This window comes from Streptomyces bullii (assembly GCF_042657145.1).
Lineage (GTDB): Bacteria > Actinomycetota > Actinomycetes > Streptomycetales > Streptomycetaceae > Streptomyces > Streptomyces bullii.
In genome coordinates this window covers 112880-163753 of record NZ_JBHSNY010000003.1, presented here as the reverse complement: position 1 = coordinate 163753, position 50874 = coordinate 112880, and the positions used below count along the sequence as shown (strand labels likewise).

49 protein-coding genes, 4 tRNA genes and 1 other RNA gene are annotated in these 50874 nt (G+C 72.6%); 28 read left to right on the top strand and 26 right to left on the bottom strand.

Features of this window, described 5'->3' with window-relative positions:
• Both ACFPZJ_RS08675 and ACFPZJ_RS08670 read right to left on the bottom strand, forming a co-directional pair.
• The coding region (locus tag ACFPZJ_RS08675; protein WP_381020128.1) for a PAS domain-containing protein at positions 1-2897 on the bottom strand (2897 nt) is incomplete at its 3' end.
• Positions 2898-3277: 380 nt separating this feature from the next.
• Positions 3278-3808 (bottom strand): SSI family serine proteinase inhibitor, encoded by a 531-nt coding sequence (locus tag ACFPZJ_RS08670; RefSeq protein ID WP_381020126.1) that lies wholly within the window; start codon positions 3806-3808, stop codon positions 3278-3280.
• A gap of 186 nt (positions 3809-3994) precedes the next feature.
• On the opposite strand from ACFPZJ_RS08670, the gene ACFPZJ_RS08665 reads away from it, so the two are divergent.
• From ACFPZJ_RS08665 to ACFPZJ_RS08655, 3 genes are all read left to right on the top strand, one after another.
• Positions 3995-4085, top strand: a tRNA-Ser gene (locus tag ACFPZJ_RS08665).
• A 195-nt stretch (positions 4086-4280) separates the two neighbouring features.
• Positions 4281-4353 (top strand) — tRNA-Arg (locus ACFPZJ_RS08660).
• Positions 4354-4953: 600 nt separating this feature from the next.
• Positions 4954-5280: a GYD domain-containing protein gene (locus tag ACFPZJ_RS08655; RefSeq protein WP_381019259.1), complete on the top strand. Its 327-nt coding sequence runs from the start codon at positions 4954-4956 to the stop codon at positions 5278-5280.
• Positions 5281-5295: 15 nt separating this feature from the next.
• On the opposite strand, the gene ACFPZJ_RS08650 is transcribed toward ACFPZJ_RS08655, so the two are convergent.
• On the bottom strand, positions 5296-5772 hold the full coding sequence (locus ACFPZJ_RS08650; RefSeq protein ID WP_381019257.1) for a MarR family winged helix-turn-helix transcriptional regulator: 477 nt from the start codon (positions 5770-5772) through the stop codon (positions 5296-5298).
• 130 nt (positions 5773-5902) lie between these two features.
• Between ACFPZJ_RS08650 and ACFPZJ_RS08645 the strand changes: the two genes are divergently transcribed.
• Entirely contained in the window at positions 5903-6340 is a 438-nt protein-coding gene (locus tag ACFPZJ_RS08645; protein ID WP_381019255.1) for an HGxxPAAW family protein, read from the top strand.
• Positions 6341-6749: 409 nt separating this feature from the next.
• Here ACFPZJ_RS08645 and ACFPZJ_RS08640 read toward each other — a convergent pair whose 3' ends face one another.
• Positions 6750-7133: a hypothetical protein gene (locus ACFPZJ_RS08640; RefSeq protein ID WP_381019253.1), complete on the bottom strand. Its 384-nt coding sequence runs from the start codon at positions 7131-7133 to the stop codon at positions 6750-6752.
• A gap of 448 nt (positions 7134-7581) precedes the next feature.
• Here ACFPZJ_RS08640 and ACFPZJ_RS08635 point away from each other — a divergent pair, with 448 nt between their 5' ends.
• From ACFPZJ_RS08635 to ACFPZJ_RS08585, 11 genes are all read left to right on the top strand, one after another.
• Positions 7582-7923: a helix-turn-helix domain-containing protein gene (locus ACFPZJ_RS08635; protein WP_381019252.1), complete on the top strand. Its 342-nt coding sequence runs from the start codon at positions 7582-7584 to the stop codon at positions 7921-7923.
• Positions 7924-8204: 281 nt separating this feature from the next.
• Entirely contained in the window at positions 8205-8714 is a 510-nt protein-coding gene (locus ACFPZJ_RS08630; RefSeq protein ID WP_381019250.1) for a transposase, read from the top strand.
• A 74-nt stretch (positions 8715-8788) separates the two neighbouring features.
• Entirely contained in the window at positions 8789-9661 is an 873-nt protein-coding gene (locus ACFPZJ_RS08625) for a DUF2797 domain-containing protein (protein ID WP_381019248.1), read from the top strand.
• Positions 9662-9834: 173 nt separating this feature from the next.
• On the top strand, positions 9835-10287 hold the full coding sequence (locus ACFPZJ_RS08620) for an antibiotic biosynthesis monooxygenase family protein (RefSeq protein ID WP_381019247.1): 453 nt from the start codon (positions 9835-9837) through the stop codon (positions 10285-10287).
• A complete protein-coding gene (locus tag ACFPZJ_RS08615; RefSeq protein ID WP_381019245.1) occupies positions 10280-11170 on the top strand; it encodes an amidohydrolase family protein in 891 nt (296 codons plus the stop codon). The genes ACFPZJ_RS08620 and ACFPZJ_RS08615 overlap by 8 nt, the downstream gene beginning before the upstream one ends.
• A 120-nt stretch (positions 11171-11290) precedes the next feature.
• Entirely contained in the window at positions 11291-12031 is a 741-nt protein-coding gene (locus ACFPZJ_RS08610; protein WP_381019243.1) for a response regulator transcription factor, read from the top strand.
• On the top strand, positions 12028-13641 hold the full coding sequence (locus tag ACFPZJ_RS08605; protein WP_381019241.1) for a sensor histidine kinase: 1614 nt from the start codon (positions 12028-12030) through the stop codon (positions 13639-13641). The genes ACFPZJ_RS08610 and ACFPZJ_RS08605 overlap by 4 nt, the downstream gene beginning before the upstream one ends.
• A 14-nt stretch (positions 13642-13655) precedes the next feature.
• On the top strand, positions 13656-15143 hold the full coding sequence (locus ACFPZJ_RS08600) for a bifunctional glycosyltransferase family 2/GtrA family protein (protein WP_381019240.1): 1488 nt from the start codon (positions 13656-13658) through the stop codon (positions 15141-15143).
• A complete protein-coding gene (locus ACFPZJ_RS08595; protein WP_381019238.1) occupies positions 15140-17293 on the top strand; it encodes an ArnT family glycosyltransferase in 2154 nt (717 codons plus the stop codon). The genes ACFPZJ_RS08600 and ACFPZJ_RS08595 overlap by 4 nt, the downstream gene beginning before the upstream one ends.
• A gap of 93 nt (positions 17294-17386) precedes the next feature.
• Entirely contained in the window at positions 17387-18889 is a 1503-nt protein-coding gene (locus tag ACFPZJ_RS08590) for an MFS transporter (protein ID WP_381019236.1), read from the top strand.
• A gap of 143 nt (positions 18890-19032) precedes the next feature.
• Positions 19033-19794, top strand: a complete 762-nt coding sequence (locus ACFPZJ_RS08585; protein WP_381019234.1) for a TetR/AcrR family transcriptional regulator — start codon at positions 19033-19035, stop codon at positions 19792-19794.
• 15 nt (positions 19795-19809) lie between these two features.
• Here the strand turns inward: ACFPZJ_RS08585 and ACFPZJ_RS08580 are convergent, their stop codons facing one another.
• Together ACFPZJ_RS08580 and ACFPZJ_RS08575 are read right to left on the bottom strand one after the other, a co-directional pair.
• Complete coding sequence (locus ACFPZJ_RS08580; RefSeq protein ID WP_381019233.1) at positions 19810-20280, bottom strand: PPOX class F420-dependent oxidoreductase; 471 nt, start codon at positions 20278-20280, stop codon at positions 19810-19812.
• 9 nt (positions 20281-20289) lie between these two features.
• Positions 20290-20643, bottom strand: coding sequence for an STAS domain-containing protein (locus ACFPZJ_RS08575; protein WP_381020124.1), 354 nt, complete (start codon positions 20641-20643; stop codon positions 20290-20292).
• 218 nt (positions 20644-20861) lie between these two features.
• Here ACFPZJ_RS08575 and ACFPZJ_RS08570 point away from each other — a divergent pair, with 218 nt between their 5' ends.
• Together ACFPZJ_RS08570 and ACFPZJ_RS08565 are read left to right on the top strand one after the other, a co-directional pair.
• Entirely contained in the window at positions 20862-21584 is a 723-nt protein-coding gene (locus ACFPZJ_RS08570) for an ANTAR domain-containing protein (protein ID WP_381019231.1), read from the top strand.
• A 58-nt stretch (positions 21585-21642) separates the two neighbouring features.
• A complete protein-coding gene (locus ACFPZJ_RS08565) occupies positions 21643-22353 on the top strand; it encodes an ANTAR domain-containing protein (protein WP_381019230.1) in 711 nt (236 codons plus the stop codon).
• On the opposite strand, the gene ACFPZJ_RS08560 is transcribed toward ACFPZJ_RS08565, so the two are convergent.
• From ACFPZJ_RS08560 to ACFPZJ_RS08550, 3 genes are all read right to left on the bottom strand, one after another.
• On the bottom strand, positions 22336-23157 hold the full coding sequence (locus ACFPZJ_RS08560) for a YceI family protein (protein WP_381019228.1): 822 nt from the start codon (positions 23155-23157) through the stop codon (positions 22336-22338). The two genes, ACFPZJ_RS08565 and ACFPZJ_RS08560, sit on opposite strands and share 18 nt — an antisense overlap.
• Before the next feature lie 85 nt (positions 23158-23242).
• On the bottom strand, positions 23243-25801 hold the full coding sequence (locus ACFPZJ_RS08555; RefSeq protein WP_461096146.1) for an MFS transporter: 2559 nt from the start codon (positions 25799-25801) through the stop codon (positions 23243-23245).
• Positions 25802-25895: 94 nt separating this feature from the next.
• On the bottom strand, positions 25896-26405 hold the full coding sequence (locus ACFPZJ_RS08550; RefSeq protein ID WP_381019225.1) for a MarR family winged helix-turn-helix transcriptional regulator: 510 nt from the start codon (positions 26403-26405) through the stop codon (positions 25896-25898).
• Positions 26406-26598: 193 nt separating this feature from the next.
• Between ACFPZJ_RS08550 and ACFPZJ_RS08545 the strand changes: the two genes are divergently transcribed.
• The gene (locus tag ACFPZJ_RS08545) at positions 26599-26793 is read left to right on the top strand and encodes a hypothetical protein (protein WP_381019224.1); all 195 of its coding nucleotides are present in this window, start codon (positions 26599-26601) and stop codon (positions 26791-26793) included.
• A gap of 154 nt (positions 26794-26947) precedes the next feature.
• Here ACFPZJ_RS08545 and ACFPZJ_RS08540 read toward each other — a convergent pair whose 3' ends face one another.
• From ACFPZJ_RS08540 to ACFPZJ_RS08505, 8 genes are all read right to left on the bottom strand, one after another.
• Positions 26948-27850, bottom strand: coding sequence for an RNA polymerase sigma factor SigF (locus ACFPZJ_RS08540; RefSeq protein ID WP_381019222.1), 903 nt, complete (start codon positions 27848-27850; stop codon positions 26948-26950).
• A 267-nt stretch (positions 27851-28117) separates the two neighbouring features.
• Positions 28118-28945, bottom strand: coding sequence for an RNA polymerase sigma factor SigF (locus ACFPZJ_RS08535; RefSeq protein WP_381020122.1), 828 nt, complete (start codon positions 28943-28945; stop codon positions 28118-28120).
• A gap of 266 nt (positions 28946-29211) precedes the next feature.
• Positions 29212-29505, bottom strand: a complete 294-nt coding sequence (locus ACFPZJ_RS08530) for a Dabb family protein (RefSeq protein WP_381019220.1) — start codon at positions 29503-29505, stop codon at positions 29212-29214.
• Positions 29502-29681 (bottom strand): hypothetical protein, encoded by a 180-nt coding sequence (locus ACFPZJ_RS08525; RefSeq protein ID WP_381019218.1) that lies wholly within the window; start codon positions 29679-29681, stop codon positions 29502-29504. Before ACFPZJ_RS08525 ends, ACFPZJ_RS08530 begins: the two co-directional genes overlap by 4 nt.
• Before the next feature lie 93 nt (positions 29682-29774).
• Positions 29775-29859: transfer RNA gene (locus tag ACFPZJ_RS08520), tRNA-Ser, on the bottom strand.
• Between the two features lie 76 nt (positions 29860-29935).
• Positions 29936-30367 carry a tRNA adenosine(34) deaminase TadA gene (tadA, locus tag ACFPZJ_RS08515; RefSeq protein ID WP_381019216.1) on the bottom strand — a complete coding sequence of 144 codons (432 nt, stop codon included), beginning with the start codon at positions 30365-30367 and terminating at the stop codon, positions 29936-29938.
• A gap of 65 nt (positions 30368-30432) precedes the next feature.
• Positions 30433-30972, bottom strand: a complete 540-nt coding sequence (locus tag ACFPZJ_RS08510; RefSeq protein ID WP_381020120.1) for a tRNA adenosine deaminase-associated protein — start codon at positions 30970-30972, stop codon at positions 30433-30435.
• A gap of 364 nt (positions 30973-31336) precedes the next feature.
• Positions 31337-31540, bottom strand: coding sequence for a hypothetical protein (locus tag ACFPZJ_RS08505; protein ID WP_381019215.1), 204 nt, complete (start codon positions 31538-31540; stop codon positions 31337-31339).
• Between the two features lie 139 nt (positions 31541-31679).
• Between ACFPZJ_RS08505 and upp the strand changes: the two genes are divergently transcribed.
• On the top strand, positions 31680-32315 hold the full coding sequence (gene upp / locus ACFPZJ_RS08500; RefSeq protein WP_381019213.1) for a uracil phosphoribosyltransferase: 636 nt from the start codon (positions 31680-31682) through the stop codon (positions 32313-32315).
• A gap of 51 nt (positions 32316-32366) precedes the next feature.
• Here the strand turns inward: upp and ACFPZJ_RS08495 are convergent, their stop codons facing one another.
• The 7 genes from ACFPZJ_RS08495 to ACFPZJ_RS08465 all read right to left on the bottom strand — a co-directional run bounded on the left by ACFPZJ_RS08495 (position 32367) and on the right by ACFPZJ_RS08465 (position 36526).
• A complete protein-coding gene (locus tag ACFPZJ_RS08495) occupies positions 32367-32978 on the bottom strand; it encodes a LytR C-terminal domain-containing protein (protein WP_381020118.1) in 612 nt (203 codons plus the stop codon).
• A gap of 124 nt (positions 32979-33102) precedes the next feature.
• The gene (locus ACFPZJ_RS08490; RefSeq protein WP_004943146.1) at positions 33103-33399 is read right to left on the bottom strand and encodes a type II toxin-antitoxin system VapB family antitoxin; all 297 of its coding nucleotides are present in this window, start codon (positions 33397-33399) and stop codon (positions 33103-33105) included.
• Positions 33400-33605: 206 nt separating this feature from the next.
• Positions 33606-33737 (bottom strand): hypothetical protein, encoded by a 132-nt coding sequence (locus ACFPZJ_RS08485; protein ID WP_381019211.1) that lies wholly within the window; start codon positions 33735-33737, stop codon positions 33606-33608.
• Between the two features lie 51 nt (positions 33738-33788).
• Positions 33789-34067 (bottom strand): hypothetical protein, encoded by a 279-nt coding sequence (locus ACFPZJ_RS08480; RefSeq protein WP_381019209.1) that lies wholly within the window; start codon positions 34065-34067, stop codon positions 33789-33791.
• Positions 34068-34152: 85 nt separating this feature from the next.
• Complete coding sequence (locus ACFPZJ_RS08475) at positions 34153-34923, bottom strand: HdeD family acid-resistance protein (protein WP_381020117.1); 771 nt, start codon at positions 34921-34923, stop codon at positions 34153-34155.
• Positions 34924-35091: 168 nt separating this feature from the next.
• Complete coding sequence (locus ACFPZJ_RS08470; protein ID WP_381019207.1) at positions 35092-35721, bottom strand: HhH-GPD-type base excision DNA repair protein; 630 nt, start codon at positions 35719-35721, stop codon at positions 35092-35094.
• Positions 35722-35782: 61 nt separating this feature from the next.
• The gene (locus ACFPZJ_RS08465; RefSeq protein ID WP_381020115.1) at positions 35783-36526 is read right to left on the bottom strand and encodes a siderophore-interacting protein; all 744 of its coding nucleotides are present in this window, start codon (positions 36524-36526) and stop codon (positions 35783-35785) included.
• Between the two features lie 77 nt (positions 36527-36603).
• On the opposite strand from ACFPZJ_RS08465, the gene ACFPZJ_RS08460 reads away from it, so the two are divergent.
• From ACFPZJ_RS08460 to ACFPZJ_RS08440, 5 genes are all read left to right on the top strand, one after another.
• Positions 36604-38736 (top strand): penicillin acylase family protein, encoded by a 2133-nt coding sequence (locus ACFPZJ_RS08460; protein ID WP_381019205.1) that lies wholly within the window; start codon positions 36604-36606, stop codon positions 38734-38736.
• Positions 38729-39346 (top strand): GNAT family N-acetyltransferase, encoded by a 618-nt coding sequence (locus tag ACFPZJ_RS08455; RefSeq protein WP_381019203.1) that lies wholly within the window; start codon positions 38729-38731, stop codon positions 39344-39346. Before ACFPZJ_RS08460 ends, ACFPZJ_RS08455 begins: the two co-directional genes overlap by 8 nt.
• Complete coding sequence (locus tag ACFPZJ_RS08450; RefSeq protein ID WP_381019201.1) at positions 39343-39816, top strand: cupin domain-containing protein; 474 nt, start codon at positions 39343-39345, stop codon at positions 39814-39816. Before ACFPZJ_RS08455 ends, ACFPZJ_RS08450 begins: the two co-directional genes overlap by 4 nt.
• Positions 39813-40577 carry an SDR family NAD(P)-dependent oxidoreductase gene (locus tag ACFPZJ_RS08445; protein ID WP_381019199.1) on the top strand — a complete coding sequence of 255 codons (765 nt, stop codon included), beginning with the start codon at positions 39813-39815 and terminating at the stop codon, positions 40575-40577. Before ACFPZJ_RS08450 ends, ACFPZJ_RS08445 begins: the two co-directional genes overlap by 4 nt.
• A 199-nt stretch (positions 40578-40776) precedes the next feature.
• Positions 40777-42744, top strand: a complete 1968-nt coding sequence (locus ACFPZJ_RS08440) for a copper resistance CopC/CopD family protein (RefSeq protein WP_381020113.1) — start codon at positions 40777-40779, stop codon at positions 42742-42744.
• Here the strand turns inward: ACFPZJ_RS08440 and ACFPZJ_RS08435 are convergent.
• The gene (locus tag ACFPZJ_RS08435) at positions 42710-43594 is read right to left on the bottom strand and encodes a DUF72 domain-containing protein (RefSeq protein WP_381019197.1); all 885 of its coding nucleotides are present in this window, start codon (positions 43592-43594) and stop codon (positions 42710-42712) included. The two genes, ACFPZJ_RS08440 and ACFPZJ_RS08435, sit on opposite strands and share 35 nt — an antisense overlap.
• Before the next feature lie 529 nt (positions 43595-44123).
• Positions 44124-44208, bottom strand: a tRNA-Ser gene (locus ACFPZJ_RS08430).
• Positions 44209-44280: 72 nt separating this feature from the next.
• On the opposite strand from ACFPZJ_RS08430, the gene ffs reads away from it, so the two are divergent.
• From ffs to ACFPZJ_RS08410, 4 genes are all read left to right on the top strand, one after another.
• Positions 44281-44379, top strand: an RNA gene (gene ffs / locus ACFPZJ_RS08425) — signal recognition particle sRNA small type.
• 86 nt (positions 44380-44465) lie between these two features.
• Positions 44466-46892 carry a DNA polymerase III subunit gamma and tau gene (locus ACFPZJ_RS08420; protein ID WP_381019195.1) on the top strand — a complete coding sequence of 809 codons (2427 nt, stop codon included), beginning with the start codon at positions 44466-44468 and terminating at the stop codon, positions 46890-46892.
• Between the two features lie 188 nt (positions 46893-47080).
• Positions 47081-48352: a phosphoribosylamine--glycine ligase gene (gene purD, locus ACFPZJ_RS08415; protein ID WP_381019193.1), complete on the top strand. Its 1272-nt coding sequence runs from the start codon at positions 47081-47083 to the stop codon at positions 48350-48352.
• A 313-nt stretch (positions 48353-48665) separates the two neighbouring features.
• Positions 48666-50708: a hypothetical protein gene (locus tag ACFPZJ_RS08410; protein WP_381019192.1), complete on the top strand. Its 2043-nt coding sequence runs from the start codon at positions 48666-48668 to the stop codon at positions 50706-50708.
• Positions 50709-50874: the final 166 nt, after the last annotated feature.

The following is a 50874-nucleotide window of genomic DNA, read 5'->3' as shown; positions in this document are numbered from 1 at the left end:
GGTGGGACGGGCGCACCTTGAGCGGGCACCGGAGCCCCGTGCGGGGGCACCGGTGCACCCTGGCCGGACACACCCTGGCCCACCGGCACCTGCCCCGCGCCGGGCACCTGCCCGACGGCCTCCTGCGGGGGCACGCCCTGCCCGGCACCCGCCTGCCCGGGAACACCCTGTGCCTGCACACCCTGTGCCGGCGTCCCGGCCGACTCCGCAGGCTGGGCGGCGGCGCGTCGGCGGCGGCCCGTCGGCATGGTGGTGGGATGCGGCTGCGGCGGGGTGTGGTCGTCGGACTGGTCGTGCGGTACGGCATCGTGCCGACCGGCGTCGGCCGGCGCGTCCGAAGAAACGGCCTGCCCCGCCGGGGCGGTCGTACTCACCTGCTGCCGGGGTCCCTGGTCCGCCTCGGCCGGCGGCAGGGCGAACACCGCACGGGGCGCCGCCTCCTGCGCGGCGGCCCGCTCGTTCGCCGCGGCCAGGGCACGCCGACGGCGCCCGGTCGGCTGGGCCTGCTGAGCCTGCTGCCCCTGACCCTGAGCCGGAGTCAGGGCCTGGGGATGCGCCTGGGCCGCTCCGGCCTCGCCGGAGGGCGCGGGCAGTGCCGGCGGCAAGGCGTGCTGTCCACCGGAGTCGGGTCGGCCGCGCCGCCCGGAGGGCGCGGGTACGCCCTGCGGCGGTACGGTCCCGCCCAGCCCCGTCCCCGAGGCCGCGGCCCCTGCCGCGTGCTCGGCGGCCGTGACGACGGCACCCTCGGCGACCCCCTGGACGGCACTGCCGACAGCACTCCCTGCGGCGCTCGCGACGGCATTCCCGGCGACACCCGCGCCGACGTCCTCGGCAGGCCGCCCGCGCCGCCGCCCGGTGCCGCCGGACACCTGCACACCCTCCCCGGCCGCCTGGGCCGGAAGCGGTGCCGGTTCCCCGGCCGCCCGCCGCCTGCGCCGCCCCGTGGGCGCGGCGACCGCGACCTCCGCACCGGAGCTGCCGGAGTCACCGGAGCCGCTCGCATGCGCGGCGTCCTCGGCGCCCTCGGCCCCGCCCGGGACCTCGCTGTCCAGGAAGGCGTCGACGGACGCGCGCCGCGCTCGGCGCCGCCCACCGCCCGAGGCCTGCTCGGCAGTGACCGCACCGGCCTGCTCAGCGGCCGGATCCGTAGCCGCTTCCCCAGCCGTGTCCACAGCCGTGTCCACAGCCGCTTCCAGAGCCGGTGTCTCGGCCGGGGCACCGGCCGGAACGGCCCCGGCCCCGCCCCCGAGCGGCACTTCCAGCACGTACGCACTGCCGCTCATGCCCGGCACTTCGTGCGTCTGCAGCACACCGCCGTGCGTCCGTACGATCCCGCGCACGATCGGCTCGTGCACCGGGTCTCCCCCGGCGTACGGCCCGCGCACCTCGATGCGGACGACCTCACCGCGCTGCGCCGCCGCGACCACGACGGTGTTGTCCATGTAACCGCCCGCCGACACGGGCGCGTTGCCGGTCGCGTCGACGCCCGCCACGTCCGCGACGAGGTGCGCGAGGGCGGTCGCGAGCAGCCGCGGATCCACCTCGGCCTCGATGGGCGGCGCGTGCACGGCGAACTGCACCCGCCCCGGCCCGATGAGCTCCACGGCCCCGTCGACCCCGGCGGCGACGACCGCGTCGAGCATCACCTTCGTGCGGGAGATCTCCTCGCTGCCCGTGTCGAGCCGCTGGTACCCGAGCACGTTGTCGATGAGCGTCGTGATGCGCGAGTAGCCCGCCGAGAGGTGGTGCAGCACCTGGTTGGCCTCGGGCCACAGCTGCCCGGCGTCGTCCGCGGCGAGCGCGGACAGTTCGCGGCGCAGTTCCTCCAGGGGGCCGCGCAGCGACCGTCCGAGCAGGGTGAGCAGCTGCTCGTGCCGCGCGGCGAGCGCCTCGTACCGGTCCTTCTCCCGCTCCCCGAGCGCGGCGTAGCGCTCCTCGCCCGCCGCGAGCTCCTCGGCGTGCTTCTCGCGCAGTTCCTCCAGCTCGGTGACGTGCTGCTGGCGCAGGGCGGTGAGTTCGGAGGCGTGCTCCTCGGCGAGCCGCTCCAGCTCCTCCGCGTGACGCTTCTGCGCCGCCTCCTTCTCCTGCACGGCGGCGTCGTACGGCCGCCGGTCGGTGAAGGTCATCACCGCGCCGACGAGCTGGTCGCCGTCGCGCACCGGCGCGGTCGTCAGGTCGACCGGCACCTTCTCGCCGCTCTTGGCGAACAGCACCTGCCCGCGCACCCGGTGCTTGCGCCCGGACCGCAGGGTGTCGGCGAGCGGCGACTCGTCGTACGGGAAGGGGGAGCCGTCGGCCCGCGAGTGCAGCACGAGCGTGTGCAGCTCACGCCCGCCGAGATCGCTGGCCCGGTACCCCAGGATCTGAGCGGCAGCCGGATTGACCAGCACGATCCGCCCGTCCGTATCGGTCCCGACCACACCCTCGGAGGCGGCCCGCAGAATCATCTCGGTCTGCCGCTGCGACCGCGCGAGCTCCGCCTCGGTGTCCACGGTCCCGGACAGGTCGCGTACGACGAGCATCAGCAGCTCGTCGCCGGTGTAGCCGTAACCGTCGTAGGCCTGCTGCCCGTTCTCGAGATTCGCGCTCGTGACCTCGACCGGGAACTCGCTGCCGTCGGTGCGCCGGGCGATCATCCGGGTCGGCTTGGTGCGCGCCCGCGGATCGATGTGGTCGGGCCGCCGCATGGACCCGGGAATGAGCTTGGAGTCGAACTGCGGCAGCAGGTCCAGCAGCCCCCGTCCCACGAGCGCCGTGCCGGGCGTCTCGAAGGCCTCCAGGGCGATGGTGTTGGCGTTGACGACGGTCCCGTTGGCATTGACCAGCACCAACGCGTCGGGAAGTGCGTCCAGTATGGCTGCGAGGCGAGCAGCGCCTCGGGATGGCCTGCTGCTCACGAGACGCTTCCTCCCTGTTACCGCACTTTGCTGGCCGCTCGGGCCATCTTGCCAACCGGCCCGCAGCGTGTCACGCGAGGGAGTCTAAGGGCTGGCATTGCGCTCGCGACGCCGGATGAGAGGGAGCTCGCACGACGAAGTGACCCTCAAGTGACGATCACGCGAAGCGAACCGCCCGACCACCGCCCGTCACCCCACCCCCCACCGACGGCCTGCCTGCACCGACACCCCAGGACCTTCGCGGGACCTTTACGACCCCGTGCCGCGCCGCCCCCTCCGGGACGCTCCCGTAGGACGTTTTTACGGACGTACAGGCCCACGGCGTACGAACCCACGGCTTACCGGCCCGCTCACGGGCTTCCTCACGGGATTCACGGAGGTCAGGCGCGCTCCGCGGGCCCCAGGTCGGGCAGCAGGGGGACGAGCCGGTCCCAGCGGGAGATCTCGCAGCCGTCGCCGCGCGCGTACGTCGCGTCGACGGGCCGTCCGGCCCAGGTGCCGGTGACGTGCGCGGTGGCCGGCCCGCCGTACTGCATGGTGCACACACTGCCCTCGGGCACGGGCGCGAAGGCGTCCTTCCCCCACCGCGTGCTCCGGTCGACGGCGGCACACGCACCGCCCGGGTCCGGGTGGCTCCCCCCGCGGGGGTGGCAGTACAGCTCGTACGTGCCGTCCGTCCCGTCCCCCGCGTTCCGCACGGTCACGGTGAGGTGGTCCCGGTGGCCCGGTCCCTCCTCGGGGACCGGCGGCGGCAGGGCGCCGCTGACGGGCAGGGCGTACGCGGCCGGCGACGCCGTGGACAGCGAGGCGACGGCGGCGGCGCAGGCGGCGGCACCGACGACGAGCCGCCGCAGGGCGGGCCGGGCGACGGGCCGGTGGACGGAGGGCGAGGCGGGCCGGGGGCCGCCCATACGGTTGACGTGCGACATGCCCTGACTAACGCGGCACCCTCCCGGACGTTGCGCGCCCGCCGGGAAGGGCTTTGCCCTGCGGCCTTCCGTCCTAGTACCGTGGGGGGCGATTGGTGACACCGCGCTCGACTGTGTCATCATCGGCACGCACCACCCACTCGCACTCGCGCGCGGGAGGCTGTGTCTGGAGGCGTCGCCTAGTCCGGTCTATGGCGCCGCACTGCTAATGCGGTTTGGGCCTTAAAGCCCATCGAGGGTTCAAATCCCTCCGCCTCCGCACCTGATCACGAAGCCCCGGCCCACCCGGCCGGGGCTTCGCTGTCGTCAGGGCGCTGTTCCGGCCAAAGTGACGTTTCCGCAGGTCACAAGGGGTACGCCAAACGGATTTCACATGGCGGCGGCAGTCATGTAATGTTCTTCCTGTCGCCGCGAGCGGGCCGGAAGGGCCGGGAGCGGCGAAAAAACAGAACAAGCACTCGTAGCTTAACGGATAGAGCATCTGACTACGGATCAGAAGGTTGCAGGTTCGAATCCTGCCGAGTGCGCACAGGTCAGAGGCCCTGCCGGAGAATCCGGCAGGGCCTCTGACATCAACCGGTGACATCAACGCCTACGTTGGCCGTGCGGACGACGTCATGAAGGCACCCGCCTACAAGATCTCCTCTTCGAGATCGTCGCCCCGAGCGTATGGTCGATCTGGTCCGCAGCCGCGCGCAGCGTCGTCCCCGCATCCCGTGGATGAGGCTTCTCGTCAGGCCGGGCGGCTTCGTGCACTTTCCTCAAGTTCTCCTCTGGCAATTTGGTTGTCGTGTACATGGCAACCCGATAGGCATCGGCACTGGCAGCGCGCAGTGTTCACACCAGCGAGCACCGGCCCGAAGACCAGGGTCCCGTGTGATCAGTCGTCGGTCCGGCTGAGGATCCACGGGAGCCGGCCGGTCCGCCTCGACGTGGACCCCGTCAACGGGGCGACCGGCGTGATCGCCTGGCAGATCGACGCCACCTGACCTGACCGTCGGACCACTGAGGGCACTCACGTCGCTGATGCCAGGTCGTCGTCGCCGCCGTTCGGGCGATACGCGGGCGCACTCCGGCGGGTGCCCGCCTCGCTGGGGCATCCCTTGGAGGAACGAGAGGGAGACACCATGCCGCTCTATCTGTCGAGGTTCAGCTACACGCCGGAGACCTGGGCGAGGCTGATCAGCCACCCCGAGGACCGGGCGAAGGCCGCTCAGGCGTACATCGAGTCCGTCGGCGGGAAGCTGCACGGCTTCTGGTACGCCTTCGGCACTCACGACGGCTACAACCTGTGGGAGGCCCCGGACAACGTGTCCATGGCCTCGGTCGCACTGGCGATCACCGGAGGCGGGGCGCTCAGCTCGTACGAGACGACTGTTCTCCTGACCATCGACGAGACCCTGGACGCGCTGCGTCAGGCCGGGGGGATCAAGTACCGGGCTCCCGGCGCGTAGACGCGGCCCGCCGGGTCAGTCGGTCCGGCAGTGCTCCTCCAGGTGCGCCGCCGCCAGGGTGCTCGCACGGGAGAACCAGTCGTGGAGGACCGCGATCTCCTCGGGGGAGTAGTCGGCGAAGAGGGCCGTGAGGCGGGCGTAGTACGGCTCGTAGACCTCGCGGATTCGGGCCACCGCTGCCGGTTCTGCGGCCACGCGCACGCGGCGGCGGTCCGCGGGGTCGGGGCGGCGGGTGATGTAGCCGGCGCGTTCCAGGCGGTTGAGGATGCCGGTCACCGCGCCCGTCGTGACGTGGGCCCGTGCCGCCAGGTCGCCCGCGGTCAGCAGGTTCTCGCCGGCCTCCAGGACGAAGGCGAAGCAGGTGAGGTCGGTGACGTTCAGGCCCACCTGCTGGGCGATCTCGTGCTGGCCGACGAGGTGGGTGGCGATGAGGTGGTCCATGGCCGACAGCGCCTGCTCGGGGGTGGCGGGCGGACGCGGCGTGGCTGGCATGGTTCGCAATTTCCTTAGTTTGTGAGAGGTTTTTGAGTTAAATTACTTAGGGCGTAAGGGGATTGGGGCCCTCGCCTGGTGATCCAGTTGCTGATCAGGCGCGTCGGCTGCGGCGCGGGGAGGCGGACACGTGAGCGCACATCAGTATGACCACGGGCACACGGTCGCGGGGTGGACCGGATTCGGGATCGCCTCCGTGGGGGCGGTGCTGCTGGGGGCGGGGGTGTGCCTGGTCTCCGTTCCACTGCTGGCCTGCGGGTTCGCGGTGGGAGCGGTGAGCCTGCTCGTCACCTGGCTGCTGCATCTGGCCGGCTGGGGCAAGGGGCCCGGGCCGCGGCCCAGGGAGCAGTGGGGGTGGCGGGTGCGGGACACCGGTGCGCGGGGCGGGCATGCCGGGTGTCTGGGGTGCCGCCTGGCGGGGCGGGGGCGGTCCGTCGAGGTGGTGGTGGCGGTACCGGCTCCGGGCGGGCCGGTGTCCGCGCGGGGCGGGTCGGCGTCGGTGGGGGGCGGTTCGGTGTCCGCGCCGGGCGAGCAGCCGCCCGTCGCTGCCGCCGACGCCGGGGTGTGAACAGCCCATCCGGTCCTGTCCTGCCCGGTCCCGTCCTGTCCCGCCCGTGCCGTCCTGTCCGTGTTCCTGTCCGTGCGGTCCCGGCTGACCGTCCGGCGAGGCGGCGTACTCCACCCGAGCCAGCCAGCTCCCGGTCCCCGCGCCCGACGACGGTCAGGTGTCCGGACGACCGTCGGGTGCCCGGACGACGGTCAGGTGCCCGACGATCGCCCGTGTCCGACGCCCGCCCCCGTCCGACGACCGCCGCTACCTGACTAGTGCCACGTCAGGGAACGTTTGCCTGGTAGGAGAGCCATGGCGCGGCCGGATGCAAGGCGCCGATCTCACTCGCATCGGGTTGTAAGTGCGTGATGCGGCGACGCGCTCGATGGCCGTGCCAGGGCGTCGAGCGTGGCGAACCACCCCTCAGCTAGCTGGGGAGCTCCCAGACGGTCACTTTGAGCCGGAGCGTGCCCAGGCCGGAGGGTGAGTCGATCACGCGGATGTAGGCCGTTCGTCCTTCTGTTGTCTTGACGCAGAAACCGTCGCCTTGCTCGAGGGTGCCGCCGCTGGACGTCGCGTTCTCTGCGAGGTGAGTCCGGCATTCCTCCTCGCTCGGGTCGGTTCCGCCCGATGGCAGCGGCGCGATTGTTTTGCTCCCCCCGTACGTCCCAAAGCTGATGCCGTCCTGATAAACAGCGCGGGTGAAAGAGAAATCGGTTCCTTTGGTCTTCGCTTCCAGGATCAAAGGCGGATTCGAGTCTAAGTCCGGCTCGAAGCTTTCGATTACATCTTGCCCGTCGTGAAATTCCATCCCGACCTCGTCCGGTCCGAACCGTACGGGTACGGGATTTGGTGGGGCGGTGCCATGGCTATCCTGCGCGGTCGGCGTTGCCGAACGTGTCCCGCCGGTTGGGACCGACGCTGCTGGGGAGTTCTGGTCTGCCGATGGTGACGAGGGCGAGGGCTGGCTGACGAGCTCCGTCACGAGGGTGCCCAGGAGCGGAACGGCGATGCCGACGACCCACCACGCCCACCTCGGCTGGCGCGGTTCTTGCGTATCAGTGCTCCCGGGTTCTCCCGTATCGGCAGCGGGTGTCGACGGCCCGGTGGAATCGGTACTCACTACATGCCCCCGTGATGACGTCACGCCATGACTATCCGTCATTCTACTTTGTGGCAGGCAACATTGGTGCTGTCGTGATGTGATGTGCCGTCCCAAAACATTGGTCCGCGTGGTGCGTGATCGGCACCCTGTTCGGATGGCAGAACGAGTACGCGTCCGTGAGATCGATGACGACGAGGGCCGGCGCCTCCTGCGGATCATCCGCCGTGGCGCCGGGTCGGTGGTGACCTGGCGGCGGGCGCAGATGGTGCTGCTGTCCGCGCAGGGCATGGATGTGGTGAAGATCGCCGGGGTGACCTTTACCAATGCGGACAGGGTCCGGGACGTGATCCACGACTGCAACGCCGACGGCTTCGAGGCGCTCTACCCGAAGTACAAAGGCGGTCGGCCGAGGACGTTCACGCTGCCCGAGCGGCGCGAGATCAAGAAGATCGCCAAGTCGAAGCCGGCCGAACACGGCCTGCCCTTCTCGCCCTGAAGCCTGGCCAAGCTGGCCGACTTCCTGGTCGCCGAGGGGGTGGTCGACGACATCAGCCACGAGGGTTTTCGGGTCCTGCTCCGCGAGGAGGGCGTCTCGCTTCCACGCATAAAGACCTCGAAGACCTCCCGCGATCCCGACTTCGCTGCCAAGAAGGCCCGCGTCGAACACCTCTACGCGATCGCCGACGGCGAGGTCATACCCGAGGACGGCGAGCCCGACGTCGTGTTCTGCCTGGACGAGTTCGGGCCGCTCAACCTCCAGCCCCACCCGGGGCGGCAGTGGGCCGAGCGCGGCGGCAAGCACAAGGACCCCGACCGGGAGCCCCGGTCCCGCCGACGGGCGACCTGCACCCGCCCGCACGGGGTCCGGCACCTGTTCGCACGGGGTCCGGCACCTGTTCGCCGCCTGCGACCTGGGCGAGGACAAGCTTCTACGGCCACATCAAGCCGAAGAAGAACCGGACGAGGCTCCTGGAGTTCTGCCGCTACCTGCGCAGCCTGTACCCGCCGGAGATCCGCATCACGATCGTGCTCGACAACTTCTCCCCTCACCTGACCACGAAGAAGGACTCCCGGGTCGGCGACTGGGCCGCAGCCAACAACGTCGAGCTCGCCTACATGCCGACCAACAGCTCCTGGCTGAACCGCATCGAGGCCCAGTTCACCGCCCTGCGCTACTTCGTGCTGGACGGCACCGACCACGCCAGCCACAAGGAGCAGGGCAGCATGATCGCCGCTACATCATCTGGCGGAACAAGCACGCTGCCGATGAACGGCTACGCGAGGTAGTCGACAGGGCGAACGTTGTCTGATGCGGCACTAGCAACAGCGATGTCAGTGCCGGCCCCTACTCTCGAACAGAGATGACACAGGCGTGGAAGTGCTCGGGGCTGCGATGGTCCTCGGACGGCCCGGTGCTGGCGTGGGACGGTGGGCGGCGCAGTGCGCTGACCTGGGGGAAACGCGTGGCGTTCAGGGTCGCGGACGGGGGTGTGCGGACGTGTGCGGGGGCGCGGGGGCATTCGTGTCCGGTACGGGCGGGCGTGCCGGGGCGGAGTACGGGGGCGCGGTGCGAGGAGTGTGCGCGGCTGGACCGGGCGCACTCCGTGGCGGCCGACACGATCGCGGACGATCCGCGGCCGTACCACGTGTACCTGGCGTGGTTCGGGCCCGGGATGGCCAAGGTCGGGATCACCGCGGTCGAGCGGGGCACGGCCCGGCTGCTGGAACAGGGAGCGGTCTGTTTCAGCTGGTTGGGGGCCGGGCCGCTGATGGCTGCGCGGCGGGCCGAGGAACTGCTGCGTGCCGCGCTGCGGGTGCCCGACCGCATTCCGTACGGGGAGAAGCGGGCGGTGCGGTCCGCGCTGCCTCCGGAGGAGGCCGGGCGCGCGGCCGAGATCGCGGAGCTGCACGCGCGGGCGGTGGCGCTCGGCGGGTGGCCGGAGGCGCTCGCGCCCCGGCCGTTCCAGGCGGTGGATCACGTGCGGGCGTTCGGGCTCGCGGGTCTGCCGGCCGCCGTCGGTGAGGTGACCGAGCTGGTCGCCGGCGGTGCGGTGAGCGGTGAGCTGGTGGCCGCCGCCGGGCCGGACCTGCATCTGGTGACGGAGCGGGGGGTCGTCGTGCTCGACACACGGTTGATGAGGGGGTGGGAGCTGGTCCCGGTGGGGGAGGTGGAATGCACCGTTCCTGTAAGGGCGTTCAGATCTGTCGCGGCAGTGCAGGACGGGTTGTTCTGACGTCCACCGCTGGGCTGGGGGGGGCAGGAAACGGTTCCCTGAAGAATCGCTGTCGGTAGATCCTCAGCGCTCCCTTTCGGCAGAGCCTCCTGGATCCCTTTTGGCAGAGCCTCCTGGATCCCTTTCGGCAAAGATGTGGACCCGGCACCCCACCAGAGCCGATCGTGGGTGACATGAGCGATCACCGTATGGCGCCTGTCGATGCCCGTGCTTCGGCGGAGCCCGTTCCGGTCCGGCCCGTCCCCGCCCACGAACCCCCGTACTACGCCGTCGTCTTCACCTCCGTCCGAACGGACGACGACTCCGGGTACGGCGAGACCGCCGAGCGCATGGAGGACCTGGTCCGGGGGATACCCGGGTTCCTCGGGATGGACCACGCCCGGACCCCGGGCGGGCTGTCGGTCACCGTCGGCTACTTCCGGGACGCCGCCGCCATCGAGCAGTGGCGGAGCGACGCCGAGCACCGCACGGCGCAGAAGAGGGGGCGCGAGCAGTGGTACGAGAGGTACACCGTGCACGTCGCCAGGGTCGAGCGCAGCCACGACTATGAGCACGCCAACGGCTACGAGGACGCCAACAGCCGCGTGGACGGGAACGGCAGCCGCCGCGAGCCGGGCGATGGCTGACGCGCCCGGGCACGAGGCGGCCGAGGTCCGGCGGTTCTCGCGCCGGCTCGGCCTGCCGGGCCTCGTCGACGTCCACACCCATTTCATGCCCGAGCGCGTCCTGCGCAAGGTCTGGGACTACTTCGACGCGCTCGGGCCACTGACGGGCGGCATCGAGTGGCCGATCACCTACCGGCGGGAGGAGGCCGAACGGGCCGCGCTGCTGGAGGAGTTCGGAGTACGGGCCTTCACCGCCCTGCTCTACCCGCACAAGCCGGCCATGGCCCGGTGGCTGAACGGCTGGGCGGCCCAGTTCGCCCGCCGCGCGCCCGGGTGCCTGCACACCGCGACCCTCTTCCCGGAGCCGGGCGTCGAGGCGTACGTCCGGGAGGCGGTCGAGGCGGGGGCGCGGGTCTTCAAGGCGCATGTGCAGGTGGGGGCGTACGACCCGGCCGACGAGCTCCTCGACGGCGTCTGGGGACTGCTCGCCGAGGCCGGTGTCCCGGTGGTGATCCACTGCGGCTCCGGGCCCGCCCCCGGCAAGCACACCGGGCCCGAGCCGATCGCCCGCGTGCTGGCCCGGCACCCCCGGCTGCGGCTGGTCGTCGCACATATGGGCATGCCCGAGTACGAGGACTTCCTGGACCTCGCCGAGCGGTACGGCGAGGTGCGGCTGGACACGACGATGGCGTTCACCGACTTCAGCGAGCGACTCGCGCCGTTCCCGAGGCGGGCCCTGCCGCGGCTGGCCGGGCTCGGGGACCGGATCCTGCTCGGCTCGGACTTCCCCAACATCCCCTACCCGTACGTGCACCAGCTGCGCGCCCTGGAGCGGCTGGGTCTCGGTGAGCCGTGGCTGCGGGCGGTGTGCCACGACAACGCGGCGCGGCTGTTCGGGCTGTGAGGGCCCGCTCCGCCTGCCGTCCGGCACTCAGGAGGTTCCTGAGAGGCGCCTGTGCGTTTCTCAGAGAAATCACAGGTCGCCGAAAGGCCGCTCTCAGAGCGCCCCGACATCGTGTGCGGTATGACCACGACCTCGCCCCAGGGGCGCACCGAACTGCTGAGGCCGGACGGGAGCCCCGTCCGCGTGCTTGTGGTGGACGACGAGCTGTCGATCACCGAACTGCTGTCCATGGCCCTGCGCTACGAGGGGTGGCAGATCCGCAGCGCGGGGGACGGCCAGGGCGCCGTCCAGACCGCGCGGGAGTTCCGGCCCGACGCCGTCGTGCTGGACATGATGCTGCCGGACATGGACGGGCTGAGCGTGCTCGGGCGGCTGCGCCGCGAGCTGCCGGACGTGCCCGTGCTCTTCCTGACCGCGAAGGACGCCGTCGAGGACCGGATCGCCGGACTGACGGCCGGTGGTGACGACTACGTCACCAAGCCGTTCAGCCTGGAGGAGGTCGTCGCGCGGCTGCGCGGGCTGATCCGGCGCTCCGGAGCCGCCGACCGGCGCTCCGAGTCCCTGCTGGTCGTCGGGGACCTCACCCTCGACGAGGACAGCCACGAGGTGACCCGGGGCGGGGACTCCATCCACCTCACCGCCACCGAGTTCGAGCTGTTGCGCTTCCTGATGCGCAACCCGCGGCGCGTGCTCAGCAAGGCCCAGATCCTGGACCGGGTGTGGTCGTACGACTTCGGCGGCCAGGCCAACGTCGTCGAGCTCTACATCTCGTACCTGCGGCGGAAGATCGACGTCGGACGCGAGCCGATGATCCACACCCGGCGCGGGGCCGGCTACATGATCAAGCCCGCCGCCTCATGAGCGGCCGGCGACGGCCGCGGACGCAGCGGGAGGCAGGCGGGCAGCGAACGGCGGGCGGACAGCCGCGAGCGGGCAAGCCGCGCACCCTGCGGACGCGGCTCGTCGTCGCGTCCGTGGTGCTGATCGCCGTGGTGTGCGCAGTGATCGGCACGGTGACGACCCTCGCGCTGCGGTCCCACCTGTACGAGCAGCTGGACGGGCAGGTCGACGACGCCGGCAAGCGGCTGTCGGGGCCCATGAAGCCCGGCCGCGGAGACGACTTCGAGGTGGTGGACAGGCTCACGGGCTTCGTCGAGGGGCCGGCGCAGCCCGGCACCGTCGCCGCCGAGGTGGGCGTGGGCGGCACGGTCACCCGGGCGTTCCTCGCCAAGGACTCCGCCGAGGGCGGCCCCTATCAGCGCAACTCGGCCGTCGTCCTCAGCGACGAGCAGAAGGCCGCCCTGGCCGAGGTGCCCACCACGGGCACCCACACCGTCGACCTTCCCGGGCTCGGCGAGTACCGCGTGCAGTACGTCCCCGCAGCCGACGGTGACAGGTACTACGTCGCCCTGCCCACCGAGTCGGTCACCACCACCATCAACACCCTCGTCCTGGTCGAGGTGAGCGTCACCGGCGCCGGTCTGGTCGCCGCGGCCATCGCGGGCTCCGTCCTCATCGGCGTGGCCACCCGCCCCCTGCGCAGGGTCGCCGCCACCGCCACCCGCGTCTCCGAACTGCCCCTGCACAGCGGCGAGGTGAACCTCAGCGAGCGCGTCCCCGAGTCCGAGTGCGACCCGCACACCGAGGTCGGCCAGGTCGGCGCCGCGCTGAACCGGATGCTCGACCACATCCACGGCGCCCTGCACGCCCGCCAGCAGAGCGAGACGCGGGTACGGCAGTTCGTCGCGGACGCCAGCCACGAGCTGCGCACGCCCCTCGCCTCCATCCGCGGGTACGCCGAACTCACCCGGCGGGGACGGGAGGAGGTGGGGCCCGACACCCGGCACGCCCTCGGCCGGATCGAGTCCGAGGCCGGGCGCATGACGCTCCTCGTGGAGGACCTCCTGCTGCTCGCCCGCCTCGACGCAGGCCGTCCGCTCCAGTTCGAGCGGACGGACCTCGTCCCGCTCGTCGTGGACACCGTCAGCGACGCCCGGGCGGCCGGCCAGGACCATGTGTGGCGCCTGGAGCTGCCCGACGAGCCCGCGCCGGTGTCCGCGGACGCAGCCCGGCTCCAGCAGGTCCTCGTCAACCTGCTCGGCAACGCCCGCGCCCACACCCCGCCCGGTACGACCGTCACCGCCCGCGTGCGGAGGGACGGCCCGTGGCTGTGCGTGGACGTCGAGGACAACGGGCAGGGCATCCCGCCCGAGCTGCTCCCGCACGTCTTCGAGCGGTTCGCGCGCGGCGACTCGGCGCGCTCCCGCGCCACCGGCTCCACCGGGCTGGGCCTGGCCATCGTGCAGGCCGTGGCGACCGCGCACGGCGGCGCCGTGACCGTCGACAGCGTGCCCGGGCGGACCGTGTTCACGGTGCACCTGCCCGCGCCCCAACCGCAGCCCGACGTGAACGGGCGGCAGCACTCACAGGTACGCCACAGCGCCACCACATGGGCGCAACAGGGCGCCTGACGAAAGTCGGTTCCATGCGAACCGACTCTTCTCCCGGCACCCTGCCGGCGCGGGAGCACCTCCCGGCCGTCTCAGCCGGTACGCCTGTCCTGGACGTAGTGATCCCCGTCTACAACGAGGAGAAGGACCTCCAGCCGTGCGTGCGCAGACTGCACGAGCACCTCACCCGCACCTTCCCGTACGCGTTCCGCATCACGGTCGCGGACAACGCGTCGACGGACACCACCCCGCAGGTGGCCGCGCGGCTGGCGGCACAGATCCCCGAGGTCACCACCGTCCGCCTGGACGAGAAGGGCCGGGGCCGGGCCCTGCGGGCCGCGTGGTCCGCCTCGGACGCCCCGGTCCTCGCCTACATGGACGTGGACCTGTCCACCGACCTCAACGCCCTGCTGCCGCTGGTGGCTCCGCTGATCTCCGGTCACTCGGACCTCGCGATCGGCTCCCGGCTGTCCCGCAGCTCGCGGGTGGTGCGCGGCCCCAAGCGGGAGTTCATCAGCCGCGCGTACAACCTCGTCCTGCGCGGCTCGCTCCAGGCCCGCTTCTCCGACGCCCAGTGCGGCTTCAAGGCGATCCGCCGTGACGTGGCACGGGTGCTGCTGCCCCTGGTGGAGGACACCGGCTGGTTCTTCGACACCGAGATGCTGGTGCTCGCCGAGCGCGCGGGCCTGCGGATCCACGAGGTTCCGGTCGACTGGGTCGACGACCCCGACTCGACCGTGCACATCGTCAGGACGGCGACGGACGACCTCAGGGGCGTCTGGCGGGTCGGCAAGGCGCTGGCCACCGGTTCGCTGCCGCTGGACCGGCTCGCCCGGCCGTTCGGCGACGACCCGCGCGACCGGGAGATCGAGGACGTACCGAAGGGCCTGGCCCGTCAGCTCGTCGGCTTCTGCGTGGTGGGCGGGCTGTCCACCCTGTTCTACCTGCTGCTCTACACCGCCTTCCGGCAGTTCGGCGGCTCGCAGGCCGCCAACGCGCTCGCCCTGCTCGTCTCGGCGATCGCCAACACCGCCGCCAACCGGCGGCTCACCTTCGGGGTGCGCGGCCGGGGCGGCGCCGTACGGCACCAGGCGCAGGGCCTGGTCGTCTTCGGGATCGGCCTCGCCCTGACCAGCGGCTCGCTCGTCGCCCTGCACGCGGCGACCTCGACCCCGGCGCGCTCCACGGAACTGGCGGTCCTCATCGCCGCCAACCTCGCGGCCACCGTGCTGCGCTTCCTGCTCTTGCGGGCGTGGGTGTTCCCCGACCGGCGCGACGGCCGAGATCCCCTGACCGTCCCGGTGGCGCCCGACGCGGCCCCCACCCCGGCCCCGCCGACCCGCTCCACCGCACGATCCGACGGCTTCGGCCCGCTCCCGCAGCGGCCGACGGCCCAGCGGTACGCCCCGTACGACACGACCCCGCTCCGCGCCGGTGACGCCGCGGACCGCACCTGGCGGGACACCACCGTGCAACTCCAGCCGGTACGCCCCACCGACACCGACCCGAGGAACGCCCGATGACGACGACGAACCACGCCCCGCCGGCCTCCGACAGGGACGCGGACCCCGCCACCTGGGGGCCGCCTGCCCCGGCGCCCCCGGCAGAGCCCCGGCCGCCGTTCCCGCGGAGACTGTGGCGCGGCCGGCCCGAGGACCCCCGCTGGGCACGCCCCGCCTTCCTCGGCCTGCTCCTGGCGACCTGCGCGCTGTACCTGTACGACCTCAGCGCCTCCGGCTACGCCAACTCCTTCTACTCGGCGGCGGTCCAGGCGGGCAGCCAGTCCTGGAAGGCGTTCTTCTTCGGCTCGCTGGACGCGGCCAACGCCATCACCGTCGACAAGCCGCCGGCGGCTCTGTGGCCGATGGCGCTGTCGGTGCGGCTCTTCGGCCTCAGCTCCTGGGCGATCCTGGTCCCCGAGGTGCTGATGGGCGTGGCGACGGTGGCCGTCGTGTACGCGGCCGTACGCCGCCGCTTCAGCCCCGGGGCCGGACTGATCGCGGGCGCGGTGCTGGCGCTCACGCCCGTCGCCGCGCTGATGTTCCGGTTCAACAACCCGGACGCGCTGCTCGCGCTGCTGATGGCCACCGCCTGCCACCTGGTGATCCGGGCCCTGGAGGACGGCCGTACGAAGTGGCTGGTGTGGGCCGGTGTCGCGATCGGCTTCGCCTTCCTGGCCAAGACCCTGCAGGCCTTCCTGATCCTGCCGGTGCTGGCGGCGGTGTACGCGGTGTGCGCTCCGGTGTCGCTGAGGAGGCGTTTCGGGCAGCTGGCCCTGGCGACCGTCGCGCTGGTGGTCTCCGGCGGCTGGTGGGTGGCGATCGTGGAGCTGTGGCCGGCGTCCTCCCGCCCGTACGTCGGCGGTTCGCAGAACAACAGCTTCCTGGAGCTGACCTTCGGCTACAACGGCCTGGGCCGGCTCAACGGCGAGGAGACCGGCAGCGTCGGCGGCGGTGGCGGCGGCGGGGGCAACTGGGGCGGGACCGGCTGGGACCGGCTGTTCGGCGCGAACATCGGCGGCCAGATCTCCTGGCTGATCCCGGCCGCGCTGATCCTGCTGGTCGCGGGCCTGGTGGCCGCCGGCAGGGCCCGGCGCACGTCGGCGACGCGCGGCGCGTTCCTGGTGTGGGGCGGCTCGCTGCTGATCACCACGCTGGTCTTCAGCTACATGCAGGGCATCTTCCACGAGTACTACACGGTGGCCCTCGCCCCCTACGTCGCGCCGCTGATCGGCATGGGCGCCGCCACGCTGTGGGAGCGGCGCGGCACGGTGTGGGCGTCGCTGACCCTGGCGGGCGCGATGACGGCCACCGCGGCGTGGGGCTACGTCCTGCTCAACCGTTCCTCCGACTACCTGCCCTGGCTGAAGTGGCTGGTGCTCGTCGGCGGTCTGGCGGCTGCCCTCGGCCTGGTCTTCGCCGGCCGGCTGGGGCGCCGACCGGCGCGGGGTGTCGTCGCGCTGGGCCTGGTCGCCGCTCTGGCCGGTCCGGCGGCGTACACCCTCACCACGCTGAACGAGGGCCACAGCGGCTCGATCGTCACCGCCGGTCCGGCGGTCGCCGGCGGCCGTGGCGGCCCGGGCGGCGGGGGCCGCCCCGGTGGCGCAGGCCCGGGCGGCGGCCAGAACCAGCAGAACGGCAACGGCACCACCCAGGGGCAGGGCAACCAGCAGGGCGGCATGCCCGGCGGCGGTTTCCCCGGCGGCGCACCCGGCGCACCCGGCCAGAACCAGCAGGACGGCGGCGGAACCACCCAGGGCCGCAACACGCCCGGCACGGGCAGGGGCGACGCCGGCCGCATGGGCGGCCTGCTCAACGGCGCCAGTGTCAGCTCGCAGGCCAGGAAGCTGCTGACGGCCGACTCCGACCGGTACACCTGGGCCGCGGCGGCGATCGGGGCCCAGAACGCCGCGAGCTACCAGCTCTCCACCGGCGAGCCGGTGATGGCCATCGGCGGTTTCAACGGCACCGACCCGTCCCCGACGCTGGCCCAGTTCAAGCAGTACGTGGCGGACGGGAAGATCCACTACTTCATCTCCGGCGGCGGTATGGGAGGGGGCGGCAACTCCGGCACCTCCGCGCAGATCACCGAGTGGGTCGAGGCCGGCTTCCAGAAGGTGACGGTGGGGTCGGCCACCTTCTACGACCTGACCCGGCCGACTGACGGCAGCTGACGGTCCCTGAGTGAGGGGAAGGGCGGTGGCACTGCCACCGCCCTTCCCTCTCTCTGTTGTACAGCGTATGGGAACTGTTCTACGGTGTACAGCATGACTACGACCTCCCAGGAACAGGCGCAGGCACCGAGCCGGCCCCAGGGGCACCCCCAGCGGTGGCTGATCCTCGGTGTCATCTGCCTCGCGCAGCTCACCGTCCTGCTGGACAACACCGTCCTGAACGTCGCCATCCCCTCGCTCACGCGCGAGCTGGACGCGGCGACCGCCGACATCCAGTGGATGATCAACGCCTACTCGCTGGTGCAGTCCGGTCTGCTGCTCACGGCGGGCAACGCCGCCGACCGCTACGGCCGCAAGAAGATGCTGCTGGCGGGCCTGGCCCTGTTCGGCGTCGGCTCGCTGGTGGCCGGACTGGCCAACTCCACGGGCCAGTTGATAGCGGCCCGGGCCGGCATGGGCGTCGGCGGCGCGCTGCTGATGACCACCACCCTCGCCGTGGCGATGCAGATCTTCACGCCCGAGGAACAGCCCAGGGCGATCGGCATCTGGGCCGCCGTCAACACCCTGGGCTTCGCGGCCGGTCCGCTGATCGGCGGGTTCGTGCTGAACCACTTCTGGTGGGGAGCGATCTTCCTGGTCAACCTGCCGGTCGCCGCGCTGGGCCTGATCGCGGTGGTGGCCCTCGTCCCCGAGTCCAAGAACCCTCAGGGCGACCGCCCCGACCTGCTGGGCGCCCTGCTGTCCACGATCGGTATGACGTCCCTGGTCTTCGCGATCATCTCCGGCCCGGAGCACGGCTGGGCGTCGAACCGGGTGCTGGCCTCGGCGGGCCTGGCTGCGGTGTTCCTCGGCGCCTTCGCGTACTGGGAGAGCCGTGTTCCGTATCCCATGCTGGACCTGCACTTCTTCCGCGACCGCCGCTTCACGGGCGCGGTCGCCGGCGCCGTGCTCATCACGTTCGGCATGACCGGCGCGATGTACCTGCTCACGCAGCACCTTCAGTTCGTCCTCGGTTACGACGCGCTGGAGGCGGGCCTGCGGACCGCGCCGCTGGCGCTCACGTTCGTCGCCCTGAACGTCACGGGCCTGGCGGCGAAGTGGACGGCGCGGCTGGGCCTGCCCGTCTCCATCGCCCTGGGCATGGCGCTGACGTCGGGCGGGCTGGTGGCCATCGCGACCCTGGCCTCCGGCGGTTACGCCGGCACGCTGCTGGGGCTGGTGCTCATCGGCGTGGGGTGCGCGATCGCCAGCCCGGCGATGGCGCACGCGATCATGAGCTCCATCCCCCGGGAGAAGGCGGGCGTCGGGGCCGGGATCAACGGCACGCTCGCCGAGTTCGGCAACGGGCTGGGCGTCGCGGTGCTGGGAGCGGTCCTCAACGCGCGGTTCGCCGCGCTGGTGTCGGTGACGGCCACGTCGCTGCCCGCGGCCCTGGCGTCGGCGGAGTCGGCGGCGGAGCGGGAGCGGATCACCGACGCGTTCTCCGCCGGGCTGCAGAGCAGTCAGCTGGTGGGGGCGGTGGCCGTGCTGCTCGGCGGACTGGTCGCGGCGGTGCTGCTGCGGCGGGCCGAGCGGGTCGAACGGGTCGGCGCCTAGCAGCCGGAGCGGTGGGGGAGTCGTGCGGCTGCGGGCTCGTTCCGGCTGGTCGCGCCCGCGCTGCCGGCCGCGGGTCGGCACTGCCCCGCGGCCCGTGTGGGGACGCTTAGCATGACGGCGTCGCGAAGTGAGGAAGGTGCGCCATGGCCGAGGAAGCCCAGCGGGCGACGGAGACCAGTGTCTGGCTGAAGGACAAGGCGCGCCGGGGCGGGCGTGGTGGCGGGCAGCCGTCCGGGCTGGACCGCGACCGCATCACCGAGGCCACCGTCCGGCTGCTGGACGCCGAGGGACTGGCCCGGTTCTCCATGCGCCGCCTGGCCGCCGAGCTCAACGTCACGGCGATGTCCGTCTACTGGTACGTCGACACCAAGGACGACCTCCTCGAACTGGCCCTGGACGCGATCATGGGCGAGATGACCCTGCCCGACCCGGAGGCCGCCGACGAGGACTGGCGTGACCAGCTGCGCACGCTGGCCGTGGAGTACCGGACCATGCTGGTGCGCCATCCCTGGGCGTCGCCGCTCGTCGGCACGTATCTCAACATCGGCCCCCACAACCTGGCCTTCGCCCGCACCGTGCAGCAGGTCGTCCGCCGGACCGGGCTGCCCGTGCACCGCCTGGCCGGTGCCATCGCCGTCGTCTTCCAGTTCGTCTACGGCTTCGGCACGATGGAGGGCCACTTCCACGCGCGCTGCGCGGCCACGGGGATGACCGAGGACGAGTACTTCCAGCACGCCATGAACACGGTGACGCAGCGGCCGGAGACCTCCGAGCTGATCGACGAGTCGAAGGACCTCATGGCCGCCCGCGGCGGCGACACGGTGGTGGAGATGTGGGAGCGGGACTTCACCTTCGGCCTGGACGTGGTGATCGCGGGCCTGGAGGCGATGGTCGAGCGCGGCTGAGCCCCCGCCTGCCGGCTACTCCTCGGACGCCAGCCGCGCCGGGAAGCCGCCGGTGGCCACCGGCCCCCACCGCTCGGGCGTGATCCGGATGATCGACTTGCCCTGCTCGACCATCGCCCGGCGGTACTCGTCCCAGTCCGGGTGCTCCCCGGCGATGTTGCGGTAGTACTCCACGAGCGGTTCGACGGACTCCGGCGCGTCGATGACCTCGGCCGTGCCGTCGATCTGGACCCACGGCCCGTTCCAGTCGTCGCTGAGCACGATGACGCTGACCCGCGGATCACGGCGGGCGTTGCGGGTCTTGGCCCGCTCCGGGTAGGTGGAGACCACGATCCGGCCCGAGTCGTCGACCCCGCAGGTCAGCGGCGATCCCTGCGGGCCGCCGTCGGCCCGCCGGGTCAGCAGGATCGCGTGGTGGCGGGGCCGTACGAAGTCGAGCAACTCGTCGAGGGAGACGCGGGTGTTCGTCGCGATGGTGCGTGCCATGCCCACAGACTAGGCCGCCAGGGCCTCCGGCACGTTGTCGTACACCGGGACGTCACGGCGTACTCCGGTCAGTTCCAGCACCCGGCGCGCCACTCCCTCCGCTTCCGCCACCACGTGCACCCGGGCCTCGGCGGGCAGACGGTGGCGTACGTCGTTGATGAGGCGGACGCCCTGGGAGTCCATGAAGTGGGTCTCCCGCAGATCGAGGACCAGGACCCGCAGCCGCCCGGCGCGGACCCGGGCTGCGGACATGATGAGGGTCAGCAGTTCGGAGGCGTTGCAGTAGTCGATCTCGCGGGGCAGTTCGAGCAGGACGCGGCCGGGCCGGTCCTGTGGTTCGACGGGATTCGGGAGGAAGGTCACGGTACTCACCTGGCAGACGTTCGTCCGGATTCCGGTAAGGCCGCTTCCTGACCCGTCCGGCCATTCCACCACGCCGGAGGGGGGCAGCGGAAGCGCCCTCGGCGGGCCGTCGGCCGGACGTCACCTCGGCGCAACCGAGCAGATAAAGTGCTGTCCGTCCTGTGCTCGCAGTCGGGAATGTGCTGCGGAGCTCTCCTGCGCACGGCCAGTGGCCGTGCATGCCGAAGAGGTTCGTGGTGGCTGCGTCCGAGTTTTCTGATTTGCCCCGTTTTCCGGGCGGCTTCGAGCTGGCCGAAGCGCTGACGGTGGCGGCTCGGCAACTGCACGAGACGCCCACACCGCACAGCACCCTGCGCACGGCGGTCCGGCTGGCGGTGCACATCATGCCGGGTGCCGACCACGCCGGAGTATCCGTCATCGAGCGCAGCAACCAGCGCCGTACGGTCGCCTGGACCGACGAGGTCGTACGCTCCGCCGAGACCCGGCACAGCGGCCGCGAGCACCAGCCGTACTGGGAACGGCTGTGGACCCACCCGGTCGTGCGGATAGGGGACAGCGAGGCCGACGACGGCGGTCAGGTGCTGTCCGCCCTCGGGCTGCGCTCGGCCCTGTCGCTGCGGCTGCGCGCCGACCGCCGCCGGCTCACCGTGCTCACCGCGTACGCCCGCAAGCCCGGCGCCTTCGACGACAACGCGACCCGGATCGGAAGGCTGTTCACCGCCCACGTCAGCATCGCCCTGGACTCGGCGACCGAGCGCGAGCAGCTCACCGAGGCCATGCACACCCGGGACCTGATCGGCCAGGCCACCGGCATCCTCATGGAGCGGCTGGACATCGACGCGGCCGGAGCCTTCGAGAGCCTGGTGAAGGCCTCGCAGCGGGAGAACGTGAAGCTGCGCGACCTCGCCCGCCGGATCGTGGACGCGCACAACACGCCCTGACCGGGCGGCGCGTGACCTCATGGGCGTTAACGGACGTTGACGGGATACCCGTACGGTCATGAGCTCCGAGACGTCCGACACGCTGGAGATGGCGATGGTGCGCAGCGGCGGCCTCGACACGCTGCTGCGCGACCTGACCGACCGAGCCGTGCAGGAGGTGCCCGGTGCCGTGGCGTGCAGCGTCACGGTGCGCCGCGCCGACCGGCTGCTGACCCTCGCGGGCAGCGACGGCCTGCCGAGCGGCCTGGACCAGCGTCAGTACGAGAACGGCTCGGGCCCCTGCGTACAGGCCGCCGAGACGGGCGTCGAGCAGTACGCCCCCGACCTGGCCGCGGAGTCGCGGTGGCCCTCGTACACCGAGTACGCGCTCTCCGCCGGCGTCCAGTGCGTGCTGGCGGTGCCGCTGGACGTCGAGGGTGAGACGGGCGCCGCGCTCAACTTCTACGGCACGCACCCCGGCGCGCTCGGCCCGGGCCGGGAGGCGGCCCGTGCCTTCGCCGCCCGCGCCACCGACGCGATCAACATGGCCCTGGGCATCGAACGCCGCCGCCAGTCGGCGGCCGACGTGCGCACCGCCCTGCTCTCGCGCAGCGTCATCGACCAGGCGATCGGCATCCTCATGGCCCGCGAGCGGATCGACGCCCGTATCGCGCTGGAGCGGCTGCGCCGCGTCTCGCAGGAGAAGAACGTCAAACTCCGCGACCTGTGCAGCCAGTTGGTGGCCAGAGTCTCCGAGAGACCCGACGCGCCGTCACGCCGCCGGCAGTGACTCGCCCCGCACCGCCTGGATGTCCAGCTCCACCCTCAGCGTCGTGCCGATGGCGGCGACGCCGGCCCGCAGGACCTGGTTGTAGTGCATCGCGAAGTCCTCGCGCCGCAGCTCCGCCGTGGCGCGGAAGGCGGTCCGGACGCCGCCCCAGGGGTCGGGCCCGGTGCCGAGGTGGGCCAGGTCCAGGTCGACCGGCCGGACGACCCCGCGCATCCCCAGCTCGCCGTGGACCGTCCAGCGGTCGGAACCGGCCGCGGTCAGGCCCGTGGACCGGTAGATGATCTCCGGGTACCGCTCGACGTCCAGGAAGTCAGCCGACCGCAGGTGCGTGTCGCGCGTGCCGTTGCCGGTGTCGATCGACGCGGCCCGGATCACCGCCGTCACCCGGGACGTGGTGACATCGTCCGGCGCGATCTCGATCGAGCCGGAGAAGTCCGTGAACCGGCCGTGCACGCTGGAGATCCCCAGATGCTGCGCCACCGCCGCCACGCTGGAGTGCGCCGGGTCTACGGTCCACGGCCCCGGCGGCGGCAGCTCGGTGCCGCCCTGCCGGGCCAGCGTCACCGTCCCGACCTCCGCCCGCCCGCTCGCCGTGACGATCGCGCCCGCGGCGGCTGGCGCGTACCCCAGAGCCGTGACGATGACGGTGTACGCCCCCGGCTCCAGCGGCGTCCCGTCCCGTACGGTGCCCGCGGCGTCCGCCTGGGCGCGCAGCACCTGTGTGCCGGTCATGTCGGTCACCGTGACGACCGCGTGCGACACGGCCCATCCGTCCCGGGTACGGATCCTCGCGGTCAGTCCCATCTCAGGTCACTCCTCCTCGGACAAGAACCGGCCCGTGGCGGGGCGCACCCGGAGCGCGCTCGCCCGCCACGGGCCGGGGTCTCGACTACTCGCTGCGGTGGCCGAGTTCGATGTCGTGGTCGTCGACGCCCTGACCGGTCACCGTCAGGGCGGTGGCCACCGGCGGGTAGCCCGTGGCGATGACGGTGTACTCACCGCCGTCCAGGTCGGTGAAGGCGTAGGCCCCGTCCGCGCCGGTCATGGCCGAGCCGACCACGTTGCCCGCCGCGTCGACCAGCGTCACCCGGGCATCGGCCAGCGGACCGTGCGGAGCCCGTACGACACCCCGCAGCCGGGCGCCCGCGTCCAGGTCGACCTCGATCCGCGTCACATCGGTGCCGCCGACCTCGACGGGCAGGGCGCGCGGCCGGTACCCGGCGGCGTTCACCGCGACGGTCACCGCCCCCGGCACGAGCTCGGCGAAGGAGAACTCGCCCTGCTCGCCGGTGGTCCCGGTGGCCAGCAGCTCCCCGCGCACATCGGTGACGATCACCATCGCGTCCTCGACCGGCCGGCCGCTCCCGGCGGCCCGCACCAGGCCGGTCAGCCCGCTGGTGCCGCTGAGCAGGACGTCGTAGGCGACCGGCTCGCCGTTCACGACCACCGTGGAGGCCTGCGGCTGGTAGCCGTCGGCGGAGGCGATCAGGACGTACGACCCGGAGCCCGGCACGTCCAGCGCGTAGGAGCCGTCGGCCTGGGCCACGGACCGGCCCAACTGGCGTCCGGCCGGCGAGATCAGGGTGACGGCGGCCCGCGGCACGGGCGCGGACTCGGCGCCGCGCACGAAACCGCGCACCGGGATCCCGCCCCCCGGGACGGTCTCCTCCGGGCGGGCGACCGTGGCGACGGCCGCGAGCCGCCGCGTGGCCGTCCTCTCCGGGGCGGTGTCGCCGTCCGGAACAGCCCAGCTCGGAAGCCGCTCGGAGGCGGAGGTGGAGGCGGACGGCTCGGCGGACGCCTCGGCCAGGGCCTCGGTGGATGCCTCGGCCAGGGCCTCGGTGGATGCCTCGGCGGATGTCTCGCCGGGCGCCTCGCCGGACGCCTCGCCGGACGCCTCGGCGGATGTCTCCGCGGGGGCCTGCGCCTCCGCCGCCTGTTCCAGCGCGCCCCTGGTCCTCAGCGGGACCTCCTTGATGAAGAGGGTCACCAGAAGGGCGAGCAGCGCCAGCGGCGCCGAGTAGAGGAAGACGTCCCCGACGCCGTGGCCGTAGGCGCTCTCCACGACGGTGCGCACCGGCGCGGGCATCGCGCCCAGGTCGGGGATGTTCCCCTCACCCGTGCCGGCGTGGCCGAGGGACGCCCCCTGGGTGCCGAGACCGGCCAGGCCGTCCTTGACGTAGTCGGTGATCCGGTGCGCCAGCACCGCGCCCAGCGCGGAGACACCCATGGCACCACCGAGGGAACGGAAGAAGGTCACCGTGGAGCTGGCCGCGCCCAGGTCGCCCGGGGCCACCTGGTTCTGCGTGCACAGCACCAGGTTCTGCATCATCATGCCGATGCCGAGGCCCAGCAGCGCCATGAAGACCGCCACACGCCAGTACGCGGTGTCGTAGCGGATCGTCCCCAGCAGCCCCAGGCCGGCCGTCACCAGCACGCCACCGGCCAGCAACCACGCCTTCCAGCGGCCGGTGCGGGTGATGACCTGGCCGGAGACGGTCGAGGAGACGAACAGGCCGGCGATCATCGGGATGGTCATGACGCCGGACATCGTCGGCGACTTGTCCCGGGCCAGCTGGAAGTACTGGCTGAAGAAGACGGTGCCCGCGAACATCGCCACACCGACGAAGAGCGAGGCGAGCGAGGCCAGCGTGATGGTGCGGTTGCGGAACAGGCGCAGCGGGATGATCGGCTCGCTCGCCTTCGCCTCGACCAGCACGAAGACAGCGAGCAGGACGACGGCACCGCCGACCATCGCACCGGTCTGCCAGGACAGCCAGTCGTACTTGTCCCCGGCGAAGGTCACCCAGATCAGCAGCAGGCACACCGCCGCGGTGATGAAGAGGGCTCCGGCCCAGTCGACCTTGACCTTCCGCCGGACGACCGGCAGGTGCAGGGTCTTCTGCAGCACGATCAGGGCGATGACGGCGAAGGGCACGCCGACGTAGAAGCACCAGCGCCAGCCGAGCCAGCCCGTGTCGGTGATGACACCGCCGACCAGCGGCCCGCCGACCATGGCGGTGGCGAAGGTGGCGCCGAGGTAGCCGTTGTACCGGCCGCGCTCACGCGGGGAGATCATCGCCGCCATGATGATCTGGGCCAGCGCGGACAGGCCGCCCATGCCGATGCCCTGGACCGCGCGGAACGCGATCAGCATGCCGGGGTTCTGGGACATGCCGGCCGCCGCCGAGCCCAGCACGAAGACGACCAGGGCGAGCTGGATCAGCAGCTTCTTGGAGAACAGGTCGGCGAGCTTGCCCCACAGCGGCGTGGACGCGGTCATCGTCAGCAGCGACGCCGTCACGACCCAGGTGTAGGCGCTCTGCCCGCCACCGAGGTCACCGATGATCCGGGGCAGGGCGTTGGACACGATCGTCGACGACAGGATCGCGACGAACATGCCGAGCAGCAGCCCGGTCAGGGCTTCCATGATCTGCCGGTGCGTCATCGCGGCGGCGCCGGAGGAGTCGTGGGAAGTCCCACCGTGCTCGGCATGAGCCCGCACACCGGCTGGTGTGGTCGTTGCCATGGCCTTCCTTTTCTTACGTGGTCGCGGGTGTACGGGTGGTCTCGTCGAGTTCGGGGGGTGCGGGCCGGGGCGGCGGTCCCGTCCGGTGGGTGGGCCGGCAGTCGCCGAAGCTGTCCCTGAGCCGGGCCATCAGCCGGGTGAGCCGGCCGACGTCCTCGTCGGACCAGTCGCTCAGGCGCTCGGCGAGCAGCTGCGTGGTCCGCCGTGACAGGTCGTCGAGCTGGACGTGGCCCGCCGGGGTGAGGCGCAGGATGCGGGAGCGTCTGTCCGCCGGGTCGGGGCAGCGCTCGATCCAGCCGCGCTCGGCGAGGTGGGCGACATGACGGCTGGTCACCGACATGTCGACGGCGAGCAGTTCGGCGAGCTTGCTCATGCGCATGTCGCCGTGGCGGTCGAGCAGGGTCAGGACGGCCGCCGAGCCGCTGGGACAGTCGGACGGCAGGATGCGTCCCAGCTCCCGCTTCACGACGCCGAAGGCGCTGAACTGACGGATCAGCTCCTCGTACTGCGCGCTCGCGGTCATCACACCTCCCATTTTCGTTGCTTAGGGCAACCATAGGCTTGTTGGTTGCTACAGGCAAATAATTGGGCGGGCGGTGGAGGAAAAAGTTGGCAAAGGCAAGTATTGCGGCAGTAAACGCGCAGGCCGGACCGTCCGTGCGGCCGGGCGGACCCGCACTTGGGAGCCTTCCCGGGATTCGCTAGTGTCTCGGGGCATGGCTAACACCCAGGGCCCCCAGGGCAACCCCGACCCCGCTGGCAGCACCCAGATGTTCCGCGCGTTCGTCGACGAGGGCGCCCCCCAGTCCCGGCAGGCCCCCGCTCCCGCGGGTCCCCGCGTCGGCCTGATCGTGGGCGTCGTCGTGGCGGTGGCGATCGTGGCGGCGGTGGCTTGGTTGGCGCTGAAGTAGACACACCGCGACCGGCGGCCGGGGCGGCTCGTCCCTACGGCCGCCGGACGCATCAGCGCCCCTGTGCGGTGGGCGTCGGCACACGGCCGCCGTGACGCCCGGTCGGGCGTCACGGCGGGGAGTGTCGGGGCCGGACGGGGGTGCCGTCCGGGTGTCAGTCCGAGATGAGGCCGTCGCGCAGCTGCGCCAGCGTGCGCGTCAGCAGGCGGGAGACGTGCATCTGGGAGATGCCGACCTCCTCGCCGATCTGCGACTGCGTCATGTTGGCGAAGAAGCGCAGCATGATGATCCGCCGCTCGCGGGGCGGCAGCTTGGCCAGCAGAGGCTTCAGCGACTCCCGGTACTCCACGCCCTCCAGGGCTGTGTCCTCGTAGCCGAGGCGGTCCGCCAGTGAGCCCTCGCCGCCGTCGTCCTCGGGGGCGGGCGAGTCCAGCGACGACGCGGTGTACGCGTTGCCGACCGCGAGGCCGTCGACGACGTCCTCCTCGGACACGCCCAGCACGGCGGCGAGCTCGGAGACCGTCGGGGAGCGGTCCAGCTTCTGGGAGAGCTCGTCGCTGGCCTTCGTCAGCGCCAGGCGCAGCTCCTGCAGCCGGCGCGGCACCCGCACCGACCACGACGTGTCGCGGAAGAACCGCTTGATCTCACCGACGACGGTTGGCATCGCGAACGTGGGGAACTCGACGCCCCGTTCGCAGTCGAACCGGTCGATCGCCTTGATGAGCCCGATCGTGCCGACCTGGACGATGTCCTCCATCGGCTCGTTGCGGGAGCGGAAGCGGGCGGCGGCATAGCGCACCAGCGGGAGGTTGAGCTCGATCAGGGTGTCCCGGACGTAGGCGCGCTCGGGGCTGTCCTCGGCGAGTGCGGCCAGCCGCAGGAACAGGGAGCGGGACAGGGTGCGGGTGTCGATCGCCTCCGAGGCGGCAAGGGCCGGGGCCGGCGCGGCCTCGAGGTCCGTGACCTCGTCGATGGGGCCGAGTGCGTCGAGCGCATGCGGCGCTGTGTCGCTCTCCGCGAGCGTGAGCACCTTCGAGCTGCCCTGTTCTGCGGACATGCCACCCCCTTTGGGTCGCGGGACGGTCGCGGCGGACGCTCCCACTGAGGAACGCAGCCTTCACCTGAATACCGGAGCCGGAGCCCCGGCAAACGCACTTCCCGCAGAATGTCACATGTCGGCAACACGCTGTAGTGACATGTCGACATGCGAGACGGCAAACAGCCCTGGAAACATGGGGTCTGACGGTATTTCGGGGCACAATTACCCCGAACGGCCCTGGTGAGCGATTCGCCCACGCAGGTTACGCCTCGCTCGTGCTTTCGGTTACGCGTCGATCCGGTTCGCCGACCGCAACCGCTGGAAGCTACGCGCGAGTAGCCGGGAGACGTGCATCTGGGAGACGCCGAGCTCCGCGCTGATCTGCGACTGGGTGAGATTGCTGTAGTAGCGCAGCAGCAGAATGCGCTGTTCGCGTTCGGGGAGTTGGACGAGGAGATGCCGGACCAGGTCGCGGTGCTCCACACCGTCCAGCGCGGGGTCCTCGTAGCCGAGCCGGTCGAGCAGCCCCGGCAGCCCGTCGCCCTCCTGGGCCGCCTCCAGCGAGGTGGCGTGGTACGACCGTCCCGCCTCGATGCAGGACAGCACCTCCTCCTCGGTGATGCGCAGCCGCTCGGCGATCTCGGCGGTCGTCGGGGAGCGCCCGAGGGCGGTCGTCAGGTCCTCGGTCGCGCTGTTGACCTGCACCCACAGCTCGTGCAGCCGGCGCGGGACGTGGACGGTGCGGACGTTGTCACGGAAGTACCGCTTGATCTCGCCGACGACGGTGGGCATCGCGAACGTCGGGAACTGCACGCCCCGGTCCGGGTCGAAGCGGTCGATGGCGTTGATCAGGCCGATGGTGCCGACCTGGACCACGTCCTCCATCGGCTCGTTGCGGGAGCGGAAGCGGGCGGCGGCGTAGCGCACGAGCGGGAGGTTGGCCTCGATGAGCGCCCCGCGCACGCGGTCGTGCTCCGGCGTACCCGGCTGGAGCTCCTTGAGCTGTGCGAAGAGGACCTGGGTCAGGGCCCGGGTGTCGGCGCCGCGCCGCTTCGCGGGGGTCTGGGAAGGAACCTCGTCCTGGGGCGGCGCAGTACTGGCCGACACGGTCAACGCCACCTCTTCATCCGTCAACTCATCCGTCAATCCGTCCGTGAAAAGCGGTCATAGCATCACAAGACAGTCCACTGTGTGCAAGTACCTCATAACGCCGTGTTGAGGGACAAGTTGAACGGTGAGAGGCGGTCGGACGGGGCCACGAGAGACGGTCGGACGGGCCGCGGGAGACGGCCACACCGGCCACCGGAGACGGCGGGACGGACCGCGGGACGCACGAAAGCCCCCCGCCCTGCCGGCGGGGGGCTCCCTGGCGCAGAGGCTCAGAACTCGTAGTCGGCGATCACCCACGTGGCGAACTCGCGCCACAGTGCCACGCCCGCCTGGTGGTCGGGGTGCTCCACGTAGCGGCGCAGCGCGGTCGCGTCGTCGAAGGCGGAGTTGATCGCGAAGTCGTGGGCGATGGGCCGGTCGCTGACGTTCCAGCCCAGCTCCCAGAAGCGGATCTCGGGGATCGTGCCCTCGAGGGCGCGGAAGGCCTCGACGCCCTTCACCACGCGCGGGTCGTCACGTTCGACGCCCTCGTGCAGCTTGAAGAGGACCAGATGGCGGATCATGACTCTCCTCCGTTGGCGATCCACGTCATGAAGTCGCCGATCGCCTTGGCGGCGTCGGACACGCCCTGGAACCCTATCTGGACGTAATCGGCGGCCCCTTCGGGGTCCGTGATGATCACGTACAGCACGAAGACCACGAGCACGTAGACGGCGATCTTCTTGGCATTCACCGCCATCGCGGCCTCCCCTGTCACTCCTGTCACTGACGCGCGCCGAGCGGGCCCATGATCGCACGAAGGGCCCCGTCTTTCGACGGGGCCCTTCTCCAGCGGTAGCGGAGGGATTTGAACCCTCGGTGACTTGCGCCACACTCGCTTTCGAGGCGAGCTCCTTCGGCCGCTCGGACACGCTACCGAGGGAGACCTTACAGCAAGGTGGGTGCTGGTTCGAAATCGGTATGCGGCGGATCCGCCCTGCGGCGAACCGGCCTTCAGCGGTCGCGGAAGAAGTCCGTGAGGAGCCTGGCGCACTCCTCGGCGAGCACGCCCTCGATCACTTCCGGCCGGTGGTTGAGCCGGCGGTCGCGGACGACGTCCCAGAGGGACCCGGCGGCTCCCGCCTTCTCGTCGCGGGCACCGTAGACCACGCGGTCCACACGGGACTGCACGAGAGCGCCCGCGCACATCGTGCAGGGCTCCAGCGTGACCACCAGGGTGCAGCCGGCCAGCCGCCACTCCCCGAGCCCGGCCGCGGCACGGCGCAGGGCGAGGATCTCCGCGTGGGCCGTCGGATCGCCGGTGGCCTCACGTTCGTTGTGCCCGGAGGCGAGCACGGACCGGCCGTCCGGGGCCAGCACGACGGCGCCGACGGGGACGTCGCCGCCCCGGACGGCCTGGCCGGCCTCGTCCAGGGCGAGCCGCATCGCGGCCCGCCAGCGGTCGCGTACCGGATCCGGGGGCCCTGGCGTGGTGTCAGGGGTCTCCCGGTTCAGCGGACGGTCTCCAGGGTCTCCGAGGCGCCGAGGGCCTCGGCGATCTCGGTGAGCGCGTCCTCGGACAGCGCGCGCAGCTCCTTCTCGGTCACCCCCAGGTCCTCCAGGATCTGGGCGTCGCCGACCGGGCCGTGCGGCACGTCGGCGGAGCCTGCGGCCGCGTCGCCGTCGTCGTCGGCGTCCTCGTCGTCGGGCTCACCGTCCTCGGTGCCGTCGAGGTCGAGGGCGTCCAGGTCGGCGCCGTCGTCCCCGGGCTCCCGGCCGAGCAGCTCGTCCGTGAGCAGGATCTCGCCGTAGCTGCTGCGGACAGCGGCGGCGGCGTCCGAGACGTAGATACGAGGGTCCTCCTCGCCGTCGACGCGGACGACACCGAACCAGGCGTCCTCCTGCTCGATCAGCACGAGCACCGTGTCCTCGTCGGGAGAGGCTTCCCGGGCCAGGTCGGCAAGATCCGACAGCGTCTCCACATCGTCGAGCTCTGTGTCGCTCGCTTCCCACCCGTCTTCGGTGCGCGCGAGCAGTGCGGCGAAGTACACCGTGACTCTCCCACTGGTCATAGGCGTGCCGGTTGGGGGTCCCCCCGGCGGAGGTTACGGGCGGGGAGTGCTCCTTTGAGCCCCACCCATTCGGAATCGTGGCAGAAACCAGGCGTTCAGGGGACGTCTTCGGCTCCCTGTGTCCGGCAGTTTTGATCGCGCGTTTCCGAGGAGGTCCGCGAGCACGTCCGTAAAGGACTCACCAGCGCACTCGTTGCCGCCACGTGCGGATCGTACGCGGCTTTCCCCACGGTCCACGCACGCCCACCTCGGCAACGCCGGAAACCCCCGTGATCTTCCGTCCCGGTGCCCGTGGTGTTCACGCCGGATTCCCGGTCGTCACGTCGGCTTCCCCGCAGGCGGACTACCAGCGGAACGTGCGCATCCGCATCGCGTGCCTCAGGCGGGCCGTCTTGGCGCGGCGCGGCTGGACCCGGGCGCGCAGTGCGCGGGCCTCGGCCAGGTCCCGCAGGAACTCGGCGCGGCGCCGACGGCGTTCGACTTCGGTCTCCGCCGCGCCGGGCCGCTCGCGCGGCGACGGATCGTCTCGGGAATCCCGCTCGGTCATCGGTTCACCACCCCAGGTTCCGTCCCTCCCACCTTCCCCCGGACGGGCGCTTTGACGCCAGCGAACGGGTGATGACCGGCTCGCACGCTTGCCGAGCGCGGGGACGCCGGGTCCATCCGGCCCGGTTACTGTGGTGGGCATGCGTCTCCACGTCGTCGACCACCCCCTGGTCGCCCACAAGCTCACCACGCTGCGCGACCAGCGCACCGACTCCGCGACCTTCCGCCGTCTCGCCGACGAGCTGGTCACCCTGCTCGCCTACGAGGCCACGCGTGACGTGCGCACCGAACAGGTCGACATCCAGACGCCGGTGGCGCGGACCACGGGCGTCAAGCTCTCCCACCCACGCCCGCTGGTGGTGCCGATCCTGCGCGCGGGCCTCGGCATGCTGGACGGCATGGTCCGGCTGCTGCCGACCGCCGAGGTGGGCTTCCTCGGCATGATCCGCAACGAGGAGACGCTGCAGGCCTCGACGTACGCCACGCGCATGCCGGAGGACCTCTCCGGACGGCAGGTGTACGTCCTGGACCCGATGCTCGCCACCGGCGGCACGCTGGTCGCGGCGATCCAGGAGCTGATCAAGCGTGGCGCGGACGACGTGACCGCCGTGGTGCTGCTGGCCGCGCCCGAGGGCGTCGAGGTCATGGAGCGCGAGCTGGCCGGCACGCCGGTGACGGTCGTGACGGCCTCGGTCGACGAGCACCTCAACGAGCACGGCTACATCGTCCCGGGCCTCGGCGACGCGGGTGACCGCATGTACGGGGCGGCGGAATAGAGCTGCCGCAGGCAGGGCCGGCCGAACGGGGCCCGGTCGTCGTACGGCTGCTCAGCAGCCCTTCTTCACGGTGGGCGCCGGCGAGGGCTCGGCCAGTCGGGTCAGGGCCTTGTCGGCGTCCGCCTTCTTCGTCAGCTCCTTGAAGGCGTCGCCGATGATGAGGTCGACGGCGGCGCCCTTGCGGGCGGCGTCGGTGCGGCGCTCGGCTCCGGAGAGCTGGGTGGCGAGGACGGGCAGCGAGGTGTCCAGCGAGGCCGTGGGGCCGAGCAGGACGCCGGCGCCCTTGACCTTCTTGTCGTACTCCTCGGGCGCGTTGCCCACGTCGCCGATCTTGAACCCGCGCTTCTTCAGCTCGTCCGCGGTCTGCTTGGCGAGTCCGCTGCGGGTCGTCGCGTTGAGCACGTTGACCGTGATCCGCCCCGGCTCGGGCAGCGGACGGGCGCTGGGCGAGGGGCTCGACCTGGGGGTGGCGCAGTCCTTGGTGCCGACCGCCGAGGCCCTTCCGCCGCCGCCGGTGAAGACGTCGACGAGCTGCAGCGTGCCCCAGCCGGTCAGGCCGAGCACGGCGGCGGACGCGACGACGAGGAGCACGAGCCTGCCGCGCCGCCGGCGACCCCGCATCCGCGGGTACTTGTCACCCGTGATCCGGTACTGGCCGCCCATGCCGGGGGGAGTCAGCATGCTCATGGGCGCAGCGTAGTGCGCCCGAGCGACGATGCCTACTAGATGATCATTGCACGTCGCTCAGTCCAACCCGAAAGGGCCAACCCGCGCGTGCGCGGCCCGGTCAGTCGAGTTCGAGGACCCGTGCGTGCAGCACCTGGCGCTGTTGCAGCGCCGCGCGGACGGCGCGGTGGAGGCCGTCCTCCAGGTACAGGTCGCCCTGCCACTTCACGACGTGCGCGAAGAGGTCGCCGTAGAACGTGGAGTCCTCGGCGAGCAGCGTTTCCAGGTCGAGCTGCTGCTTGGTCGTCACGAGCTGATCGAGGCGGACCGGGCGCGGCGCGACGTCCGCCCACTGCCGGGTGCTTTCCCGGCCGTGGTCGGGGTACGGCCGGCCGTTTCCGATGCGCTTGAAGATCACACGGAAAGCCTACCGGTCAAGACCTTCCGGGCGCAGCCATGGCGACGTAGTGCGACGCGGAAAAAGTCACCGGATTCCGGATCGAACGGGGAGCAGGCCGAAGATATCGGAGCGTCGCGGCCGCTCGGAGAGGCGGGGCGGAGGCGGTGGCTGCCGGCCGGCCCCGGCGGTTCACGGGGGCCGCCTCCGCCGGACGGGCCCGCCGGTCAGCCGCGGTCCCGTTCCTTCCGGGCCTGCCGCGGCCGCTGTCCCTCGGGCTTGTGATCGGGCTTGGGGGCGTTGCGGGCGGCCTCCGCGCGCACCAGGGCGCGGAGCACCGCGTACGGGTCGTTGGGCATGGCTGTGTACCTCGTTCCGTGCGTGAGCTGATGGACCGGTGACCGGTTCCGTCAGCAACGCAGGACCACACAGCGCCCGGCATACGGCGGCCGGGGCGGCAGCGGGCCGGGGCGTGGCGCGGCGTGCGTGCGCCGCACGTCCGGGGTGCGCCCGGAGGGCGTCGGCGCGGCGGTTCGCCGGCCGTTGCGCGGGACTTGCCGCAGGGCAGGGTCCACGGCGTCGTACTCGACGGCCGCGCCGGACACCGCGGGGGGCGGCGACCCCGCCTGCGCCTCCACGGGAGCGCCGGTGACGAGCAGGGTGATCAGGGCGAGCAGCAGAACGAGCACCCGCGGCCACGCGGATCGGCGTGCGGCGTGAGGGGCATGCGGTGCGGGGCTCACGGCGGCTCACTCCCCGGGGCGCGCATGCCGGTCACCCCACCGGTGCTGAGATCCGCCCGCTCGACGTACGGCGGGCCCGGATCCGCAGGGCCGTGACGATCTCGACCGCGCCGACCGCGAGCAGCCAGCAGCCGCCGACCAGGGTGAGCACGGCGACCGACTCCAGGGGCGCGACGATCAGCACCACACCGGCGACGAAGGTGAGGACGCCGAGCACGGTCTGCCAGCCGCGGGCGGGCATCGCCGGGTCGTGGGCGGCGGCCAGGGTCTGGGTGATCCCGCGGAACAGCCAGCCGATCCCGATCCACAGCCCGAGCAGCAGAATCGACCGCAGGGGACCGCGCAGGCAGAACAGGCCCAGCAGGATCGACAGGCTGCCGCTGACGAAGGCCAGGACGCGCAGCGAGGTCGTCCGGTGCGTGCCGAAGGCGGCGGCGAGCTGGAGGACACCACTGAGCAGGAGATACAGGCCGAACAGCACTCCGGCGGCGAGCAGCGAGGCACCCGGCCAGACCAGGATGAGCAGCCCCAGGAGCAGCGAGGCGGCGCCGGTGAGCAGGACGGACTGCCAGGCGGTACGGGACAGCAGGTGGAGGGGGCCCGTGACGGGCGGCTCCGGCTCACGACCGCCCGGCGGGGACGGCGGCGGATGCGGGTGGCGCGGGGCGGCACCGCGCGGGCCGTGGGGATCGGTCGGTGAGTGGTCGTACGGGTCGTGCGGGGTGGGGGAGCCCCGGCCGTGCCGGGGGACCGGCCCGGGGCCGTGGGGGTCGGTGGGGGCGCGGCTGTACGGGTCGTTCAGGTCGGTCGGGTCGTGCGGGGCGGTCGGCCCGTGGGGGGCGTCGTGCTCCGGTTCCCGGGGGGAGCCGCTCGGTGGCTCGGTCATGGTCCATGCTTGGACCGGCCGGGGGCCGCTCGCCAGCCGGGGCGGTCCACCCGGTTGACCTGTCCGCCCGGCCCGCCCGCGGACCTACTCGCCCGTTTTGCCGCCCGTCGCTCTGCCGCCCGTCGCCTTGGCGGCCTTCGCCGCCCTGGCCGCGGCCTTCATCTCCTGCTTGTGCGCCCGTACCTTCGCCAGCGACTCCGGCCCGGTGATGTCGGCGACGGAGCGGAACGACCTGTCCTCGCCGTAGGCGCCCGCGGCCTCCCGCCATCCCGTGGGGCGCACGCCGAGCTGCTTGCCGAGCAGGGCGAGGAAGATCTGCGCCTTCTGCTTGCCGAAGCCGGGCAGCTCCTGGAGGCGCTTCAGCAGCTCGCCGCCGGTGTCCACGCCCCGCCAGACGGCCTCGGCGTCCCCGTCGTAGTGCTCCACCAGGTACTGGCACAGCTGTTGGATGCGCCCCGCCATCGACCCCGGGTAGCGGTGCACGGCCGGTTTCTCCGACAACAGCGCGGCGAAGGCCTCCGGGTCGTACGCGGCGATCTCGTGCGCGTCCAGGTCGTCGGCGCCGAGCCGTGCCGCGATCGTCGCGGGTCCCTTGAACGCCCACTCCATCGGGATCTGCTGGTCCAGCAGCATCCCGACCAGCGCGGCGAGCGGACTGCGGCCGAGCAGCGCGTCGGCCTCGGGGTCCTGGGCGAGGTGAAGGGTGACGTCCATGTCCCCGATCATCCCCCGCCCGCCGGCCGGCCGCGCGGCCGGAGCCCCGGGCAGGGACCGGTCAGCGCCGCGCGGGAGCTGCCGGTGTCGCGCGCCAGTACCCCAGGGCGTGCAGCCGGTGCTTCGGTACGCCCAGTTCCTTGCGGACGAACGCCGCCAGCGTCCGGGTCGTGGCCGTGTCGCAGGCGATCCAGACGTACGGGTCGGGGGTGGCCTCCAGCAGGTCGGGCAGGTCCGCGCGGACCCGCTCGGTCAGGGCGGCACCGGCGTTCTCGCGCGGTACCTCGCGGACCTCGTGGCGGGCCGGGTCGGTGCGCAGGGGCAGGCGGTCGGTGTCGCCCTCGAACCAGGCGGTCGCGGGGGCCGGGGCGAGGGCGTCGAGCAGGGAGTTGATCGCCGGCAGGGACGCCGGGTCGCCGACGGCGAAGACGTGCGAGGGGAAAGGGCTCGGGTGCTCGAAGCCCGTGCCCTGGACGGTCGCCTCCACGGTGTCGCCGGGCCGGGCCGCCCGGGCCCAGGCGCTGGCGCGTCCCTCGTGCAGGGCGAACTCCAGGCTGAAGGTGCCGGTGGCCGGGTCGGGGTCGACCAGGGTGTAGGCGCGCTGGTGGGGCTTGCCCGCGTCGTCGAACCACAGCCGGACCCACATCGTCGGGTGGACGCCGGTCGCCGCGAGCATGCCGCCGTCGGTGAGGCGCAGGCGCCGGTAGTGCGGTGTGACGTCCTCGGTGTCCGTCACGGTGAGGACGAAGTCCTTCGCCCGCAGCAGCCTGAGGACCGCGCCCTCCCAACCCCGCCCCTGGCCCATCGGGTCTTCACCCTTCGCGTACGATTCCGGCACCAGAACTTAGGGGAGCCTAACCTACAGAGAAAGCGGGGGCACCGGTGGCCATCGAGATCTTCCGCGACGCCTGGGGCATCCCCCACCTGCGCGCGGGCAGCCCGGCGGAACTGGCCCGCGCCCAGGGCCGGGTGACCGCCCTCGACCGTGCCTGGCAGCTGGAGGTCGAGCGGCATCGCGCGCAGGGCACCACGGCGGCCTTCCTCGGTCCCGAGGCGCTGCCCTGGGACCGGTTCGCCCGGCGCGCCCGGCTCGCCGACACGGCCCGACGGTGCTTCGGGACGCTGGAGGGACGGGACCCGGAGACGGCCGCCTGGGTGCGGGCGTACGTCGACGGCGTGAACGAGGGGCTGACGGCGGCGACCGCACCCGAGTTCGCCCGGGTCGGCCTCGCCCCGGGCCGCTGGGAGCCCTGGACCCCGCTCGGTGTCTGGCTCGCCACGCACATCCTCTTCGCGGGCTTCCCGGCCAAGCTCTGGCGCGAACAGGTCGCCGCCCACCTCGGCCCGGACGCCGTCGGCCTGTTCGCCACCGACGGCCCCGGCACCTCAGGCAGCAACGGCTGGCTGGTGAGCGGGGCCCGGACCACCACCGGGCAGGCGCTCATCGCGGGCGACCCGCACCGCTTCATCGAGGACCCGGGCGTCTACCAGCAGATCCGCCTGTCCTGCCCCGAGTTCGACGTGATCGGCCTCGCCGTGCCCGGCGTCCCCGGCATCGCCCACTTCGGGCACACCGGCACGGTCGCCTGGGCCATCACCAACGCCATGGCCGACTACCAGGACCTCTACCGCGAACGGCTGCGCCGCACCGGCGCCGGGATCGAGGCCCTCGGCCCGGACGGGGTGTGGCGGCGGGCCGCCCGGCACACCGAGACGATCGACGTGGCGGGCGAGGAGCCCGTCGAGGTCGAGGTGGTCGAGACCGACCGGGGGCCGGTGATCATCGGTGGTCCGGAGGGCCTGGACGGAGGCGTCCCCGACCCTGGCGAGCCCCCGGTCGCCGTCGCCCTGCGCTACCCGCCCCGCGTCACCGGCGACCTCGGCTTCGAGGCGCTGCTGCCGTTGCTGCGGGCCCGCCGGGTCGCCGACGTGGACCGGGCCGTCGACCGGTGGGCCGAGCCGGTCAACGTCGTGCAGGCCGCCGACTCAAAGGGCGGGCTGCTGCACCGTGTCGCGGGCCGGGTGCCGGTGCGCGCCGAGGCCAACCGGGTCCGTCTGGTGCCCGCCTGGCAGCCCGGACACGAGTGGCGGGGCTGGCACGAGACACCCCGCGCGGACCTGACCGACGGCGTCGCCGTCATGGCCAACCAGCGCGGCCCGGCGGCTCCCCTCGGCGTCGAGTTCGCCCCGCCGCACCGCGCCGACCGCATCCGCGCCCTCCTCGCGGAGCGTGCCCGGTGGTCGGCCGCCGACATGCCCGCCATCCACACGGACACCCACCTGGGCTCCGCCGCGCCCTTGCTGGAGCGCGTCCGGGCACTCACGGACCTCACCCCGCGGGCGGCCCGTCTGCGCGACCGACTGCTGCGCTGGAACCGCCGGATGGACGCCACGAGCACGGACGCGGCGGCGTACGCGGCGGTGCGTTCGGCGGTCGTACGGCGGCTGGCGGCGCACCCGGCGTTCGCCGCGCTGGCCACGCCACCGGCGTACCCGGAGGTGTTCCTGCCCTGGCTCGCCCTGGTCCCGCGCATCGGCTTCGCCCTCGAACACCTGCTGGCGGCCGAGGAGTTGTACGGCGTCGACCGTCCGGCGGCCGTCCGCGCGGCGCTGGAGGAGGTGGCTGCTCAGACCGCCCAGGCCGCTCAGACGGCTGAAGCCGCCCAGGCCGCTGAACAGCCCGCCGCCACCTGGGGAGACACCCACCGCCTCGCCCCCTGGCGGGCCCTGCCGCCCGAGACGCCGTACGCCGAACCGGGCCTGTCCGGCGACCACGACTGCGTGCTGTGCACCTCCGCCGTGCCCGGGCTCACCGACCTCGCGGCGCGCGGCCCGGCCGCCCGGTACGTCTGGGACCTGGCCCGCCGGGAGGACAGCCTCTGGGTGGTGCCCCTCGGCGCCTGCGGCGTCCCCGGAACACCCCACCACCGCGACCAACTCCCCCTGTGGCTCCAGGGGGACCTCGTCCCGGTCGTCACCGACTGGGCGCAGTTGAAGAAGGAGACCGATGACTGACGTCCAGGACCCGTACGCCTCCCGCCCGGCCGTCCACGAGCAGGTGATCGACGGTTTCGGCACCGTGCGCGTGCTGCCGCTGGACGCCCGGGCCGACGCCGCGCTCGTCCACGGCTGGGTGCGCGAGGAACGGGCCGCGTTCTGGGGCATGACCGGCTTGACCGAGCGCCAGGTGGCCGAGATCTACGCCCACATGGACACCCTCGGCACACACCACGCCTTCCTCGTGCTGAAGGACGGCGAGCCCGCCGCGCTCCTGCAGACGTACGAGCCGGAGGCCGACCGCGTCAGCGAGTGCTACCCCGTCGAACCCGGTGACATCGGTCTCCACCTGCTGGTCGCGCCCCCCGGCCCGGGCGGCGCGCGGCCCGGCTGGACCTCCGGACTGCTCACCGCCGTCACCGCGTACGTCCTGCGGGGCCTGGACCGCACGCGGATCGTGGTCGACCCGGACGTGCGCAACGAGAAGGCGATCGCCCGTTTCCTCAGGCACGGCTTCACGGCGGGACCCGCGGTCGTGCTGCCCGAGATCGACCTCCGCGACGTGTACCTGCCCAGGAAGAAGGCGCAGCTCGCCTTCCTCGACCGGGCGGTAGCCTTCGGCGCGTGACCCCTGAGGACCTCATCGCCCACTACGGCTTGGAACCCATTCCGCGCGAGGGCGGTCTGTTCCGGCAGACCTGGGCCGGGCCCCCGCGGCCGGACGGCAGGCCGGAGGGCACCGCCATCGTCGCGCTGCTCACCGCGGGCGACTTCTCCGCCCTGCACCGTCTGCCCACCGACGAGATCTGGCACTTCCACCTCGGCGACCCGCTGGAGCTGCTGCTCCTCGCCCCGGACGGGACGGCGCGCACGGCCGTGCTCGGACCCGACGTCCTCGGCGGCCAGCAGGTGCAGCTGACCGTCCCCGCGCGCACCTGGATGGGCGCCCGCGTGGTGACGGGCGGCGCGTGGACCCTGTTCGGCTGCACGATGGCGCCCGGCTTCACGTACGAGGGCTACGAACACGGCGACGCGGCGCAGCTGACGGCGCGTTACCCGGAGCAGGCCGACCGCATCAGGGAGCTGAGCCGTCCATGAGCCTGCTGGAGGGCCAGGTCGCCCTGGTGACGGGCGCGGGCGGCGGCATCGGCCGGGGCATCGCGCTGCGGTTCGCCGAGGAGGGCGCGGCCGTGGCGCTGCACTGCCGTACGTCGGAGGAAGCGGCGCGGGCCGTGGCGGACCGTGTCCGCGCGGCGGGCGGCGCGGCCGTCGTGCTGCGGGCCGACCTGACCGACGAGGACGCGTGCCGACGCCTGGTGCGTGAGGCCGCCGAGTGGGGCGGCGGCCGGCTGACCGCGCTCGTCAACAACGCGGGCGTGCAGCCCGTCCAGGAACTCGCCGGGATGACGGTGGCCGACTGGCGGGCGGTCGTGGACACCAATCTGTCGAGCGTCTTCGCCTGCACCCAGGCGGCGGCGGAGCTCATGCGGGAGCAGGACGGCGGGGGCACGATCACCCACATCGCCTCCGTGGAGGCCCGCACCCCGGCACCGGCCCACGCCCACTACTGCGCCTCCAAGGCGGCGGTCGTGATGCACGCCCGCTCGGCGGCCCAGGAGTACGGCCCGTGGGGCGTACGCGTCAACACGGTCTCCCCCGGCCTCATCGACCGGGAGGGGCTGGCGGAGGCGTGGCCGGAGGGCGTGCGGCGGTGGCGGCAGGCCTCGGCGGTCGGCCGCCTGGGCCGCGCGCAGGACGTGGGCGACGCGTGCGTGTTCCTGGCCTCGCGGCTGGCGTCGTGGATCACCGGACACGACCTCGTCGTGGACGGCGGGGTCTCGGCCCGGCCGACGTGGTGAGCGGGCCGGGCGCACTCGGTGAGCGTGTGGGTCGGGTGGCGCCGGGTGTGCGCGTGGCGGTTCGGGCGGCAACCGGTGAGCGTGTGGCGGGCCGCGTCCGTACGTATCCGTGAGGCGGCGAGTCCGACAACGGAGAAGCGACGTGAGGTGTGACCGTGCGTACGACGGAAGCCGAGGATGGCGGCGACTTCGAGGGCTGGTGCTGCTGGGCACCGTGCTGGTCCTGCTCCTCCTCGGCGGTGCGGGACCGGCGACGGCCCACGCCGCCCTCAAGAGCACCGACCCCGACGACGGAGCCGTCCTCAAGTCGGCCCCCCGCGCTCTCACCCTGACGTTCACCGAGTCCGTCGGCCTGCTCGACGACTCCTTCCGTGTCTACGACCCCGACAACCACCGGGTGCGCCTGGGCGAGCCGCGCCACGCGGACGACCGTTCCGACACCGCCCGCATCACCCTGCCCGCCGACCTCGGCGAGGGCACCTTCACCGTGGCCTGGCGGGTGGTGTCGGCCGACAGCCACCCGGTCTCCGGCGCCTTCACCTTCTCGGTCGGCAAACCCTCCCCGACTACGGCCGCCGTGCCCACGGACGTCGCCGAGCACCCGCTGACCGGCAGCCTGCACGACACCGCGCGCCTCCTCGCCTACCTCGCCGTCGCCCTCCTCATCGGTACGGCGGCGTTCGCGGCCCTGTGCCGCCCACCGGACCCGTCCCCGCTGCGACGGCCGCTGCAGGCCGGCTGGTGGACGCTGCTGGCGTCCACCGTGGTCCTGCTCGTGCTGCGCGGCCCGTACGAGGCGGGAACGAGCCCGGCGACCGCCCTGGACCCCTCGGCCCTCGGCCGCACCCTGACCAGCCGCCCGGGCCTCGCCCTGCTGGCCCGGCTGGCCCTGCTGCCGGTGACGGCGGTCTTCCTCGTACGACTGTCCCGCCCCCCGGCGCCCGACCGCACCTCGCCCGCCGCCCTCACGGCAGGCGGCACCCTCGCCGTGGGCCTGGCCCTGACCTGGGCCTCCGCCGAGCACGCCTCCGCCGGGATCCAGGTACCGCTGGCGATGACCTCGTCGGTCCTGCACCTGCTGGCCACGGCGGTCTGGCTCGGCGGCCTGGTGGCCCTGCTGACCCTGCTGCGCCGCTCGCAGCCCGCGGCCGCGCTCCCGCTGAACACCGTCGCCCGCTTCTCCCGCATCGCCTTCGCCTCCGTCACCGTCCTGGTGGTCACCGGCGTCTACCAGTCCTGGCGCGGCCTGGGCTCCTGGCCCGCCCTCACCGCAACGTCGTACGGCCGGACCCTGCTCCTGAAACTGGCGGCGGTGGTCGCGCTGCTGATGGCGGCGGGGTATGCGCGGCGGTGGACGACGGGGCTGGTCGCGGCGGAGGCCGATGCGGGGCGTACGGCGGGGGCCGACGAGGGGGTCGAGACGGCCGTACGGGAACGGGTGCTGGAGCCGGTGGGCGGTCGGCGGCCGCCCACCGGTCCGCCGGCCTCACCGGACCGCCAGCCGGACCCGCAGCCGGGGTCGAAGCCGGAGCCGGAGCCGAAACCGGCGTCGAAGCCGGCGTCGAAGCAGCGCGAGAAGCCGGGGAAGCCGGAAGAGCTGGGGGAGTCGAAGGACTCGATGGACCCGAAGGACCCGATGAACGTCGCTGCGCCGGCCGACGCCGTGCCGGGCGAAGCTCACCGCCGCTCCCTGCGCCGCTCCGTGCTGGCGGAAGTGGCCGTCGCCGCCGCGGTGTTGACGGCCACCACCGTGCTGACCGGCACACTGCCCGGACGCGCGGAGGCCGAGGCGGCCCAGGCGCCCGCGACGACCCCAGGGCTGCCCGCGGCCACGGTCGTGACGGTGCCGTTCGACGTCGGCACGCCGGGCGGCAGCGGCACGGTGCAGATCACCCTGGACCCGGGCCGCACCGGCGACAACGGCGTGCAGGCCGTGGTCTTCGGCCCCGACGGCGGTCTGACCACCATCCCCGAACTACGGCTGTCCTTCACGCTCGCCGCCCGGAAGATCGGCCCGATCGACGCCAGGCTGACCGACCGGGGCGGCTACTGGGCCACGAACGACCTGACCCTCCCCCTCCCGGGCACCTGGACGATGAAGGCGACGGTCAGGGTGTCGGAGCTGGACCAGGTCAGTGTGACGAAGCCGGTGCGGATCGCCGGGTAGCGGGCCGCCGGTCGAGCAGCCGCGTCATCGCCTCGGCGGCCCGGACGGCCGCGTCGCCGCAGCAGTTGTTGAACAGCACGTGGACCTGGTCGGCCCGCTCGGCGAGCCGGTCCAACCGGGGCAGCCACTCGGCGAGTTCCTCGTCGCGGTAGCCGTACCGGAACCGCTCCTCCTTGGTCCCCGTACCCCAGGCGGCGCTGCGCCCGTGGAACCGTACGACGGACAGCCGTGCAGAGGTGACGGGTGTGACGGGAGGGATGGAGGCCGGGAGCGTCTGCACCATGTCGACGGCGACGGCGGCCATGCCGTACCGCGCGAGCAGCGCGCCCGTCTCCCGCGCCCGCCCCTCCTCCCACCAGGAGGGATGCCGGAACTCCACGGCGACGGGCCATCCGCGCGTGCGCCCCGCGGTGTCCGCCAGGAACCGCTCGGCCCGCTCTCCGGGCCGGAACCACGGCGGGAACTGGAACAGCACCCCGCCCAGCCGCCCGGCCCGCCGCAGCGGCTCGACGCCCTCGGCGAACCGCGCCCACACCTCGTCCAGCACCCCCGGGTCCCGGGTGTCGGCCGGCAGCCCGGGCGGCAGCGCGGAACTCCGCGTCGGATGCCCGGTGAGCATCGAGAAGGCCTTCACGTCGAACACGAACCCGTCCGGCGTCCGCTCGGCCCACAGCCGACTGTTGCGCTCACTCGGCAGGGCGTAGTACGTGGCGTCCACCTCGACGACCGGAAACCGCTCGGAGTAGTACCGCAACCGCCCCTCGGCGTCCCGCCGCCCCGCCGGATACCAGCCGCTGCCGACCAACGCCCGGTCGGTCCAGGAGCACGTGCCCACCAGGATGTCGCCCATGGGGTGCGGTTACCCGGCAAGTCGGCGGCCAGACTGACGATCCGTCAGTCACCGGCGGCCTCGCGGCCGGTCGCCGGTCAAGCGGAGTGGGTTGGGAGGTCGTCTTCATCGACGACTACGGATGCGCGGCTGTAGGCGATGCCCGACGCACCGGCGGGGTCGAGGACACGGCGTTCGCTTGACGGGACAGTCGTTTTTCCAGGCTGCTTCGGGGTGCGGGCGTACGGGACGCCCGTCTCCATGACGCTCGCCACACCACCGCGACCGTCCTCCTGTTCCCCGGCGTCCCGGACGTCGGGATCGACTCGATCATGGGCGGGGAGTCCCGGGGAGCGGCCCGCCCGCCCGATGCATGTGACGGGCATCATGGTCCGCAAGGTCGCGCAGCAGGTGGGAGAGGCGCTCCGGGAGCCGCTCTGAGAACCGTCCGGCACGCCCGCTACCAGTCGAAAAGCCGACCGAGACGGAAACCGAGACGGACAAACGCCAGAGGGCCGGACCGCTGATGCGGTCCGCCCCTCTGAGCCGGCGGAGGATACGAGATTCGAACTCGTGAGGGGTTGCCCCCAACACGCTTTCCAAGCGTGCGCCCTAGGCCTCTAGGCGAATCCTCCGCCGGAAACATTACATGACCGAGAGGAGTGCTCGCGAACTCGTTCCCCGCGGCGGACATCGGGTACTCTTCGGGAAGCCCCTCACGCGGCGCTATCTGACTGAACTCCCCCAGGGCCGGAAGGCAGCAAGGGTAGGTCGGCTCTGGCGGGTGCGTGGGGGGCGCTTGCGTTTCCGGGTCGCCCGGGCTCCCCGGTGGGCCGTTGCCCGGTTCCGTGGGCGGGGCTGGATGTCAGTGCGCGCCTATAACCTCGTAAGCGTGTCGTCTCTCGCGCTGTACCGCCGCTATCGCCCGGAGTCGTTCGCCGAGGTCATCGGGCAGGAGCATGTCACCGGCCCGTTGCAGCAGGCGCTGCGGAACAACCGGGTCAATCACGCGTACCTGTTCAGCGGTCCGCGCGGCTGCGGCAAGACGACCAGCGCACGCATCCTGGCCCGCTGCCTGAACTGCGAGAACGGGCCGACGCCGACGCCCTGCGGGGAGTGCCAGTCCTGCCGTGACCTGGCCCGGAACGGGCCCGGCTCGATCGACGTCATCGAGATCGACGCCGCCTCGCACGGCGGCGTGGACGACGCACGTGACCTGCGGGAGAAGGCCTTCTTCGGGCCTGCGCGGAGCCGGTACAAGATCTACATCATCGACGAGGCCCACATGGTCACGTCGGCCGGCTTCAACGCGCTGCTCAAGGTCGTCGAGGAGCCGCCCGAGCATCTCAAGTTCATCTTCGCGACCACCGAGCCCGAGAAGGTCATCGGGACGATCCGGTCGCGCACCCATCACTATCCGTTCCGGCTCGTGCCGCCCGGGACGCTCCGGGAGTACCTCGCCGAGGTGTGCCAGCAGGAGAACATCGCGGTCGAGGACGGTGTCCTGCCGCTCGTCGTGCGGGCCGGCGGCGGGTCCGTGCGTGACTCGATGTCCGTCATGGACCAGCTGCTGGCGGGAGCCGGTGCCGACGGTGTGACGTACGCCATGGCCACCGCGTTGCTCGGGTACACCGACGGCTCGCTGCTCGACTCCGTCGTCGAGGCCTTCGCCACAGGGGACGGGGCCGCCGCCTTCGAGGTCGTCGACCGGGTCATCGAGGGCGGGAACGACCCACGCCGCTTCGTCGCCGATCTGCTGGAGCGGCTGCGGGATCTCGTGATCCTCGCCGCTGTCCCGGACGCGGCGGAGAAGGGACTCATCGACGCCCCGGCCGATGTCGTCGAGCGGATGCAGGCGCAGGCCGGTGCCTTCGGTGCCGCAGAGCTGAGCCGTGCCGCGGACCTCGTCAACGAGGGGCTGACGGAGATGCGCGGCGCCACCTCGCCCCGTCTCCAGCTCGAGCTGATCTGCGCCCGCGTGCTGCTGCCGGCCGCCTACGGCGACGAGCGGTCCGTCATGGCCCGCCTCGATCGCATCGAGCGCGGTGTGCACTTCTCGGCGGGTGCCGGCATGCCCGCCATGGGATACGTGCCCGGGCCGGACGTGCACGGAGGAGCGGCCGGCGCCGTGCCGGTTCCGCCGGGAGGCGGACCCGCCGCGGCCAGGGCCGCCGTACGGGCTTCGGGAGCGCCGCAGGGTGCCGACGGCATCAGTGACAACGGCAGTGGCAGTGGTGATGCGGGTACCGCCGCCGGGCCCGGGGTGCCTGCCGGTCCCGCTGGGGGATCCGGCCCCGCCGACTCCGGTCCTGCCGACCTCGGTCCTGCTGCTGGTGGACAGCCGCAGCCTGCTCAAAGGCCGGCCGTCACGCCACCGGCACAGACGCCCGCACCGCCTGCACCTGCCTCCGCCCCCTCGCCTTCTCCCTCTCCCTCAGCTGCGTCCGCGCCCGGCGCCTGGCCCACCGCGGCCCCCGCCGGCAGTGGCCGTCGGCCCGGCGGCTGGCCCACGGCCGCACCCGCCGGCGGCGGGCAGTCCCCGGCCGCGGCGAACCCCTCCGCACCCGGTGGGCCCGGGCCGAACGCCTCCTCACCGACGCCACCGTCCGCCGCTCCCACGCCCGCCGCCCCGGCTCCCGCACCCGCTGCCGCGCCCTCGCCCGGCGGCCTCGACCCCCGCATGCTCTGGCCCAACATCCTGGAGGCCGTCAAGAACCGGCGGCGGTTCACCTGGATCCTGCTCAGCCAGAACGCCCAGGTGACCGGCTTCGACGGGACGACCCTCCAGCTCGGCTTCGTGAACGCGGGCGCGCGGGACAACTTCCTCAGCAGTGGCAGCGAGGACGTGCTGCGGCAGGCGCTGGCCGAGCAGTTCAACGTCCAGTGGAAGATCGAGGCGATCGTCGACCCCTCCGGCGGCTCGGCCGCTCCGGGTCCCGGCGGGCCCTCCGGCTTCGGCGGCCGTGGCGGAAACCCCGGCGGCGGCGGTGGTGCCGGCGGTGGCGGCTACGGCGGTGGCACCGGCGGTGGCGGCTACGGCGGTGCCACGACCGCCCAGCGACCGGCCGCCCCGCCGCAGGCGACGACCGCCGCCCCTGCCCAGCCGACGCGGCCTCCGACGGGCGCGGCGGCTCCCGCGCCCACCCCGGCTCCGGCCCCCGTGCCCCGGCCCTCCGCCCCGGAGCCTCCGCCCGTCTCGCCCGAGGACGACATCCCCGAGGACGACGATCCCGACCTCGACGAGTCCGCCCTCTCCGGCCAGGAGCTCATCGTCCGGGAGCTGGGGGCGACGGTGGTCGAGGAGTACACCAACGAGTAGCCGGGCGGGCAAGAACGAGCCACGTGGGAACGAGCTTGCGGGACCAAGCCGAACCCACCCCCCCCAGCTACCAGCCCTGCCGACAGCCCCGAAGGGACCCGCCTTGGAGGAAGCTCCAAGCGGACTCCTCCCGCCCCTTCAGCAGCCCACACAAACCCCCCAGGCCCCCTCCGGTTAGGCTGACCCCTGTGAAGGTCCTCGTCATCGGCAGCGGCGCCCGCGAACACGCCCTGTGCCACTCCCTGTCCCTCGACCCCGACGTCACCGCGCTGCACTGCGCCCCCGGCAACGCCGGCATCGCCGAGGTCGCCGAGCTGCACCAGATCGACGCCCTGGACGGCGCGGCCGTGTCCGCACTGGCCGCGCGGCTCGGCGCGGACCTGGTCGTCGTCGGCCCGGAGGCACCGCTCGTCGCCGGTGTCGCCGACGCCGTGCGCGAGGCGGGCATCCCGGTCTTCGGCCCCTCCAAGGAGGCCGCGCAGCTCGAGGGCTCCAAGGCCTTCGCCAAGGACGTCATGGCGGCGGCCGGAGTGCCGACGGCACGCTCGTACGTCTGCACGACGGCGGAGGAGGTCGACACGGCTCTCGACGCCTTCGGTGCTCCGTACGTCGTCAAGGACGACGGTCTCGCGGCCGGCAAGGGCGTCGTCGTCACCAGCGACCTCCAGGCGGCCAGGGCGCATGCCGCCGGCTGCGAGCGCGTGGTGATCGAGGAGTACCTCGACGGCCCGGAGGTCTCCCTCTTCGCCGTCACCGACGGTGAGACCGTCCTCCCCCTCCAGCCGGCCCAGGACTTCAAGCGCGCCCTCGACGACGACGAGGGCCCGAACACGGGCGGCATGGGCGCGTACTCCCCGCTGCCCTGGGCCGACCCCAAGCTGGTGGACGAGGTCCTCCAGACCGTGCTCCAGCCCACCGTCGACGAGATGCGCCGCCGCGGCACGCCGTTCTCCGGGCTGCTCTACGCCGGTCTCGCGATCACCTCGCGCGGCGTACGGGTCATCGAGTTCAACGCCCGTTTCGGCGACCCCGAGACCCAGGTCGTCCTGGCCCGCCTGCAGACGCCGCTGGCCGGTGTCCTGATGGCCGCCGCCACCGGCAACCTCGCCCACCTGGAGCCCCTGCGCTGGAGCGACGAGGCCGCCGTCACGGTGGTCGTCGCCTCCCACAACTACCCCGGCACCCCGCGCACCGGCGACCCGATCACCGGCCTCGACGAGGTCGCCGCCCAGGACGCCCCGCACGCGTACGTGCTGCACGCCGGAACCAGGCGCGACGGCGACGCCGTCGTCAGCGCGGGCGGCCGGGTCCTGTCCGTCACGGCCACCGGCAAGGACCTGACCGAGGCCCGCGACCGCGCGTACCGGGCCGTCTCCCGCATCCACCTCGACGGTTCCCAGCACCGTACGGACATCGCGGCGAAGGCGGCGCAGGGGGCGAAGACGGCGCAGGGGGCGTGAGCCCACGCCGTAGATGAGCCGCCGATGAACCCCACGGGCCCCGGATTCGTCTCAGAGTCCGGGGCCTGTTGTGACACCGTCCGGATCCGGGGCCTGATCCTCGCTGTCCGTCATCCACCTTTCCCCAAAGCCATTCCATCGAGTGACCGGTGCCCCATCCGGCTGACGGGGGACGAGCCCCCAACTAGGGTGCGGCGCAAGCGTTCCGGCACTTGGCCCACCGGCATTGCGATGTCAGTGGTGGGTGCCACAGTGGGGGAGTGAGCAACGCCAGGACAGCGTCAGGACCGCTGGGAGGGGGTGAGGTCGGATCGTGACCGGAATCGGTGTGGAGGTGGGTGCGCAGGCCGCGCGCGGCCGGGCGCTCGCCGTGCTGCGCATCCGCAGCCGGGCCCTGGCCATCGCCCTGCTGCCCGCGGCCGGCGCCGTCATCCTGCTCGTCGGCGGTTCGACGGGCCACCTCGTGGGTCCGGGCTGGGATGTCGCGCGCTGGGCCGTGACGCCCCTCGCGGTCCTCGTGCTGCTCGCCGCCGGCGGTGTCGCCCTGGTGGTCGCACGCGCCCGCCCCGCCATGAGCCCGACGGTTCCCCTCGCCCAGGAGGCGGCCCCCGACCTGTACCGGATGGTGCGCGATCTCGCCGACCGGCTCGACGTCCCCGCCCCTTCCGCGATAGCGCTCACCCCGGACTGCGACAGCTGGCTTGAGGACCGTACCCATCCGGCCCACGGCCCGCCGCCGCGCTCCCGGTTCCGCCCCCGCACGCCCGACCGGCGCGAGGACCGACCAGACCGTCCCGACGGGACCGACCGAACCGACCGGACAGGCCGGGCCGACCGGCCCGCCCCCGGTGACCGGTCCGACCGGGACGACATCGACAGCACGAGCCGGTTCGCACACCGCCGGACCACCGACGCCCCGGTGCTCGTCATCGGCTCGCCGTTCCTGTGGTGGATGCGCGTCGGCGAGCTGCGCGCGGTCCTCGCCCCGGTCGTCGCCGGTACGGGCCCCGCGGCCCACCCCGACATAGCGGCCGCCCGGCGCTTCATCCGGGGTCTGGACGCCGCGGTGGCGGTTGCCTCGACCCGCAACCGGTGCCCGCTGTCCCGCCTGGCGTGCTCGGGCCTGGGCTGGGCCGCCCGGCTGCTGTTGCGCAGCTGCCGCGGTCATGCCGCCGAGATGGAGCGCGGAGTCGCCGCAGCCGCCGCCGAGCGTGCACAGGCTGTGGATTACGGGCTGCGGATCGTCGCCCAGGAGCAGGTCGGCCTCGCGTACGCGGGCTGGGACCGTCTGCTCACCCGCGTGGCACTGCCCGCCTGGCGGATGGGCCGCTGGCCCTCCCGGCTGGACGCCGGTGTGGTCGCGGCGCTCACCGACCTGTCCCGCCGGGACCGGCTGGCCGAGGGCTTCGCCTCCCGGCTGGGCGAGCGCCCCGCCTGCGACCTGCTGGAGGAGCCCGGCGCGGTGGACGAGGCGGCCTCCCTCCTCGCCGCCCGCCTCTTCCACGGAGGCCCCGCCGAGCCCGGCCCCGAATGGTCCCCGGTGGACTGGAGCGATTACCCCGACGAGGTCGTGGACCGCAAGTGGCGCACCGACGCGGCCCGCCTCCACCGCGTCCTGGACGCGCTGGGCGTACGCTCCGCCCCCGGCGCCCCGACCGGGAACGCCGAGGGCCCCACCCTCGCCCGGGTGATCGACCACCTGACACAAGCCACCCAGCCCGCCCAGCCCGCAGGATCCACCCAGCCCGCCCAGCCCACGCAGTTCATCGAGACCTCTCAGACCCCCGGCACGGACCGCACCCCCGGCACAGACCACACCGCCGCGTCAAACCAACCCCCGGGGACAGCTCGGACAGCGGAAACGCCCCCGCCCCCCGAACCCCCCACCCCGAGAACCGACGACGAAGAAGACCTCTCCGGTGCCACCCCCCGCAGCGCCGCCCTGGCCGCCCGCCTCAGCGTGGAACTGGCCCGAGAGGAGGCCGGCACGACCCGGACGGCCTCCGCATCCACCTCCGGCTCCGCCACCGCCACCCCCACTTCCACCGCCACACCAGGCACCGCGCTGTGGGACGACCACGCCCTGCCGCTCTTCCCCCTCCAGCCCCCGCGCACCGCCCGCGAGCTCCTCGCCGACCACATCACGGCGATGGTGTGCTGCGCGGCCATGGACACCGCCGGCGCGGTCCCGGGCCTCGACTGGCTCGACGGCCCGTCCCTGCTCGTCAACGGCGAGCGAGCGGCCGACCTGTCCCCCGGAGTCCTGTCCCTCATCGAGGACGGCGACCCGACGCCCCTGCGCACATGGCTGGCACGGCTGGGGATACGCCCCGAGAAGCCGGTACGACTCGTCTGAACCGCCGCACGGGCACTCGGCGGCACCCCACCATTCCGGACGCCCCGCTTCCGCTTTCGGTCAATTAAAGACGAACGGTGACGGACTGCGTGCGTTATGTGATGTGCTTGGACCGATCGCGCACATGGCAAGGGCTTACGGCACAGGCCAGACACAAGCGCCACAC

Coding starts and splice junctions, on each gene's coding strand:
- ACFPZJ_RS08655 (WP_381019259.1), top strand. CDS start 4,954: ATGCCGCTCTATCTGTCGAGGTTCAGCTACACGCCGGAGACCTGGGCG.
- ACFPZJ_RS08525 (WP_381019218.1), bottom strand. CDS start 29,681: ATGGCGGTGAATGCCAAGAAGATCGCCGTCTACGTGCTCGTGGTCTTC.
- ACFPZJ_RS08670 (WP_381020126.1), bottom strand. CDS start 3,808: ATGGGCGGCCCCCGGCCCGCCTCGCCCTCCGTCCACCGGCCCGTCGCC.
- ACFPZJ_RS08455 (WP_381019203.1), top strand. CDS start 38,729: ATGACTGACGTCCAGGACCCGTACGCCTCCCGCCCGGCCGTCCACGAG.
- ACFPZJ_RS08570 (WP_381019231.1), top strand. CDS start 20,862: ATGCCGAAGAGGTTCGTGGTGGCTGCGTCCGAGTTTTCTGATTTGCCC.
- ACFPZJ_RS08605 (WP_381019241.1), top strand. CDS start 12,028: ATGAGCGGCCGGCGACGGCCGCGGACGCAGCGGGAGGCAGGCGGGCAG.
- ACFPZJ_RS08435 (WP_381019197.1), bottom strand. CDS start 43,594: ATGGGCGACATCCTGGTGGGCACGTGCTCCTGGACCGACCGGGCGTTG.
- ACFPZJ_RS08600 (WP_381019240.1), top strand. CDS start 13,656: ATGCGAACCGACTCTTCTCCCGGCACCCTGCCGGCGCGGGAGCACCTC.
- ACFPZJ_RS08470 (WP_381019207.1), bottom strand. CDS start 35,721: ATGGACGTCACCCTTCACCTCGCCCAGGACCCCGAGGCCGACGCGCTG.
- ACFPZJ_RS08530 (WP_381019220.1), bottom strand. CDS start 29,505: ATGATCCGCCATCTGGTCCTCTTCAAGCTGCACGAGGGCGTCGAACGT.
- ACFPZJ_RS08555 (WP_461096146.1), bottom strand. CDS start 25,801: ATGACGCACCGGCAGATCATGGAAGCCCTGACCGGGCTGCTGCTCGGC.
- ACFPZJ_RS08540 (WP_381019222.1), bottom strand. CDS start 27,850: ATGTCCGCAGAACAGGGCAGCTCGAAGGTGCTCACGCTCGCGGAGAGC.
- ACFPZJ_RS08495 (WP_381020118.1), bottom strand. CDS start 32,978: ATGGGCGGCCAGTACCGGATCACGGGTGACAAGTACCCGCGGATGCGG.
- ACFPZJ_RS08565 (WP_381019230.1), top strand. CDS start 21,643: ATGAGCTCCGAGACGTCCGACACGCTGGAGATGGCGATGGTGCGCAGC.
- ACFPZJ_RS08505 (WP_381019215.1), bottom strand. CDS start 31,540: ATGACCGAGCGGGATTCCCGAGACGATCCGTCGCCGCGCGAGCGGCCC.
- ACFPZJ_RS08595 (WP_381019238.1), top strand. CDS start 15,140: ATGACGACGACGAACCACGCCCCGCCGGCCTCCGACAGGGACGCGGAC.
- ACFPZJ_RS08640 (WP_381019253.1), bottom strand. CDS start 7,133: ATGGAATTTCACGACGGGCAAGATGTAATCGAAAGCTTCGAGCCGGAC.
- ACFPZJ_RS08590 (WP_381019236.1), top strand. CDS start 17,387: ATGACTACGACCTCCCAGGAACAGGCGCAGGCACCGAGCCGGCCCCAG.
- ACFPZJ_RS08635 (WP_381019252.1), top strand. CDS start 7,582: ATGGCAGAACGAGTACGCGTCCGTGAGATCGATGACGACGAGGGCCGG.
- ACFPZJ_RS08485 (WP_381019211.1), bottom strand. CDS start 33,737: ATGCCCAACGACCCGTACGCGGTGCTCCGCGCCCTGGTGCGCGCGGAG.
- upp (WP_381019213.1), top strand. CDS start 31,680: ATGCGTCTCCACGTCGTCGACCACCCCCTGGTCGCCCACAAGCTCACC.
- ACFPZJ_RS08545 (WP_381019224.1), top strand. CDS start 26,599: ATGGCTAACACCCAGGGCCCCCAGGGCAACCCCGACCCCGCTGGCAGC.
- tadA (WP_381019216.1), bottom strand. CDS start 30,367: ATGCGGCTCGCCCTGGACGAGGCCGGCCAGGCCGTCCGGGGCGGCGAC.
- ACFPZJ_RS08445 (WP_381019199.1), top strand. CDS start 39,813: ATGAGCCTGCTGGAGGGCCAGGTCGCCCTGGTGACGGGCGCGGGCGGC.
- ACFPZJ_RS08580 (WP_381019233.1), bottom strand. CDS start 20,280: ATGGCACGCACCATCGCGACGAACACCCGCGTCTCCCTCGACGAGTTG.
- ACFPZJ_RS08620 (WP_381019247.1), top strand. CDS start 9,835: ATGAGCGATCACCGTATGGCGCCTGTCGATGCCCGTGCTTCGGCGGAG.
- ACFPZJ_RS08585 (WP_381019234.1), top strand. CDS start 19,033: ATGGCCGAGGAAGCCCAGCGGGCGACGGAGACCAGTGTCTGGCTGAAG.
- ACFPZJ_RS08550 (WP_381019225.1), bottom strand. CDS start 26,405: ATGACCGCGAGCGCGCAGTACGAGGAGCTGATCCGTCAGTTCAGCGCC.
- ACFPZJ_RS08625 (WP_381019248.1), top strand. CDS start 8,789: ATGACACAGGCGTGGAAGTGCTCGGGGCTGCGATGGTCCTCGGACGGC.
- ACFPZJ_RS08465 (WP_381020115.1), bottom strand. CDS start 36,526: ATGGGCCAGGGGCGGGGTTGGGAGGGCGCGGTCCTCAGGCTGCTGCGG.
- ACFPZJ_RS08650 (WP_381019257.1), bottom strand. CDS start 5,772: ATGCCAGCCACGCCGCGTCCGCCCGCCACCCCCGAGCAGGCGCTGTCG.
- ACFPZJ_RS08610 (WP_381019243.1), top strand. CDS start 11,291: ATGACCACGACCTCGCCCCAGGGGCGCACCGAACTGCTGAGGCCGGAC.
- ACFPZJ_RS08560 (WP_381019228.1), bottom strand. CDS start 23,157: ATGGGACTGACCGCGAGGATCCGTACCCGGGACGGATGGGCCGTGTCG.
- ACFPZJ_RS08615 (WP_381019245.1), top strand. CDS start 10,280: ATGGCTGACGCGCCCGGGCACGAGGCGGCCGAGGTCCGGCGGTTCTCG.